Here is a 57,671-nt window from a genome sequence, read left to right as displayed (position 1 = left end):
CAAGAATTATTCGGAAAATTTAGCGAAGAGTTTATTGAAGATATTCATAACGCAAAAGACGAACTTCAAATTCTTAATATTTTAATTCAATCATAAGGCGTGAAATTATGAGTACCCTAACCGCTCAAGCTACTAATAATAGTAGCGATTTCAAAAAAATTCTCAGTACCATGAAAGGTCACCTTTTATTTGGCACTTCTCACATGCTGCCATTTATCGTTGCCGGTGGTGTACTACTGGCGCTGGCGGTCATGGCATCAGGTAAAGGTGCGGTTCCTGCGGACGGTTTATTGGCGGATATTTCTAATATCGGCATTAAAGGTCTGGTGCTGTTCCCAATTATTCTTGGTGGCTTCATCGGTTACTCCATTGCAGACAAACCAGCACTAGCGCCAGCGATGATCTCTTCTGGCATCATGGCTGACATGGGCGGCGGCTTTCTTGGTTGTATCGTAGCGGGCTTCATCGCAGGTGGTGTGGTATTCCAACTTAAGAAGATCCCTCTTTCTGCTAACATGACTGCGTTGGGCGCTTACTTCATCTACCCTCTACTAGGTACGCTTATCTCTGCAGGTATCGTTTTATGGGGTATCGGTGAGCCAATCAAGATCTTCATGGCTTCTATGAACGAATTCCTAGCTTCTATGGCTGGCGCTTCTAAAGTGGTTCTAGGTACGATTCTTGGTGGTATGACGGCGTTCGATATGGGCGGTCCAATCAACAAAGTCGCAACGCTATTCGCTCAAACTCAAGTTGATACTCAACCATGGCTAATGGGTGGTGTTGGTATCGCAATCTGTACGCCTCCTCTAGGTATGGCACTAGCAACATTCCTATTCAAGAAGAAGTTCACTAAGCAAGAGCAAGAAGCAGGTAAAGCAGCAGCAATCATGGGCTCTATCGGTATCTCTGAAGGTGCTATCCCATTCGCAGCAAATGACCCAATGCGCGTGCTTCCTTCAATCGTTGCTGGTGGTATCGTTGGCTGTGTGTTCGGCTTCCTAACAGACGTACTACTGCACGCACCATGGGGTGGTCTAATCACAGCTCCTGTATCAAGCAACATCCCAATGTACGTTGTGGGTATCGCACTAGGCTCACTAACAACCGCTCTTATCGTTGGCTTCTGGAAACCAGTCGCGGAAGAAGAAGCAGAAGACGAAATCGTTGAAGCAGCACCTGCACAAGCTCAAGCGGCTCCAGCAGCAGGCGAAGGCGAGTACGACATCGTCGCAGTAACATGTTGCCCATCTGGCGTAGCACACACCTTTATGGCTGCGAAAGCGCTAGAGAAAGCAGGCGCGGCAGCGGGAATCAAGATCAAAGTAGAAACACAAGGTCAAAACGGCATTCAAAACCGCATCACAGACCTAGATGTGGCAAACGCGAAGCTGGTTATTCTGGCTCACGATATCCAAGTGAAAGATGCACACCGCTTTGCCAACGCGAAAGTCATCGAATGTTCGACCAAGGAGGCGATGAAAAAAGCCGCCGAACTTATCCAAGCTTAAATCTTAAGCTCCTCCCCCAGAGCCCTTTCCCCCAAGGGCTCTTTTTTATTTCCAGCATTAGGTTTTGCTGACTTGAGGAGAATAGCGTGACAACGTTTGCCCCTTCCCTGCCGGTTTCACAATCAAACCGATGCCCACAAAAAACAGGACACACGCGAGAATTTGCGCACTGCCAAGCACTTCATCATACATAAAATAACCAGAGACCAAGGCAAACACGGGCACCAACAAAGTCAGTGGTGCTGTGGTACTGAGTGGGTAGCGAATCAGTAGTCGATTCCACACCCAATAACCAAACAAGGTGGTGGGATAAGCTTGAAAAACCACCGCCACGGTGGTGCTGACATCCCAAACCTTCACTGCTTGTTCAATGATCTCAGGGCCATAGAGCACCACGGCAAACAGCACCAGCGGAATGGGCGCAAAAAGCATCCCCCATACATTGAAAGCAAACGCTTGAGTGGTTTTAGAGGCTTTGACGATCATCCCCATCACCGTCCAGCACGTGGCTGCAATCATAATAAACATCAGCCCCTGCATGGTAATGTTGCCATTCGTCGCGGAAACCAATATCAGCAGAGCGACCAACGCCATACCCGCGCCAAGCACTTTACGCTTTGACGCCGACTCTTTATGAACCAAGATACCAACGGCCATGCTAATCAATGCATTCGATGAAAGTAAAACCGAAGACATACCCGATGAGAGGCCTGCCGTGATCGACCAAGAAGCCATGCCCCAGATGCCCACGCCAAACACCACGCCGTAAGCCAATAGATAACGCCAAGCAACGTTGGGACGGGCAATAAAAAATATCGCGGGGATCACCGCCAAACTAAATCGCGCTGCGGTGGCCAATAGTGGATGCACGTCCGTAATCCCCAACTTGATCATCGAGAAGTTAAATCCCCATATTGCCATAACAAAAATGGCTAAAAATAAATCGTTTCGACTCATCACTCTCCTCCCTTTTGGTTGAAAAAGAGTATGACTTGGGTACAGTTAACGGTACAGATACAATTTTTTACGCAAAAACCAGTACAGTTGAAGGCAATGAGCATTTATAGAGCGTTGGCAAATCAGTTTATTCGTGAAATCGAAACAGGAAAACTTGCAGAAGGAAACCGAATGCCTTCGCTCCGTCAGCTGTCTAAGCAGCAGGGCGTAAGTATGTCGACTGCCGTCAGTTGCTATCAGGAATTAGAATCCCAAGGATGGATTCATGCTCGCCCGCAAGCGGGCTATTACGTTGCACCACAGCGCAGCAAACACAAAACGCCAGAATGGGCGCAATTTGTCAGCCAGGTCTCAACCGTCAATCAAAGCTTCGCGATTCACTCCCCACATAATGGGCCGCTCGGCATTTCCAGCACCAATATCGATGAAACTGCGTTAAACGAGTTGGAGCGTAGTTTTCGACGTGCGAGTAAACGGATAGGAAAACGCCTCAACCAATATCCGAACACCCGTGGGGAACCATCTTTGCGTCACGCGCTGAGCGATCATTTCGCCAAGCTTGGGCTGCATATCAATCCGGCTGAGTTGATCATCACCTCAGGCTGCATGCCAGCCATCAAGGCTGCACTTGAAGCCTGTACCCAAGTCGGTGATACCATCGCGATTAGTTCACCTTGTTTTAGTGGAATTTTGGATTTGCTTGGGCAAATGGGACGACAGATCGTCGAAATCCCCTCTTTGGACGATGGGATCGATCTGCAACAGTTGGAAGCGCATTTGCAACAAGGCGTCGTAAAAGCGGGCGTATTTTGCACCTCGCACATGAACCCTCAGGGGATCACCATGTCGGCGCAGCAAAAACAGAAGCTGGCCGAGCTTGCTAATCACTATCAAGTGCCGATGATTGAAGATGATGTCTACTTAGAACTGTCCTATTCTGAGCACACACCTCTGCCAGCGAAATGCTATGACCAAGATGGTTTCATCCTTTGGTGTGGCTCTGTCTCTAAGAGTTTGTCGCCCAGTTATCGTCTCGGCTGGTGTCTACCCGGACGGTTCATGGAGCGCTATCAGCAACAGCACAGTGCAGCCTGTTTTGGCGTCTCTTTACCGATCCAGTTAGCTATTGCCGACTTTATCGAAACGGGCCACTACGCTAAGCAGTTAAAGCGCCGTCGCAGCAAGCTGTTGTCCTTACGACAAGCCTATCTCGCCTTTTTGTCTGAGCGGCTACCAAGTAAAGTGAATATCAGTCACCCACAAGGAGGCATGGTGCTCTGGCTGCAAGTTCCTGGTTTGAATCTGAGCCAATTCGCCGCGTTGCTCGAAGAGAACCGGATCGATATCCGCTTAGGGCAACTGTTCAGTACGTTGTCGCTCTACAACGACTGCCTGCGCATCAACATTGGGTTTGAATTAACCCAAGAAGTGCAAGATGAGCTGAGTCTGCTCGCTGCAGCAATAACCCAATCCTGTTAACGCACCTAATAACAGCCGTGTCGTTGGCTACTTTTTCATCTGCATCAATGCCGCGGCATTCAAAATTGCATCTTTGGTGGTGACGTCGATGACCTTAATGTGCTTAAAGCGTTCAGGTTCTTTGATGGCGACGTCGTGGGCGAAGATCACCAACTTGGCCCTTTGGACATCTTTGGCAGTAATTCGATTAATGATGCCGTTGGCGCCTTGCGTTTCCACTTTGATTTTCACTCCGAGCAGGCATGCCGCCTTTTCCAGCGATTTCGCGGCCAAGAAAGTATGCGCAACACCAGAAGGGCACGAAGTGACGGCGAGAATATCGGCTTGGCCTTCCCCCACTACCGAAGAGTATGCCAGTGTATCGCCTGGCGAATTCTCGTCTTCATTGACGGTTTTCTTCAGAGCAATGGCGATCAGCGCCGTGGTCATGGCACCAGCAATCGTGCCGACGATATAGCCAATTTTTCCATCAACGACAGGAAGCACAATCCAGCCACCCCAAGGCGCATGATTGAGTACTTGGAAGAGAAAGCCAATCACGTTGCCGACAATGCCACCAGCAATGATTGCCGGCAGCACACGTGCGGGATCCGCCGCTGCAAACGGAATCGCCCCTTCGCTGATGCCAATCATGCCCATAATGCCGGCCGCTTTACCCGCCTCACGTTCATCACGTTTGAATTTACTGGGTGACAACAGCGTGGCCAGCGCCATCCCCAATGGTGGGGTACAAATTGCAATGCCGACCCCGCCCATCAACCAAGGTTGGGTGTTCACTTGCGTTTGGGCAAACAGCGTGGCGACTTTGTTGATTGGCCCGCCCATGTCAAACGCGGTCATCGCTCCCAGCACTGCGCCTAAAGCAACTTTGCCAGAATCGGCCATCGAAGCCAGAAATTGATTGAGCCATAACATGCTGCTGGCGATAGGAGAGCCAATCACCCACATGATCGCGCCACAAGTGATGAACGTTCCGACCAGAGGATAGATGAAAATGGAGCCGAGTGAGCTCATGCTGTCGGGAAGCTCGATTTTTTTCAGCTGACGCACCACAAACCCCGCCCAAAAGCCCACAATGATCGCGCCTAAAAAGCCCGTATGGTATTGGTTGACCGCAATCCAAGTGCCAATCATCCCCGGCGCTAAACCCGGTTTGTCTGCCATGGAATAGGCGATGTAACCACCAAGTACCACGGTAAACAAGGTGAGGCCAGCAATACCCATTTGCGCGATGTCCGCTAATACTCCCTGCTCTGGCACGGCGCCATGTCCGGTGATCATTACAGAAAGCGACAGTAGCACCCCACCCGCGACAATAAACGGCATCATATGAGAGGTGCCAAACAACAGATGCTCCTTAATACGTGCGACGCGTTGCGCCATCGGGCTAAGCGGCTGATGAACATACTCACCCATGCCATGCCCTTGCGTGGTGTTTGCACCGTTGTGGTCCACAAACAACGCTCGCGCCTGATCGACATTTTCCGCGGCTTTGAGCTTCTCAACAAAACCCTCTTCAATCAATTTACTGGAGATTTGTGCCAACACTTCAATGTGGTGATGATCTTCGCCATCGGGGGAGGCGAGCATAAAAAACACGTCGGAAAGCTGACCATCTTCCGCGCCATAATCAATCCCTTGGCGGCTGATCCCCACCACCACAGCGGGTAAGGCAACAGCGTGACTTTTGGCGTGGGGAATGGCAATTCCCTCTTCAAAACCGGTATTGCCAATCTCTTCTCTTAGCCAAATATCCTTTAAAAATTGCTGTTTATCGGTCAATTTCCCCGCTTTATCCAACAACTCCACCAATTCAATCAGCACTTCTTCTTTGCTGTTGGCGTTCAGATCTAAGCAGATGACTTCGGGTTCGATCAGGTTGGTCATATCCACGATGGCTTTACCTTGCGTTGTCCATACTGTTGTCCATGTTATTGAGGCGTGCGTAGGTTCGCGCACGCGCGTGTAGGCTAGATTAACCAGCCAAGCGGTTTCAAAACATAGGACGAAAGATGCAATAACTGGATTTTTGTAACATCAAAAGCGAATTGTGAACTGGGTCTGCTGCGAAAAAGCCGCATTTGACTTACGCTGTGCTAATATCCCGCCAAACGTTACCACGAGATAGTCCGATGAAAGTTGTTGCGGTCACCGCTTGCCCAACGGGCATTGCGCACACCTACATGGCGGCCGATGCATTAACCAAAGCCGCACCAAAGTACAATGTGCAGATCAAAGTCGAAACCCAAGGTGCGATGGGGATCGAAAATCAACTGACGCCTCATGATGTGGCTCATGCGGATAAGGTATTGATTGTCTCGGATATCGAAATCGAACAGCCAGGACGTTTTGAAGGTATGAACGTGGTGAAACTCTCCATCGAAGATGTGCTGCTCAACGTCGACAAAGTGTTTCTTGTCCACTGTCGCTGAACACCAGCATGATGCATGAATATCAAGTCACCTTCTTGGTGAACGATGTTAACGCCAGCGCCCATGTGGCCCAGCCATTGTCTCGTGTTGCGCGAAAGTTCAAAAGCACGCTACACATCATCAATATCACGCAAAATCGCAGCGCAGAGTTGGCAAAGTCACTCTCGGTACTGCAAGTAGGGTTGCAAGAAGGGGATTTTTGCCAAATCACCGCCATTGGCATTGATGCCGAACTCGCCTGCTTTGTGATTAAAGACATGCTCTCGGATCACTTCACCGTGGTCGGTTCAAAGATCAACTATGAGTTCTCCAGCCATCTGGCCGAGCGTCTACCGCAAATTTGCCCACCAGCCGAGGTCAAATGGCACTATGCCAAAGCACACACCGAACTCACCAAATTCGAGTGTTTGAAAGGGTTAGCGCAACTGATCTACCCCGTTTCGCCCGATGAACTGATTTTGGCGTTTATCAAGCGAGAAGAGCGCTCTTCCACCAGCGTCGCGCCCGGCATCGCGATTCCTCATGTGATGTTTGAAGGCATTGAACACATTGCTGTGGCGGTGATCAAAAACGACGAATCGATGGATTGGGCTTCAAAAATGGGCGAGGTGCATTTGGCCATTGCTTTAGTGATGCCAAGCAAGCCCAATCGAGAACAGATCATCGCCGCGACCAATTTAACGCGTAATTTACTGTGTGATCAGATGGTTGAGCGGCTACTGCTGACTCGCAGTGGCGTCGATCTGCAAGCGCTGCTGATGTACGCCATGTCGCGCCTGCTAAATTGAGGCGCGGTAATCGGTTGGCGTGCGCCCCGTGCGATTTTTAAACACGCGGCAGAAGTAGTTCACATCCTTAAACCCGCAGCGCAGCGCCACTTCATTGAGCTTAAAGTTATACTTCTTGAGCATAAACTTGGCGCGGTCCACCCTTACCCAAGTGATGTAATCGGCCAACGTCATATGCCCTTGCTGGCGAAACAGCCGCGATAAATGATTGGCAGAGATGCTAAAACGCGATGCAATACTTTCCCGGGTAATTGGCCGATGGAAATTCTCTTGGATATAAATGCAGATCCCTTGATAGAGATCTTGTACGCGGTTGTGCGACTGCTCAACGGGGGCATTGAGCATGGTTTTGGCGTATTGCAGCAAGGCTTGCAGCAACAACTCGTCCATCGGCTTCTTGTGATTTTCACGCGCCAATGAGCTGAGTGCCTCTAAGATGTTATCGATGGCAAAACCTGAACGGGTTTGGATACTGTGCTTTTGGATATCGTAAAAGTTGGCTTCGCCTTTGCGCTTACTCACCAAACTGAGCCCCAACTGGCGGCGACCAAACAACATGCTCAGCACCGAGCAATCGGTATCCCAATTCGGCTTATTCCAGCAGTTAGAAGGAATAAAAATCGCATCACCCGCTTTGGCGACAATTTTGCTCACTTTGCGATCGTGGCTTTCCATTTCATTAATGTATTCCCCATCCAAGACTAACTCCAAACGGGGAAAGTTAACCTGATAGCTAAATTCAGGTGGCGTATGAAAATCGCCAGCGAACCAAATATGATGAAAGGATTCACGTTCATTTAGTACCGATGAAATCAAATCATCAAACATCATCTCTCGTCTCTCATCGCATTGTTCAGTTCGTAACGGCGTAAGGTATACAACGATTGTTACCATCACTCCTTGAACGAAATCACACTCCCGGCCAAATGATACAAAAATCCAGTCACAGCACCAATTCTCTAGTGCCCATTTTCTTATTTAAAAACAACAAACACACTTTAACTTAATGAAATAACAGAAATTTAACGTTAACAAAGACTAATTTTGAGGCAGAAACACTCACCAAATCTCATAGCGATCCAAATCACATTCAACTCATACCGATACAATTGTCCAGTAAATGTTCTATTTCTTCACTACTCGCTCGATCCGCAAAATTAAACAATATCTCTGACAAATACCCAGGCCACTTGGCGCAGCAGCGTGAGGTCGGCGCGGGATAAAAAAGACAAAACACAGAGGTTTCTATGATCAACCAACTGATTAATGCCAATTTAATTCAGCTTGATCTGCAAGCAAATACAAAACAAGCCGTTTTTGAAGAGCTGATTGACATCCTGCATTCGCAAGGACGTATTTCAGATAAAGCGGCCTTCCTACAAGACATCCAAGCGCGTGAAGAGTTAGGCAACACCGGATTTGAAGACGGCGTCGCGATCCCTCATGCGAAAAGTGCCGCCGTGACCCAACCTGCCGTCGCCATTGGCGTGAGCAAACAGGGCATTGAGTACGGCGCAGAAGACGGTTTGCCTTCCAAACTCTTTTTCATGATCGCATCCCCCGATGGAGGCGATAACCACCATATTGAAGTGTTGGCTGAACTCTCTTCCAAGCTGATCGAAGAAGGCTTTATCGACGCATTCCTTAATGCCGAAAACACAGAGCAAGCGCTGCAGCTATTGCTGAAAAAGGCCGAACCTGCGCCAGAGACCCACCCATCGGAGAGCAAAGGGTTGATCATCGGTGTGACGGGTTGTCCTGCAGGTATTGCCCACACTTACCTCGCGGCAGAAGCGCTGGAAAAAGGCGCGGCGGCGTTGGGCTACCAAATCAAAGTGGAAACCAACGGCTCGATTGGGGTAAAAAACAGCCCAACCGCAGAAGAAATTGAACGCGCAGAGGCGATTGTTGTCGCATGTGACAAACAGGTCGACATGGCGCGCTTTGCCGGTAAACGTGTTGTCAAAACCAACGTCAAAGCCCCAATTCGCGATGCTCAGAAGCTGATTAACGAAGCGTTAAACGCGCCAAGCTACCAAGCCGAAAGCGCCAGCACGCAGTCGGTGGCGAACAAAGCGTCCCAAGCGCGCTCTGATCTCTATCGTTTCTTGATGAACGGCGTGTCTCACATGATCCCATTCGTGGTCACAGGGGGTCTTCTGATTGCCTTAGCCCTTGCGGTCGGCGGCGAGCCAACCGAAGCGGGCATGGCGATTCCTCCCGGCAGTATGTGGAACCAAATTCTTGAAGTGGGCGTGGTTGCTTTCACACTGATGATCCCGATTTTGGCGGGTTACATTGCCTACGCGATCGCAGACCGACCAGCACTGGCTCCGGGTTTAATCGGAGGTTGGATTGCGAACAACGGCTCTTTCTACGGCGCAGAAGCGGGAACAGGCTTTATTGGTGCCATCATCGCGGGCTTGCTTGTTGGTTACTTCGTTAAGTGGATCACCTCCATCAACTACCACAAGTTCATTCAGCCACTCGTTCCGATCATGATTGCGCCCATCACCGCATCGCTGTTCATTGCTGGTCTGTTCATCTTCGTCATCGGCGCCCCTATTGCCAGCTTAATGGACGGTCTCACCGCCCTGCTCACCAGCATGAGTACTGGTAACGTGATTCTACTGGGCATTGTGCTGGGTGGTATGGCCGGCTTTGACATGGGTGGCCCATTCAACAAAGTGGCGTTCTTGTTCTCTGTCGGCATGATTGCCAGTGGCCAAACCCAATTCATGGGCGCGATGGCGTGTGCCATTCCGGTTGCACCACTTGGCATGGCGCTCGCCACTGCGATGGGTCGCAAGTTCGATTTATTTGAATCGTCAGAAATTGAAGCAGGTAAAGCGGCGGGCGCAATGGGCTTAGTCGGTATCTCTGAAGGGGCGATTCCATTTGCGGCGCAAGATCCGATGTCGGTTATTCCTGCCAACGTATTGGGCTCTATGGTTGCAGCGGTAATGGCGTTCTCTTTCGGCATCACCAACAGCGTGGCGCACGGTGGCCCTGTGGTAGCACTGCTTGGCGCGATGAACTACCCGTTATTGGCGCTAATTTGCATGGTTTCAGGCGCTGCGGTTACAGCAATCACTTGTGTGACGCTGAAGAAAATCCGCGCACAAAAACTGGCGGCCGCAACCGCTTAACTCCCCTCTTTTCACCGTATGGCTTGGGCGCACGCTCAAGCCATCTTTCCGATGGTGACTTTTCTGAAGGTCACTTTTCTAAAGATAACTTTTCTGAAGGCAAGAAAGATGTCTGAGATTCTAGCTTCGCAAGCAACCCTGCCGCAGGCGGTGTTTTTCCCTATGACCAATCCGATACAAAACTATGCGTGGGGCAGCAAAACCGCCATGCAGCAATTGTTTGCCATCGAAAATCCAACCAATGAACCCCAAGCAGAGCTGTGGATGGGAGCGCATCCCAATGGTTGTTCATGCGTCACGATGGCAGGTCAGCAAGTTAAATTGTCTGACTTTATTGCGCAAAATCCAGCGCTGATTTTAGGTGAGCAGACCGCCGCACAGTTTGGGGAGCTGCCTTATCTATTTAAAATTCTCGCCGCTGAAAACGCGCTGTCGATTCAGGTGCACCCCAACAAGCAGCAAGCTGAATTGGGCTTTGCCCGTGAAGAGCAGCAAGGTATTGCGTTGACCGCCGCCAACCGCAATTACAAAGATCCAAACCACAAGCCAGAGCTGGTTTACGCGCTTACCGAATACCACGCGATGAACGGCTTTCGCGCTATCGATGAAATTCTCAATGTCTTCACCGAGCTGGCGATTGACGAGTTGAGCTCCCTCGTGGATGCGTTCTCAACTAACCCAACCGAACCAGGGTTGAGTGACTTTTTCTCTGGCTTACTCTCATTGCAAGGCGAAGCGAAAACCAACGCCGTAGAGGCCTTGATCCACCAAGCAAAACAGGTTGATTTGCCGCTCTTTGCCTTGATTGTTGAACTGGAAAAACAGTACCCCAACGACATCGGCTTGTTCGCGCCATTGATGCTCAATGTAATTACCTTACAGCCGGGGGAAGCGATGTTCTTGCACGCCGAGACACCGCACGCCTATTTGCATGGCACGGGCTTAGAAATCATGGCCAACTCCGACAATGTGTTGCGCGCGGGTTTAACGCCAAAATACATGGATATTGATGAACTGGTGGCGTGCACTCAGTTCATACACAAGCCGTTGGAACAACTGCACCTTGAGCCAAACCTGAGTGACGGTAGCCTGCACTACCCCATTCCTGTCGCCGACTTTAAATTTGCGATTTTACCGCCAGCAGAAAAGCTGACGATCAACGTTTCCAGCGCGGAAATCTTGCTGCCTCTGGATGGCGATCTCGAACTCAACCACGCTAATGGCGAACGTTGTTTGCTCAAAAAGGGCCAATCGGTGTTCATTCCCGCTTACTGTGAACACTACACCATCACCAGCCAAGGCCGAGTGGCAAGAGCGTTGAGTTAAGCACCTTCGAGGGGCGCTCTTCGCCCCAATTTTGGATGCGAAAGAAGGCTTGGTTGCTGAACTCAGCTCACCGAGTACTCTAACTCAGAGTAAAACTCCGAATGACTTTAGCAACCAGTTCAGCCTGATTACGGGTTGCGGTCTTCGCTAGGCACGCTTTAATCTGCTGTCGAATCGTGTTGCTGGTTGCAGCACGTAGCACGGCAATTTCATCAACCAAAGAGCCAGAGCAAAGTAAACTGGTCACTTCCGCTTCCGCTAAGGTTAATGAAAACAAAGACATGATTTCTTGAGGATGAATTTTTAACCGACTCGCGCAAGCTTGCACCACCACTAAACAACAAGCGACATTGTGTGGTCCAATCGGTGTCACGACTTGGTAAAACCAAGGCTTTAATGTCACTCGATAAACAATATGCTTATCCCAAGCATAAAAACGCTTATCAAACTCTGCGCCAAGGATAGCGGCGGATTGATTTAAACCGAGTTTAAATTGAGCATCTGTCTGCGCTGAAGCGAAGCTTAATCGACGTGAAAAGAAAGTCGACGATTGAAACAACGTGCTGTTAGACAATAAAACTTGAGCCGATGCATTCAAGTAACGCAGCTCAGCATGGTGGTCACAAACAAAAATGGCTTCAGGCAACACATCCAGTAACGCATCTTGAGCGCCTGCCGCGTTGGCCTGCTGCATACGCAGTGACATTCCCAAAGCGTGATCAATATGCGGAAGAAACGCATTGGCAGCCGCCACCTGCTGCTGAGAATAGTAAGCCGTGTCAGGCCCTGACATAAACGCAATTTCGGTGATCAATGGGCTATCCGGTTTAGCGAGTAAACAGCCAATTGAATTTCTGATTGCCGCCGGCTTCGCAAAATCCGAGTAAATTTCGGAACCAACAAAGTCCTTATCATTGCAAACCAAATGGCTAGCATGAAACTGGTTGGCATCGTGCTGTGCCAATCCCTGCGTCCACAAATCTACTTTATAGAAATGCTCTTGATAGGTTTCAAAATGGCCAGATTCAAAGCCATGGGCAACAAACCGAGACGGCGAATGATCAACACTCGATCGGCTAGCAATAAATGCGTGCGAAGACCCTAATACTTCACTCAGGCGGACCAACACCTCTTGCCATAATTCTGGCTTTTCAATGGTGCTGTAAATCTGTTTTACAATATCAATCTGATCAACTTGACTCATATCCACCCATCAACCTAGAAGCAGTCAACTGCGCAAAAAGTATTAAACCCCCACTCGGCAATGTCAAATAAATGTGAGAAATGTTAACAGCATTACCCATATGGGTATTGTTGGGCAAAATTCTCGATGAAATACTAAGCTTGGATGACAAGACAAGGGTTGCCTTGTGCAAAATAAAAACCGATTGGAGCACATATGAAAATACGACTACTAACAGGATGTGTGGCACTTGCTTTGGCTGGCTGCGGCGGCAGTAGCGATTCATCTACCCCGACACCACAAACCAAAACGGGTGTCTTTCTAGATAGTCCCGTTATCGGCATGAATTATCGCACCGCAACCATTAGTGAAGGTGTGACCACAGAAGGCGGCAAATTTACATATTTAGAAGGTGAAACGGTCACCTTTTACCTTGGCGATCTCACCTTTCCAGCCGTCAAAGCAGCTGCTCAAGTGACGCCAGCTGATATCGGTGGCGGACTCGCAACCACCACTACAGTTAACATTTTGCAGTTGCTGCAAAGCCTAGACGAAAACGGTGATCTCTCTGATGGCATCACCATTAGCGATGCCAGTAAGGATGCTTTTGTCGGCACAGGATTAGATGTCGGCAGTGATAGCTTTGACGCAGATGCTAGCGCCATTTTAACCAGCATAAGTAAAACCTTAGTCACCGAAGAGGACGCTCAGGCTCACTTTACCGATACCTTAAAAGGCCAATTGACCGGCAGTTGGTTATTGAGTGAAGGCGCAGGAAAGCGCAATGTGCTGACCTTTTTCAACGATAACAACTACATCATAGTGCACGAACATTCCGACATTCCTGACGATGGCGACCAACCTGCGGGCTCGGCAGAATACGGGACTTATACCTACGATCCTGCCACGCAAATGTTGGCGCTTAACGTGACCAGTGAATCGGATAACTCCGGCGGATTAGCAGACGACTTTGGCTCAATCACTCTCGAAGTTCAGGCCACACAAACGACTCTAGACATCACTTTCGCTGATGAAGCCGGTGAGCAGGTTCAATTTAGCAAAATCACCGACAGCAGTAATGCCATGGTGGGTGCTTGGTACTTGAGAGAAGATGACATTAGCAGCGATAACATCTTAACCATACTACCAAATAATCAATATGTGATTGTGCACAGCAATAACCAAGAAGCCTACAATGGTGAAGCGGTTATGGCCACATCCGGCGAATTTGGTAGTTTTAGCCTCAATGGTGGTGTGTTCACCGTCACCAGCATCACTAGCGAAGCAGACGGTCCGGGCGGCTTATATGATAAAGATAGCCCCATGTTTAGCGCAACTGTCACGGTAACAGACAATGAAAGCCTCAACTTTACTAACTCAGATGAGAATTTCACCTTCAGCCGAATCAAGTAAGCTTGAGACACAACAAGCATAAAACCATACCGTGTTGATGGTAACCACTGACCAGCAACACGGCTTCTCATGGTTCTCACTCCGTTTTCGCGTGGAACATCACCTCACTTCGTTTATCACGATCCGACCAGAAGTTGATATTGAACTGCGCATCGTCGCTCATCTCGATACGATGCCAATATTGTGGCGGACTGGTCGCAAACTGCCCCGCGGTGATCACCACCACTTGCTCTGCTTCCGTTGCCTCTTCGTTGGCAAAACCATAGTACGTGACCGTCCCTTCCATCACGCACAGCTGGCCAAATACCCCTTGCGCGGTATTGTGGTGTGTCAGCAGCGCTGCTGGCACGGTTTGTTTGGTAAAAAATGGGGTGGAGCGTTGAATCGTCCACTCTTTTGGAATGCGCATATGTGACATCGTCTGTCCTCTTTAATTTGCTTGTTACTTATCCATTCGCGCGCTGAGACAGCTCGCGCAACAATGGGAACGCCTGCGTTACATACTCACCTGTGACCACAAAGCCAGTAAAATCCCCCAGTGGGCTTTGCGCTTTAGCCACGATACCCTCTGGCGAAAGCTGCACCTGCCAATGCGATTCTGGCGAAAAATCGCCGGCCAACTGAATGGGATAACTTGGCGTTTTCACCTTCACCATCATGGGTGGGAGCGTCAACCGTGCCTCTTGACCGACTAACTGCTTGGCCAACACATTGGCGCTCAGCACAATCGGTTGTAAATAGGGCAACATACGCCCTTCAATTTGCGCGCAATCCCCTAAGGCATAGATGTGCGGATCGGATGTGTTGAGCTGATGATCAACGCAAATTCCTCGCTCAACGCTCAACCCTGCTTCTCGCGCCACAGCGGTATTGGCTTTGAGCCCCGCCGCGCATAGTACCGCGTCCACGGCAAACTCACGTCCATCGTGCAGCGCAATCGCCAACGTTTGACCCTGCTCTGTCACGCTTTCCACACGGCTATTTAGCGCCAACTGAATGCCATGCTTCATCAACTGCTGTTCTAATGGCAGAGCAATAAACTCCGGCAGCAAATTGGCTAACAGGCGTGCATTGGGCTCCACCACCGTTACCTGTTTGCCGGAGGTTGCCAAATCCAGCGCGATCTCCACGCCAATCAATCCGCCACCAATCACCAACACATGCTGAGCACGGCTTAACGGCTGCTCAGCCGCTTGATACTCTTGCAGCGAGTTCAACGTCATCACTTTTGCCAGACCATCCCCACGCATCGGCGGCACAAACGCTTGTGCTCCGGTGGCAAACACCAGTTTGGAATAAGGGTAGCAACGGCCATTAGCCACCACTTGCTGTTGCTGGGTCAGCACGCGTTCGACCTGCGTGTGAGCGTGCAGTTGCACGTTGTATTCTTCGGCAAATGCCTCGCCGCTTTTCACCACCAAGTCTGCCGCGGTTTGACGCTTGCTGAACACGTGGCTCAAATCCGGTTTGTTGTACTCGGCACCGTCATCGGCAGTGAAGATCTGAATTGGGATATGTGCGTCTAAACGACGCACACTTTTGACCAACTGGTAGGCAGCAAAACCACTGCCAATGATGATAATGGGATCGGACATCACACCCTCCTTACCCTTGGTATTCAACAAAAACGTCTTTGCCTAAATGGCATTCTGGGCAAAGGAAATAATCCGGTACATCGGCCCAAGTGGTGCCCACTTCAATGCCTTGATTGGGCTCCCCTTTAGCGGGGTCATACACCCAATTACAAACGGTGCAAACCATGCATTGGCAATCGGCTGAATGTGCGGCGTCTGCGGTTGGCGTGGTTTCTGTTAACGGTTGCTGCGCTTCGATCCCCTCGATTGGTGTTGCTGACTGAAAGGCATTTACAGGCGTACTCAAGGTCGATTTATCTTTAACGGCCCACAGTTTGGCGATCTGCTGACCATGCTCACGACACTCTCGCATCGCTTTTCCATCCGGACGCCACTTGGTTTTCAAGCTAATCGCCGTCTCAAACCCTGCATCGGTTAAACGCGCGTGGATACGATCAACTGCACCACCATTCCAGCCATAACTACCAAAAGCCGCGGCTTTTTTCGCTTTAAAACGCAGCCCGGTGATCTCTTCTAACATGCCAGCGATTTTCGGCATCATCACGTTGTTCATGGTTGAAGAGCCAACCAGAATCCCTTTGGAACGGAACACATTGGCTAAGATCTCGTTCTTATCTTGCTTGGAAACGTTAAATACTTTCACGGCAACACTCGGGTCAACATCGTGAATACCTTGAGCAATCGCATCGGCCATCATGCGTGTGTTGTTCGACATGGAATCGTAGAAGATGGTGATGCGGTCTTCTTGGTAGTCATTCGCCCAAGCCAAGTATTGCTCGATGATCTGGGTTGGATTCTCACGCCAGACAATCCCGTGTGAGGTGGCAATCATATCGACAGGAAGGTTAAAGCTCAGCACTTCCTGAATCTTCGCCGTCACCAAAGCACTAAAAGGCGTCAGGATGTTGGAATAGTAACGAAGGCACTGCTCCATCAACTCCGCTTGATCCACTTCGTCATTGAACAAGCGCTCATCGCAGTAATGCTGGCCGAAAGCGTCGTTACTGAACAGTACTGCATCGCCAGTCAGATACGTCATCATACTGTCTGGCCAATGCAGCATTGGGGCTTCAACAAACACCAATTGCTTGCCATTACCGATATCAATGCTGTCACCCGTTTTGACCGTTTTGAAGTTCCATTCAGGGTGGTGATGATGACCAACAATGGAATCAATTGCGGCTTCTGTGCAGTAAATTGGTGTGTTGGGGATCTTCTCCATCAGCGCCGAAAGTGCGCCTGAGTGATCTTCTTCAGCATGGTTAATCACAATGAAGTCGATGCTTTGCAAATCGATTTCCATTTGCAGGTTTTGAATAAACTGCTGGCTAAAGCGATGATCAACCGTGTCAATCAGTACGGTCTTTTCTTCACGAATCAAGTAGCTGTTGTAACTGGTACCTTTGGTCATTTTGTATTCTGTACCGTGAAAATCTTGTACTTCCCAATCGCGTTGTCCTACCCAATGAATATTGTTTTTTACATGAATCGTCATGATTACTACCTTGCAAAATAAGTGAAAATTTTTTCTTGGTTAAACATCTACTTATTCTTATTGCAGCGACCATGCCAACTTTTAAAACCAATATATTTCAATAAGTTAAAATCAATCCAACTTTTAACAGTGTCTAAATGACACTATTGAATTTTGTCATTTAGACACTACAATTGTCATATTGACATTATTGGTATGACCTTATGACTTCGCTTATCGCCCAGTGGTTGCACATCACTCAGGACCTCAACTCTGCGCTCACACGCCAAGCGCGATTCGATACCCTGCTCACCACCATTCGCGACGTACTCAATTGCGACTCCTCTGCGCTGCTTTTATTTGAAGATCAACACTTTAAGCCGTTAGCAATCAATGGTTTGGCCAAAGAAGTTCTTGGCAGACGCTTCTCCATTGAACAGCATCCTCGCTTGGAAGCCATCGCGCGAGCAGGAGACATTGTGCGCTTTCCCTCTGAAAGCACTTTGCCCGATCCCTACGATGGCCTGATCACCAACCACCAAGGCAAACTCCACGTTCACTCGTGCATTGGTTTACCATTGCTGATTGATGACCAACTGATTGGTGCCATCACCATCGATGCGTTAGACCCAAACCAATTTGATCAGCTAAAAAACCAAGAATTGCGTTTTATCAGTGCGTTGGCCGCCGGTGGCTTGCATACCGCGCTGCTTTTGGAACAGTTGGAAACCCAAGCCAGCTTGCCGCGTGAATCTTACGCCGAGAAGCGCACGCTCAGTAATGAGATCATCGGTAACTCACAGGGGATGAGAACACTGCAAGATCAGATTGATGCGGTCGCCAACACCGAGCTGTCTGTGCTGGTCATGGGCGAAACTGGAGTGGGCAAAGAGCTGGTCGCCAATGCGATTCATCATCGTTCTGACCGAGCGTCAAACAACTTGGTTTACCTCAACTGTGCAGCGCTGCCGGAATCGGTAGCGGAGAGCGAACTTTTTGGTCACATCAAGGGGGCATTTACTGGCGCCATCAGCCACCGCAAAGGGAAATTTGAGCAAGCCGATGGTGGCACGCTGTTCCTCGATGAAGTGGGTGAATTATCGTTAGAGCTACAAGCCAAGCTATTGCGAGCGCTGCAATATGGCGACATTCAACGCGTTGGTGATGATCGTCATATTCGCGTTAATACGCGTATCGTCGCCGCAACCAACCGAGTACTGCATGAGGAAGTCAAAGCGGGGCGTTTCCGTGCTGATCTCTATCACCGGCTCAGTGTCTTTCCGTTGCATGTGCCACCCCTACGCGAGCGCGAAGAGGATGTGATTTTGCTAGCCGGATTTTTTGCTGAACAAGTCCGAGGCAAACTCGGCTTACACAGCGTTCGGCTCTCCCCTTCTCTGGTCGCAGAGCTTAGGGAGTACCACTGGCCGGGCAATGTACGCGAGTTGGAGCATGTCATAAAACGCGCCGCCGTTTTGGCCAAAGCGCGCACGCCGCAAATGGACATCGAACTGATCTCGCAAGATTTCGACATCAAAACGCCGACTTCTCCCATGATGCCAACCGTTGCAGCCTCGCAAGCTCAACACGAAATTCACAGCGACATCGGTTTGAAACAGGCAACCGACGCCTTTCAAAAAAAACTTATCTTACGAGCATTAGAGTCTAACCAAGGCAACTGGGCCGCCACCGCAAGGCAACTAGAGCTCGACAGTGGCAACCTTCATCGTCTAGCCAAGCGATTAGGTATTAAGTAACAAAAGGGGCTCAATGAGCCCCGAAACATAACCATGTGCCGAATCTACTGCTTACCTTGGCTTGAGATGAACGCGATCTCGTTCTCAGTAGAGGCATCCACCAAACGAGAAATATCCAATGTTTCGAGTATTTTATGCTCAAAGGTTTCATCCGAAGAAAGAAGCCACTTACGGAATTTTTTCTTAGACGCTTCGCCTTCTAAACGATATTTAAACTCAAAGCTCAATATATAGTTATCTTTAATAGGCAAATTATAGAATCTTCTAACGGTATTTTTATAATCGATGTTCCCCTCTACATACTTAGAATAACCGTATTTTCCTATTTTCACAGATTCACATTTTATTGGCGGATATGACCTCAGATACGAACCAAGCAGATAGTCATTTCTTTCTATAGAATCATCGTCACTATCTGGTAAATTCCCCCAAACTTTATTAGCGTATCTATATGCATTTTCCATATCCTCCGTATGCCTTCCGCGCTGGCTTTTATGATCTGGATTTGGGTCGTGATAATAGTCAACATACTCTTTTTCAAGAATACGACCAAGGGATTCAACATCATCAATTTTTTCTTTTACTTGTTTTATTCTTACGATCACAAGTAGCAAACCCTGACTATTGCATGGAAGTAAAGGATTTTTAATGACATTGCTAAATCGATAGGACACAAAACCAAGATGAACAATGTCTTCATGGCCATCATTAACAAAAGCATCATTAGATATAGGTAAAGACACACACTCCCTCTCATAGACAAAGCTAGAGTAATTGCTTGGAAATGAGCACTCGTAGAAATAATTATCTATTTTATATTGAGCTAGTTCTAATCTTTCAAAATTAGGTTTACCTCTAAAACCATCTCGAAAGTTTTTAATAAACATAATATATCTATCACTTAGCGAAAATAGCGTTTAACTGGGGATCGACCAAACGAGATATCTCGAGCGTTTCAAGGACTTTATGTTCAAACGTTTCATCCGAAGAAAGAAGCCACTTTCGGAATTTTTTCTTAGACGCTTCGCCTTCTAAACGATATTTAAACAAAAAGCTCAACATATAGTTGTCTTTGAGCGGAAGGTTGTACACTCGTTGGAAAATATGTTTGTAGTTAATATCACCTTCAACGTACTTAGAATATGTATGTTTACCAAGTGTAATAGATGTACATTTTATTGGCGGATAGGCCCTCATGTAGTTCCCTAAAATATAGGCATCTCTTGATTTCTTATCCTCATCATCCGAATAATCCTCCCATCTTTTCTTTGCATATTCAGAGGCGTGATTCATATCCTCGGTATGCCGACCACGCAACGTTCTTTCTACTGGTACAGGATCATGATAAAAGTCTAGATATTCTTGTTCTATCACAGCGTTTAACGATTCAATGCCATCAAATGATTGTGGCACTTTTTTAAGCCTCAAGATCACTAGCAGTAAGCCTTGGCTATTATAGAGATCGATAGGGTTGATAATGACGTTGTGAAATCGATATGAGAAGAAACCCAGATCAACTTTATGCTCAAAAAAGTTGGGATCGGCACTGTCGTTAAGTACGTCTAAGTTCGTTTCCTGAAGATAGTATTTAAAACTAGAGTAATTATCGGGAAAGGAGAATTCATAGAGGTGCTCATCAACTCGATATCGAGCATGAGCTCTGCTTACAAAATTGGGTTTTCCTCTAAAACCATCAATAAGATACTTAATAATGATATTTTTCCTCTGATAAAAATCACCATCAGCCCTTTAATGACATTCGCATTCAGTTTTATGGATTTGTCAAACAGGCTTGTCATTGCAAATATCAATACTAAATTAAAAATTCACAGCCTCAGATCAAATGCTCATTTCATTCAGAAAAATGAGACGTACTTAAGTCACCTGTGAAAGTAACTATTTTGTAGATTTCATGTGACTCGCATTAAATAATAGGCACCAGCATTCACCTCCTCGCCCCTTTCAAACTCAACGTGATAGAGTCGATCACCAAAACACTGGCATTCCCCCAGCTCACAAGCCTTTAACGTTTGTTCGTGGAAAGTCTGGGGCAATCTTGGCAGAGGGTTCCGTTGCGGCACTTGTATGCTAAACAACAGCTCATCCTAATGTGTTTGAGCCTGCCTTCAGTTTCCTCTTGGATGAGACTCGCTAAGTGTTTGTCAGATAAATGAAACGCATCCAACCAAAGTTTCGCTTGCTGCTCGATATAGCCATTGTTGAGTTCAGGTCTCATGGTTTGAAGCTTGATCAGACAACTTAAAATCAAATCGGCGAGCAAGTGGTTGCTAAATCCGGGGCGAATTCGTGTCCAGTGGTTGATTTGTTGACGGTATTGCTCAAACAAAATTAATAACTGCTCACCAGCTCTCGGGACCAATACCTCCGGCTCGCCATGCCAGTGCATTTCAGAGGCAAAGCGGTATCCCGCAATAAAGCCACGATGCTGGAACTGGCCAAAGTGCGCAAAATCTGGCAACGACTTTAACCCATAGATGGAGAGAAAACTGAGATAGATAGGTTGCCAACAGAGCAAGTCCCAAGTACGCGTTAACCAGTAACTGCTGCCCGCTTCTGGATTAGCCTGCGTAAGCTGGTGATAAATGCTCTGTATGATGGCAGTGCTGTTTGGATTTCCGACCAAGATACACGCTTTCGGCAACTCTCCGAATGAGCCTTTTAAATAGGGGGAAACCTGCTTCGAGTGCGTGAAAATTAATTGATAAATAGCGGGTGGAGGTGGACGAAACCAAAAACGTTTGAGCCATTCTGGGCGCATAGACAACTAATATCGAGTGTGAGTTGGCCAATACCTTAACGCAACAGGAATTGTAAAACTTAACAATACGGTGCAAAATGATAACCATTCTCTTTTGATTGACTTAACAGTTGTACTCTGATGCCACCCTCATGGTTGAGGTACAATTCAATCCGTATGCTTGGTATTCATTGTGGCAACAGCACAAAGTAGAGACAGATCTGTATCGACATTCAATCGCATCAGCAAGGTGTTGTCGTTCATTCATAACAACCTTGATGCGCCGCTGTCTCTGGAAGAAATTGCGGAACAAAGTTGCTGGTCACGCTGGCAATTGCAACGCGTCTTTCAAGCGGAAACGGGCTTAACCGTCGCGCACTATGTACGTGAATTGAAACTGAGCACTGCCGCTGAAATGCTGTTGGATACGGATCAGCGAGTCATTGATATCGCCCTTTCCCTTAGCTTTAACTCCGAGATCGCCTTTAGCCGCGCATTCAAGCAGTTGTTTGGCTACAGCCCTCGCCTCTATCGCAAGCAAGCGCAACGCTTTGGCCTAAAGAAACCCATCGAAATATCAGAAATTAATCACGCAGGCATCAATGCAAGCTCGTTTGTTGAAGTGAAAGTCGACACCAAAGAGGCGTTTTTGCTGAAAGGGGTTCGTGGGGAAATGAATGGCTTATTTTCTCTTAAGCCCAATTTCGCACAAGTCGTCCCTCTGCTTTGGAAAAACCTTGAAGAAGCGGCCACAAACCTTCCGCCATTAATGAACCGAAGACTTGGTGTCGTGGATGTAACTCAAGCGAGTTTCGATGGTAGCCACATCAAGTATTGGGCAGGTATCGAACTTGATTCGAACATATCCCTTCCAGAACTGCCCAGTTTGATTTCCGATCAACTCGAAACGCTGGCAGTACCCCAACAAACTTACGCGATCGTAAAACACAAAGGCCCGATTGAGCGACTTCCGAAAACGCTGGAATGGTTCATTATTCATTGGCTGCCAAATTCTGGCTATCGCGGCATAGATGGTTATGAACTGGAAGTCTACCCCACTGACTATCACCCCAACTCACTCAATGCTGAAATGGAGTACTGGGTACCGATCCAAAAAGTATGAGGTTATCCAAGCTCATGTATATCAACAAGTGACTTTAAGTTTGTGTTGAAGTTGCACCAAATTGTTAACTATCTTTTGAGCTGCCCAATACAATGCAAATGAGAATTACTACCATTAAGTATGCATTGGTATTTAGGGACACTATGAACACAACAACTCCATTTAAAACTTCCTCTATCGCGCTTGCGATCATGGCTACGTTTACCACTCCTCTTGTTGCCGCCGAGCAAAGCAGCATCGAAAACGCTCAGCTTGAAACGACCCAACTTGAAACCATTACGGTGCTTGGCAAGGTCTATCGCAATACGGCGACCAAAACGGCGTTGGAGCCCGAGGAGACACCACAAGGTGTGACGATCATTGATAAAGAACTGCTGGATCAGCGCGGTGTTAAATCGGTCAATGAAGCCCTGCGCTATGCTCCGGGCGTAGTGACGGAACAAAAAGGTGCTGCGGTCACCATGTACGACAACTTTTCTATCCGCGGCTTTGAGACAAACAACCAGAACTATTACGATGGTTTGATCTTGCCTTACTTAGCAGGCTGGAACTTGCATCCACAAATTGACCCAGTCGCAATTCAGCAAATAGAAGTGTTTAAAGGCCCAACCTCGGTGCTCTACGGAACCATGCCTCCGGGCGGCATGGTCAACATCATTGCCAAATCACCGCAACAGGAACAAAGCACATCGGTAGGGCTGGCAACGGGCTCGCGTCATCTTGTACAAGCGTCGCTGGACTCTGCCGGGCAAATCGGTGACAGCAACCTATCCTACCGACTGGTGGCCATGGCACGTAAGCAAGATAGCCAAGTCAACGGTGCCGATGAAGAACGTTATCTCATCGCACCGTCTCTCGACTGGCAAGTAACCGATCGCACTCTGATCAACGTAAATCTTTACTATCAGAACGATCCCGCCATGGGCATCAACTCTTCCATGCCTGTTGAAGTGGTGAAAAGACAATCGCCTTCGGTCTCGATGGGAGATACCAATTGGAGTACCTTCGAGCGTGACATACTCATGCTTGGCTATAAGCTCAATCACGAGTTCAATGACAACTGGTCATTTCTACAAAATGCCCGTTATACCGATGCCTCGTTGTACCAAGAGAACACTTATCACCTTGATACCGGCTTTACAGCGGCGACGGGTGCGCTGTCTCGAAATATCTATACTACCGATGAAAGTTACAAGAGTGTGGTGATAGACAACCAGCTTTCTGGTCTAGTGACGATGGGCAATTGGCAGCACAACTTGCTGGTTGGCGTCGATTACCAAGATCTCGATGGGGATTCTTCATACAAAGAGTTCGCTGGCAACGCTGCTTTTTATACCTTCAATGCCTATCAACCAAACAACAATCTGTTAGACAAAAGCCAACTCAACGAAGTCTATTCAGAGCGCCACGATATTGGCTTTGAACAGCTGGGCGTCTATTTCCAAGATCAAATACGCCACGGCCAACTGATTTTGCTGGCAGGCGGACGTTACGATCTGTTCAAATCCCACGATGATAAGACAAGTACTGCGCCAACGTATGATGGCAAAGAAACGTCCGATCACAACCAGTTCTCCTATCGTGTTGGTGCTTTATATGAGCTTGGCAATGGCCTGTCACCCTTTGCCAACTATGCCACCAGCTTTGAACCCGCGGCAGGCACCGACATCAACGGCAAGAGCTTGAAACCGCAAACGGGCGAGCAGATCGAAGTGGGCTTTAAGTACATGTCTGCAGACATGGCCAACACGTTGACCGCGTCTTACTTCAACATTACCAAATTTGACTCCATTGCCGCCGACCCTAACGACCCAACGTTCCGTGCAAAGATCCAATTGGGCGAAGTAACGTCTCAAGGTGTCGAGCTTGAAGGGCAAGCCTATCTGGCTGATAACTGGGATGTGCTGGCCTCTTACACCTACCTTGATATGGAAGTGAAAAAAGCCACCGATGCCACGCTTGTCGGAACGACACCGATTTATGTGCCAAAACACAGCGCAAATCTTTGGACGAACTACTACCTCACTTCCGGTGCTTTAAGTGGTGCTCGTATTGGTGGTGGTGTGCGTTATGTGGGCGAAATGGAAATGGATGCTACCAACACCCAAGGCAAGGTGCCATCGTACACGGTCGCTGACCTCTCGCTTGGTTACGACCTGGGCAGCGCGAGTGATTCACTCAATGGCGCGCAAGTTAACTTGGTGGTGAACAACCTGTTCAATGAGCAATATTACTCATGCTACAACCAGACCAACTGCTGGTTTGGCGCGGAGCAAACCGTCGAGCTCAACGTGAATTACGGCTTCTAACCAAATAAAATCGACAAAAAAAGCAACTCTTTCGGAGTTGCTTTTTCTATTTCACTTCGTTTCAACTAGGCGTTTTCTAGCTGAGCCACCATGCTACGCGCAACGGCTTCGGCCACTTTAATGCCGTCGATACCCGCAGAAAGGATACCGCCAGCATAACCTGCACCCTCACCCGCTGGGTAGAAACCTTTGAGGTTAACGCTTTGGTATTCTTTGTCGCGCTTGATGCACACAGGAGAAGAGGTACGCGTTTCCACACCGGTGAGCAAACCGTCTTCAGACGCAAAACCTTTGATCTTGCGATCAAACGCGGGAATCGCTTCGCGGATCGCTTCAATAGCGAAGGGTGGCAACGCCTTCTCAAGGTCCGTCAGTTTAATACCTGGCGTGAATGATGGCTCCACGTCACCAAGAGCACTTGGATCGCGACCTTTTAGGAAGTCACCAATTTTCTGTGCAGGTGCGTCGTAGTTTTCACCACCAAGACGGTAAGCATTGGATTCAAGCTCGCGCTGGAAACGGATACCCGCGAGCGGATCGCCCGGGTAATCGATCTCAGGAGAGATGCCCACCACAATCGCACTGTTGGCGTTACGCTCAGCACGTGAGTATTGGCTCATGCCGTTTGTCACAACGCGGCCTTCTTCAGAGGTCGCCGCTACTACCGTGCCACCCGGACACATACAGAAGCTGTAAACCGTGCGGCCATTCTTACAATGGTGCACCAGTTTGTAATCTGCCGCGCCGAGAATTGGATTGCCCGCGTTTGAACCAAAACGCGCTTCGTCGATCATCGACTGTTTGTGCTCGATACGGAAACCGACAGAGAACGGCTTCGCTTCCATATAAACGCCGCGCTCATGCAACATTTCAAAGGTATCGCGCGCACTGTGACCGACAGCGAGCACCACATGGCGAGATTTCAGCTCTTCACCGTTAGACAGCGTCACGCCCGTGATTTGGCCATCTTCCATATGGATATCGTCAACACGCGTGCTAAAGCGAATCTCACCGCCGAGCTCAAGAATTTTCGCGCGCATTTTTTCGATCATCGTAACCAACTTAAAGGTACCGATGTGCGGCTTACTCACGTAGAGGATCTCTTCTGGCGCGCCCGCTTCAACGAATTCGGTGATCACTTTGCGGCCGTAGAAATTAGGATCTTTCACTTGGCTGTAAAGTTTACCGTCAGAAAAGGTGCCCGCACCGCCTTCACCAAACTGTACGTTTGACTCCGGATTCAGCGTACGCTTACGCCAAAAACCGAAGGTATCTTTGGTACGCTCACGCACCTCTTTACCGCGTTCAACAATGATTGGGTTGAAACCCATTTGCGCCAACACAAGGCCAGCAAACAAGCCACAAGGGCCAAAACCGATCACGATTGGGCGCTCAGTGAGGTTCGCTGGCGCTTGAGCCACATACTTGTATTCCATGTCCGGCGTTTCACGAACATGGGGATCGTTACTGAACTTCGCTAACAACTTGTCTTGATTCGCCACTTCAATATCCAGCGTGTAAATCAACTGGATGTTGGTCTTTTTACGAGCATCGTAACCACGTCTAAACATGGAAAAAGAAAGAACCTGCTCTGCGGAAATGCCGAGCTTGGCGGTAATGGCTTCGAGAAGCGCGCCTTCCTCATGGTCGAGAGGAAGTCGAAGTTCAGTTAAACGTATCATGGGATATCTCGTTACAGTTGGTGTCTTAGCCTTGCTGGATCATTTCCTTCTAAAAAAAACAACCAGCGCAGCTCACAATGGCGCGCATTTTACGAGAAATTGCTTTCTATGTCATACAAAAAGCAGAACTGGGTCATACTAAAAACCAGAACGAAGCAAAGTTCACCATAACAATCGCCGTCACCAATGTTGAATTTTGCCTTGGGATCAGTATCATCCCCCTTCTTCATTTTTGACCGCAACGTGTCATTGAAGAATGTGTTTCACTGAACTAAAGAGCGCTATGTCATGGCATTTGTGGTAACTGATAACTGTATCCAATGTAAATACACGGATTGTGTCGCCGTTTGCCCGGCGGATGCCTTTCACGAAGGGCCGAACTTCATGGTGATCAACCCCATCGAGTGCATCGACTGTGGTTTGTGTGTGGACGAGTGTGCCGCCGCGGCAATCTTCCAAGAAGATGAGTTGCCAGAAGATCAAGTGATCTACAAAGAGCTGAATGCGGAATTAGCCGAGCTCTGGCCAGTACAAACCGAAGTGAAGCCAGCAATGGATGAGGCAGAAAAGTGGAATGGCGTGCCAAACAAGTTGGACATGCTCGAAAGATAAGTTTTCCCAGCGAATCGATGGGTTAACCAGATTCGAGAAAAACGGATTCAATAAAAAAGCGTCGTATTCCACGACGCTTTTTTGCTATTTCAAGTAAACGGTTTGCTATTGAAACCACTTATTATTTCACAGCAGCAAAACTATACGCTTAACTGTGCTGACGGCGAATATTGTCGAGAATAATGCCCGTTGCCATCGCCACATTGAGCGATTCTGCCCCACCAAACGTCGGAATGGTGATCTTGTCGGTGACGAGCTTCGACGCTTGTTCACGAACACCGTGAGATTCACTGCCCATCAGCAAAATGCCTTGCGCTGAGAACGTCGTTTTGTGAACACTTTCCCCTTCAAGAAACGCACCATAAATTGGCAAATTTGCCTGCTCTAAGTAACTGGGCAGATCAACCAGGCTCACCTGCACACGGCCAAAGCTGCCCATGGTGGCACTGATGGTTTTCGGGTTGTATGGGTCGGCACAATCGCTGCTGGCAATAATGTGTTTGATGCCATACCAATCCGCCACGCGGATGATGGTGCCAAGGTTACCGGGGTCAGACACACCATCAAGGGCGATCATCAAACCTTGTGCTTTTGGCGTTTCAATCGCAGGGATTTCTACCACCGCAATCGCCGCGTTGTTGCTCACCAGCGTGCTCGCCTTCGTCAAATCGTCCAGCGATGCTTCAATGCATTCATAACCTGCCAGCTCAACCGCATGTTGCTGTAGAAACTCTGCCGTGGCAAACACCTGTTTCACCTTGAGCGTGCTGTTGGCCAACTCAAGGACATTTTTTTCACCTTGAACCAGAAATAAGCCAAGCGCTTTGCGCTGTTTCTTTTGCCCCAAAGCTCGAAGCAGTTTTAGTTGGTTTTTTGAAATCATTGCATTGTCCCAGATAAAAGCGTGCGAATTATAGAGCAAAGCCGCGATGAGCTAAAGGGGATTGGCATGTTGTCCTCATACACAAACAGAAGATGGGGCGATGAATGATGGCGCTATGGCTATTATCCAGTGATTTCGGCGCATTTGATTGCCAACGGTTGCTCGATTTTTGACTTTTAGTTGGGACAAACCGAGAGTGGCAGATTCACGGGGAATTAGCCTGCATCGCTTTCTAATCGCTAAATGAGGCGAGAGCCATTGCTATACCCTTTCCCATAGGGGATACAAGCCTCATTGTTTGTTGTTCTGTTTTCAACACATTCTTCATCGCCCATATATGGACATATTTCATCCATTTTCATTTTAATCTTTTGAGAAAGTAAATAGCATATATTACTGACATGGTTAGAAGTAGAAGGCTTATTGATAGCCAAAGTAATCCTAATAATATGGAAAATAAGTAATAGCGATAAGAGTGGTCTTTGCTTATTACTTTGATGTTATTGGTATATAGTTCAGATATTTTCGAGTAAAACTCTGACTCATAAACTTTTATAATTATTTCTCCTTTGGTTTTTTGTATTTCCTTACATTTTTCGTAATCTAAATCTAATGAGTATTCAGCTATTTTTATTGCTTGTGGTTTCCTAGACTTGCATACGATATCAAAGTTTGTATAGCCTGATATTTCTTTCTCGACTGAGATTAGAAGTGAAATTTGAGGTAGTGAAAATAAATAGAATAGAAATAGTGAGAGAAGAAGTGAGCCAAGAGATAGAAAAAAGAGTTGAGATTTTGATCTAATTTCCTTAACGCCATTTATTATAATTTTTAACATTCTATTATTCCATGTGTCTGATATTGCTTTCTACTTAAAGTAGACATTAAATGGTGACGTGTCGGAATCCCCCATAACAACTTAAAATTCGATGAACTAGAAATTTGGCACGACTGGTATCAAATAGTGATACTAAATAGCTGTGCTTAGGTGTGGAACGATAACCCGTAAAAGGAAGTGAACTCGGTACTGTTTGAGCAATCGCAAACTGACAGCAGCAACGACAATGCAATAACACCGAGTCACATCACTTGTCGTCATTCTCGCGCACGCGGGAATCCATTCATCCGCGTCCACCGCATGAAGCTTTTGCCAGTGCACTTACCGCAACATAGACCAAACCGACAGCAACACGTAAACACAGTCGTAACACTGAGCCAAGGCAGTCACTGTACGATGGGTCCCCGCGTTCGCGAGGATGACGAGCGAAGAGGCTATTTGAGCAAAGTGAGTATAAAAACGTTAACGGTAACACGGAATCATCAATGCAAAGCAATGACATCAGTCTGGCGCTGCGCCAGACTGATACTTGTTCGGGTTAGGCTTGAGCCAAAGAACCCGTTCCTTTTACCTCAGATTCAACCGCAGACTTATCAAACCCTTCATGCAGATGGTAGTAGCGTTGGTAAATCACACCACTGATGGTCATCATGATGGCTGGTAGACCAATCATCATAAATTCAAGCCCCATGATGGTGCTTGACGATTGCTCTACGTTAGGGACGTAACCGACAACCGACAAGCCCACACCGACAATGAAGCCACCTGCTGCGCCTGCGAATTTCACAAGCATGGTTTGTACTGAGAAGATAACACTCTCGCTACGACGACCGGTTTTGTGCTCACCGTAATCCACAACGTCCGCCAGCATGACCGTTTGCAGTGCGTTCGCGATACCTACACCGAACTTAATTGCCGCACCCGCCATACCAATCATCAGAGCGTTAGCTGGCGCAACAAAGCCCATCAGTAGCAGAAGCACACAAGATAGAATTGGGAAACCACAAGCGATAGGCCACAGCAGTTTACGTGGTAGTAGAGAAGCGATGCGAGGGAACAAGAACACCCCCGCTACTTCTGCCGCGCCTGCCACCGCCATGTAAACTGGGAATAGCTCTGCGTTACCCAGCGCGTAAGAGAAGTAGTAAATCGCAAAACCACCCACCAATAGGTTCGCAATTTGGAAAGAGAGAACCGTGCCGATTAGCGCTTTAAGCTGGTCGTTTTTACCGATGATAGTCAGTACATCTTTGAAGCTGAATTTCTCTGCGGGTTTCGCGTTTGCCGGCGCCGCTTTCTCTTTGACGTTACGCGCAATCAAGAATGCGCTCATCACAAACAGAACGGCAATCAACATAGCAACATTAAAGAAACCGTCGCCTTGGTTGCCGTTACCCAGCTCGCCGACAATGTGCAGACCGTAAGTCCCCGTAATGAACCATGCAAGGCTCGCGAACAAACGTGGCCATACCACCAGCTTCTCGCGCTCTTGGCGAGAACTTGATAGCGCAGGAATCATTGACCAATAAGGAATATCCATAATGGTGTAAGTTAAACCCCAAAGGATGTAAGCCGCGGCCGCGTAGATGTAAAGCGTTGTCCCTTCAAACATGTGCGTACTAAAAAGGCCAACTAAGACAATCGCATTTAACAGCGTGCCAATCACAATCCAAGGACGGAACTTACCGAACTTAGAACGTGTATTGTCGACGATCACCCCCATCATTGGGTCAGTAATCGCATCGATAATACGAGCGGCTAAGAAGATGGTACCCACGAAAGCAGCAGACAAGCCGGCCACGTCCGTAAAGTAGAACATTAAGAAGATGTAGATAGGTGCACAAGCAAAGTCTTTACCGAGTGCACCAAGACCGTAGGACAGTTTGGTTTGTAGCGTAATTTTTTCAGACATAATCATTCCTTAGTGTCGTACTGCTATTCATTCCCCTAACTAGAATTCATAACGTCGACGTCTTTTATTTAGTTTTCGATGCTAATGCTACTCACACACTGAATGCCTTACTGTGATCAAAAACCGCTTTATGGAAACGTTTACAGACAAGTTTTAAAAATGAGATATCGAACAATATTTGGACCTATTAATGCCAGGAGATTGTGTCATTTACGCCATTTTATCAGCACTTTACGCTCGTTAAGCATGAAAACGATTTCACCCCCACTAATAAAAAACAACGCAAAAAGCCGTACAAACCTGATGTCTGTACGGCGATAGAAAACCAATGAGAAACGATAAAATCGTCTAAATAGGAATGGCTTAGTGAATACGTTCGAACGTCACCAACATCGCACTTTCTGCATCAAGAATTGGCATGGTTAAGCCAACTTCTTCACACCATGCGCCAGACAGTTCACAGCCCGATTCAGTCCATGGCGGCTGGTAATTCACGATGTCATCGTAGTTAGACGGTTTATCCAATACCGTCACTCGATATATCGCTTGTGGATCTAAACCCGGTATGCGCAAATGCCCACTTAGAGAGTTCGTCGGCATCGCTAGCTGAGCAATCATCACCACCGCTTGCGATTGATCGTTTGCCACCACCGCGTGAATTTGATGTGCTTTATCATCGGTTGGTACACGCCAAGTTCTGCCGCTGTGCAGCAGTGGCCGCAGCATTTTGTGCAGCTTGATATAGCGCTCAAAACCTTCTTTTTCCGCTTGCTCTTCTTTCACAGGATCAAGCTCAATCCCCATATGGCCGAACAGTGCCGTAAGCCCGCGGAACTCGATGCTATGGCGACGGCGCGTGCTGTGACAATGGCTGGCACCAATATGGCTGCCCATCACCTCTGGCGGGAAAAAATAGCTCATGCCGCGTTGAATGGTTTGACGCTCAAGTGCGTCATTGTTGTCTGACGCCCAGAATCGATGCGTACGTTTCAGTACCTCAAAATCGATACGGCCACCGCCCGCCGCGCAAGATTCAATCTCGACGTTCGGGTGCTTTTCACGAACTTTATCGACTAACTGGTAGTAACGTTGGGTTTGATTGTGCGCTGCCGCTTGGCCTAAATGCGCTGGCTGCACCACTTCACGGTTCATGTCCCATTTGATGTAAGCGATGTTGTAAGTCGAGAGGAAATGGTCCAACCGCTCAAACAGGAAGTTAAACGCATCATCGTTTTGCAGGTTAATCACATACTGGTTGCGACCGGTTGGCTGGTCGTAACCCTCAACGGCCAATAACCAATCAGGATGCGTGCGATACAAATCTGAATCTTTGTTGATCATCTCTGGTTCGAACCACAAACCAAACTCCATACCCAGTTTGTTGACGTGCTCGACGATCGGTTGCAAACCATTCGGATACTTGGTTTCACATAAGAACCAGTCCCCTAGCCCGGCTTTGTCGCCATTGCGCCCTTTGAACCAACCGTCATCAATGATAAAGCGTTCAACGCCCATCTCCGCCGATTGGGTTACCATTGACATGATGTACTCTGGATCGTGATCGAAGTAGATGCCTTCCCACGTATTAAGGTGGATCGGACGAGGCTTGTTCGCAAAATCCTCAGGCAAAATCGAATCACGGACGTGTGAGTGGAAATGGTGGCTCATGCCGTTAAGACCCGAGCAGCTGTAACTTGCGTACAACCACGGCGTAGTCAGGCTTTCGCCCTCTTTCAGTGCCACTTCACCTGGAAGATAGATCACCTCCGCTTGCATATAACGGCGACCGTCAGCTTTCACGTCCACACGCAGTCTGTGATTGCCACTCCATGCGAAATGGAATCCCCATACATCGCCACTCATTTCGTCAAAATGCGCGCTGCCAGCAACCAATGCGGGATAATGTTCATGGGAAGTGCGTCCACGGCGGTTCTCTTGTTGGTAGCCCCCTTGAAGCAAAGGTTGACGCACGGTTTGAAACTCGTGAACCCAGCGCCCGTAATAGGTCATCAACTCGTTCGCACGGGCAGGCAAAGGCAAAGTGTTCGCCAAGCGGTTCACTTGGTATAGGCCCGCTTCAATGTTGGTGAGTGTGTGGCGCGTTTTGACCACATCATGCTGATCCAGAGTCAGCTCTGTTGTCAGGCGAAGGCCCGCGATCGCATCTTCGCTTTGAATCACGATGGAACCTTGGCCGTGTTCAACATGGGAGATGACAAACACGGGTGCCCAATCTTGTCCTTCACGATGCCCTTCCACACCGGGGCTACTGAACACACCGCGGCCAAGCTCAGGATGCAGTGTCATCGCAACATCAGTATCAAGGCGACCATATGGCACCGGACGATGCAGTGCAACGCGAGCGCTTTCAAGCTCCCCCTGAACCTTGTTTCCCCAGTGCAGAATCTCCGCGTATTCGCCGAGCTCGACCATCAACTGAGTTTCCCGACCACTTAACTCAATCACTGTTTTGTTCGTCATCATGCTTACCTAAAAACGAGAAATTACGCCGCATCATAATGAAACGGACAAAATAATCTGTGAGCCACTGCAAAATCATGAAAACGTTTCCAGCCATTTTTCAAACTTGTGCCATCGCCCGCTACGCTATATTCCTTCTTATATTACGCAGCGATCAGCGCCAAAACACTTCAGATTCTTTGGTTACTGAATTCTTTAAAGCCCTGCACAAAAACTCAAATACAAAGTTGATTTATAAGGACTTTTTCACCATTCAATTCATTGCCTTACAACAACAAAATCATAAATAAGGTTACAGACCATTCAGTTAAACTCCTCACCTCTTGAAGTGGTTAGCCGACAACCGTATTCTTGAGGCTTCGAGATTCTTTATGAAGTGTCTCTCTTGGGTCCTAACTCAAAATCCCAGTTTGACGATACAGCAAATGCTCGTGTGCAGTGCGCCCGCGAACCACTTGGTGTATGTGCTTCCTTGTCTCACATGCCCAGTTGATTTCAATTGGGCGCTCTTTCCTCTTCTTCCTAACAACTGCCTTTCCTTAGCTAAAAGCCAATTTAAATCAGCATCTTAAACAACATCAACTCCAATACCCCAACCCAAACTCCGCCAGTCAAAGTAAACGCTCCCAACCTGCATGGTTTAAAATCAATCTGAAATCGCGCTTGAAACCTCAATTTAAGAGATCAAAATCACACAAAATGGTAATTACCCCCTCATTACGACAAAAATGCCAAGCTCATCATGAAAACGTTTCCATAGTTTATTTACACTGCGCAGCGAGTTAGGACTCAAACCAATAAAAAATAAATCCATAAAAATAGAATGGAGACACTTCATGAAACAAAAGACGCTTGTCAGAGCGCTTGGGTTCACCCTCGCCCTAGCACCGATTGCTGGTATGGCTGCAGTGGAGAACATCACTTACTTTGGCTACGCCAAGTGGGGCAACATTTACACCGATAACGATGAACACAATGGTGGCAAAGGCGAACGCAACGATGTAATTCGTGCTGGTCAAGGTTATGGTAACTACCGTTTGGGTAACGAACTGAACTGGTGGGAAGCAGGCTTGAAAGCTGATGTTTGGCAACAAGGTGAAGCGTACTTTGATACCACCCTTTACCTTGGTAGCGGTGAAAGCTGGGGTGACGTTAGCGTGATCCAAATGTGGTCAGCGGGTCACGGCCTGTTTGAAGACCAAGCGGATGCCACTGTTTGGGCGGGCGAACGTTTTTACCGTCGTCATGAAGTGCACATGATCGACATTAAATACTGGGATACATCGAGCACAGGTATCGGTATTGAAAACTGGGATCTTGGTTTTGCTAAAGGTCACATCGCATGGATGGCGCCAAACTCCAGCGCAGATGGCCGCAGCTTACACAACATCGACGCACGTTTAAGCGGCATTGAACTGAGTGACAGTGCAGACCTTACGGTCGGTTTGAACTACGTGTTCACGCAAAACTCTAGCTATGACGACAGTGACATCACCACTTCTGGTGCCATGCTTTCGGCACTTTACAGTCAAGCTTGGAACTATGGTTCAAACACATTCGCTTTCCAATACGGTACGGATGCGCTTGCAGGCGGTTTGATGAGTGCTGAAGGTGGCTCAAACCGTAAATACAACACAGGCGTAGAGCACGATGGTTACAGCTGGCGTCTCTTCAACTCTGGCGATCTTAACGTGAATGAAGATTTCCAAGTGATGTACTCCATCGCTTACCAAAACAAAAACCTGGACAACAACGAAGGTGAGAAATGGTTCAGTGTAGGCGCTCGTCCTCAGTACAGCTGGACAGATTACATGGCCACCGCACTTGAAGTTGGCTACGAATCAGTAGAAGCACAAAACGGCGCTGGTACCAACGACATGTACAAAGTGACTGTGGCGCAAATGTTCCAAGCTGGCAAAGGCGTTTGGGCTCGTCCATCACTGCGCTTGTTCGCGACCTACTCAGAGAAAACCGACGAGTGGAACCGTGGCGGCGAAGTCTACGGCCATGCTCGCAGCACTGGTGGACAAAGCATTGACGAAATCACCTTTGGCTTCAACGTCGAAACATGGTGGTAACCCAATCCCGCAACTATTTTTGAACCCAACGGGGTGAGTAACTCGCTCACCCCACAAAGGACAACGCAGATGAAACTAAAACCGCTAGCAACTCTATTCATGGCTCTGTCTCTTAGCGCGTGTAGTGGATTACCAGAGCAAACTTTCAATACCGATTTGAGCCATCCGCAATGTTGCTCGACGTTAGATACTTTGCCTCTGACCGCCCTATCGATTCCTTTCCACCAACAGGTGGTTATGGATGCAAATCTGCCAAGCTTGAGTAGTGCGGTTTTACTTTCTTCAGATTCTGCTTCATCCCAACCGCTTCCAGTGATGAGCTACCAAATCACTTCTGACGTGCCATTTTCACTGCTCGTTCGCTCTTATGTTGACAACAATTCGTTATTTGCTGCGAATATCATGATTTACGACGCGAAATGGCAGCTTCTATCGGATTATTCGGCGAAAGACTTTAACTACCACACAACGGGCATGCGCGGCTTAGAGCGTGTTGAACAAGTGATCACGGTGAACCCACCACTTAATGGCGCGAAATACGTGGTCATCGCTTCAGATTCGACAATGCTTGGCATGGAATTGACTCGCAAGCACCCAAAAGAAGTTTATGCAGAAAGGCAAAACGTCATTGGCAATAAACAGCTTCCGCTCACAGCGCAGTTCCAACCTTTTGGCGTTATTGATGTCACGGCGAGTGCCTCCGACAACAACGCGGTATTAACGCTTTTGGCGGAATTGGGCACGCAAACCAACGACACCGCGAAAGCAGAGTTATCCCCTGCTGCATCGCCTAAAGCACAAGACGAATGGACACTGTACCAAGTTCAAATCGATGCAGCGCTCAAAGACAACGACGTAAAACAAGCGGCGGCAATTGCCAATCAAGCGGGTGAGCAAGGCTTTACCCACGCAAAAGATTATCTCGTGAAGCAATTGGCAAAATAACGCTTCACAACAAAAGCAAAGACACCCTCGCTTCGGACTCAAACTCCGTAGCAAAACAAAATTAGAAACAAAGAGTTAAGTAGGAAAGCCATGACTGCATTTTCAGAAATTCTCCAACGACGCGACTGGGAAAACCCGCAATCCGTAAACATTCACTGCCTAAAGGCACATAGCCCACTCGCCAGTTTTCGCGATATGGCCCATGCTCGCGATGGTATTCACGCCCAGCGTCAATCGCTAAATGGACAATGGAAATTCAAACTGTTTGATGCGCCAGAGCAGGTGGATGGCCAGTTCACGCAGGCCGATTTCAATGACGCGGAATGGGATGAGATCCCCGTGCCGTCTAACTGGCAACTGCAAGGTTACGACAAACCCATTTACGCCAATATTAAATACCCATTTGACGTAAACCCGCCGTTTGTACCAAGTGATAACCCAACCGGTTGCTACCGCACTAGGGTATCGTTGTCGCCAGAAGATTTGCTCAACACCCAACGCATCATCTTCGACGGTGTGAATTCGGCGTTCCATCTTTGGTGTAACGGCACTTGGGTTGGCTACAGTCAAGACAGCCGTTTGCCTGCCGAGTTTGATCTCACATCGCATCTCGTGGCGGGGGAAAATACGCTCGCGGTCATGGTGATGCGTTGGTGTGATGGCAGCTATCTAGAAGACCAAGACATGTGGTGGCTAAGCGGTATCTTCCGTGACGTGACATTGCTGTCGAAACCACAACACTGCATTGAAGATGTGTTCATCACGCCGGAGCTCGACGCCTGCTATCGCGACGGCTCGCTCTCCATCGTCACCACCATTGCAGCGCCAGAAACCTATCAAGTACAGGTTCAATTGTTTGAGGGTACACAAGCGGTCACTGAGCCAAACATCGCTCGCCCACACAACCGTCGCATCGACGAGCGGGGCACTTGGAATGATGATGTGGTATTCCAAACCCTACACCTACGCGAGCCAAAGAAATGGACGGCGGAAACACCGAACCTCTACCGCTTAGTTGTTTCACTGTTGGATGAAAATGGCACGCATCTCGAGAGCGAAGCGTACCCTGTGGGCTTTCGTAAAGTGGAAATCAGCGAGGGTCAATTGAAGCTCAACGGCAAGCCGCTGCTGATCCGCGGGGTCAATCGCCACGAGCATCATCCTGAGCTGGGCCATGTGATGACAGAAGAGGATATGATCCGCGACATCTGCCTGATGAAACAATACAACTTCAACGCAGTGCGCACCGCTCACTATCCGAACCATCCGCGTTGGTACGAACTGTGTGACCAATACGGCTTGTACGTGTGTGATGAAGCAAACATTGAAACCCACGGCATGCAGCCAATGAGCCGCTTATCGAGCGATCCGCAATGGGCGCACGCGTACATGAGTCGCTACACCCAAATGGTCCTGCGCGATAAGAACCATCCATCAATCATCATCTGGTCTTTAGGTAATGAATCGGGCCACGGCAGCAACCACAATGCGATGTACGCTTGGTCGAAAAACTTTGATCCGTCACGCCCTGTGCAATACGAAGGCGGCGGTTCAAACACCACGGCAACCGACATTATTGCGCCGATGTACGCTCGCGTGAATACCCTTGTTGCCGATGAAGCGGTGCCAAAATGGCCAATCAAAAAATGGATTTCTCTCCCCAACGAAACGCGCCCATTGATCTTGTGCGAATACGCCCATGCCATGGGCAATAGCCTAGGCAGTTTTGATGAATACTGGGCGGCCTTTCGCGAGTTCCCACGCCTACAAGGCGGCTTTATTTGGGATTGGGTCGACCAAGGCTTGAGCCAATGGGATGAAAACGGCCAGCACTTCTGGGCTTACGGCGGCGATTTTGGCGATGAAATCAATGACCGCCAGTTCTGCATCAACGGTTTGATCTTCCCCGATCGCACCGTGCATCCAACGTTGCAAGAAGCAAAATACTGCCAGCGCATGATCACCGTCTCGCTGCAAGAGCAAACCCAAAAAGCGTGCACACTGTTGGTGACCAACGAGAACCTGTTCCGTACCACTGATAACGAGCAATTGAACTGGTCACTGTTGGAAAATGGCCAAGTCATCCAAACGGGTTCACAGGTGCTTAGCGTAGAGGCTGACAGCCAAACACGCCTTGAAATTGCGCTGAATTTCACGCCAAAAGCGCAGGCGCAATACTACTTAAATACCGACATCTGCCTTATTGAAGCGACGTCATGGGCTCCCGCTGGCCATGTGGTGGCGACAGAGCAAATGGCGCTGCGCAATCACGCTGGCCTTGCCATGCCAACTTTGCGCACACAGCCTGCACCCAAGCTGACCGAAAACGGCCACGCCATTGTGGTCAGCAGTCTGGATGAAAAGCATCAATGGCGCTGGGATAGCCAAAGCGGTTTGCTGATGGAATGGAACGTGGATGGCAAAGCGCAAATGCTGGCCGCGCCGCAAGACAACTTCTTCCGCGCCCCGCTGGATAACGACATCGGCATCAGTGAAGTGGATAACGTTGATCCCAATGCTTGGGTGTGCCGCTGGGAGATGGCGGGCATTGGTCAGTGGGAGCGTCATTGCGTCCAGTGCGAGAGCGAAACGCTCGCTCACGCCGTGGTCGTGACCACCACGTTTGCCTACCACTTTGGCGGCGACGTGCAAGCCATTACCCAGTGGACGCACACACTCAGCAACGATGGCGAGATGCTATTGGATGTCGACGTCACATTGGCAGATGCTCTGCCGCCGATGCCGCGTATTGGCTTGGAGTTGCAACTGCCGCTTCACCAAGCCGACACGCCGATCACATGGCAAGGCTTAGGCCCATTTGAAAACTACCCAGATCGCTTAGCCGCAGCACGTTTTGGCTTACATACTCAAACACTGGCGCAGATGCACACACCGTACATCTTCCCAACCGACAGCGGCCTGCGTTGTGGCACGCAGTGGCTGCAAGTGAACGAGTTGGCCATCTCGGGTGATTTCCAGTTCAGTGTTAGCCAATACGCTCAGCAACAATTGGCAGAAGCGAAACATACCCATGATTTGCTAGCGCAAGAGCGGATTTACCTGCGTCTAGACCACCAGCACATGGGGGTTGGCGGTGACGATTCTTGGAGCCCAAGTGTGCACAAAGAATTCCAATTAACGGAGAAACACTACCGCTACCAGTTGCGATTTAGCCCGGCTTCACGCTAGCGTTTGCTCGCCTCCAGGCTTTCCCACTAGGCTTTCCCTCTAGGCCAAACCCGATAAGCCAAGCCTTTGATTTTACGTCTAAGGCTTGGTTTTGTCGTTTTAGTGCGTGTTTTTTGCTCTCGATCATTACCTTTCTGACCAACGTTTACACGCAAGATAAAAAACCACACTCAAATCACAAAACCCTTACAAACATTAACATTCAATTACAAATCTGGTGAAATTTTTATCTAGTTCACATTAATTGATTCGTTTGTCACTATACTCAAAGGGTAAACGTTTTCACCAATTATAAAATTAATTGCAGATAACGAATTACCCCTACAGCAAACCAATAACAAACAATCAGGATTTTTCTATGAGAAAGGTTACTCTACTTGCTCTGCTCACTGCTGGTGTAGGCTTTGGAACACAAGCTCTAGCGGATACCACCCTTGGATTTACTATCTACAAGTACGACGACAACTTCATGTCGGTTGTACGCCAAGCGATTGAAAAAGAAGCGGCATCAGACAAAAGCACTCGCATTCTGATGAACGATTCGCAAAACAGCCAATCGATGCAAAACGACCAAGTGGACGTCATGTTGGCTCGTGGTGTGCAAGCGCTGGCCATTAACCTGGTTGACCCTGCGGCCGCGCCAACCATCATCCAAAAAGCGAAAATGGACGATGTGCCTATCGTGTTCTACAACAAAGAACCAAGCCCACAAGCGCTCGCGAGCTACGACAAAGCGTACTACGTCGGTACCGACTCAAAAGAATCGGGCATCATTCAGGGTGATCTCATCGCGCAAGCGTGGAAAGCCAACCCAGCATGGGACAAAAACGGCGATGGCGTACTGCAGTACGTAATGCTAAAAGGCGAACCTGGCCACCCAGATGCGGAAGCACGCACCACGTATTCTGTGCAAACCATCAATGAAAACGGCATCAAAACCGAAGAGTTGCACATGGATACGGGCATGTGGGATACCGCGATGGCGAAAGACAAAATGGACGCTTGGCTCTCTGGCCCTAACGGCAGCAAAATCGAAGTGGTGATTGCCAACAACGACGGCATGGCGATGGGCGCGGTAGAAGCACTGCGCGGCGCGGGCGTGAAACTGCCTGTGTACGGTGTTGATGCCCTAGCTGAAGCCTTGGCGCTGGTCAAATCTGGCGACATGGCGGGTACCGTACTCAACGATGCGGAATCCCAAGCGAAAGCGACCTTTGAACTGTCACGCAACCTCGCCGATGGCAAACAGCCTGCTGAAGGCACTCGCTGGCAAGTCGTGAACAAAATTGTTCGCGTGCCTTATGTTGGCGTTGATAAAGATACCTTGAACTAATTTAGTGCCCGGGGGAGCGTGCTCCCCCTATGCGCTTTCTTCATTGTCACACTGTCGTTAGAGAACATTTCTGTTGTCCGCCCATTGACGAAATAAAGAGAGACCATGGTAAATCAAACACATGAATTCCTGTTGGAGATGACAGGAGTAAGTAAAGAGTTTCCTGGGGTAAAGGCATTAGATAAGGTTAATTTAAACGTTCGCCCTCATTCTATTCATGCATTAATGGGAGAAAATGGGGCTGGCAAATCAACACTATTAAAATGTCTATTCGGTATTTACGAGAAGAATGAAGGAAATATTCTCTTTCTCGGTAAGGAAGTGAATTTCACCTCATCAAAAGAAGCATTGGAATCCGGTGTTTCTATGGTTCACCAAGAATTGAACCAAGTAAAACAATGCTCCGTCATGGATAATATTTGGCTCGGTCGTTACCCAAAGAAAGGGTTCTTTGTTGATCACGATAAAATGTATCGCGATACCAAAGCAATCTTTGCCGAACTGGATATCGATATCGATCCTAAAGTCAAAGTCGCGACCTTATCCGTGTCACAAATGCAGATGGTTGAGATCGCCAAAGCGTTCTCCTATGACGCCAAAATCGTCATCATGGATGAACCCACCTCATCGCTGACGGAAAAAGAAGTCAGCCACCTGTTTACCATCATCAACAAGCTGAAAGAGAAAGGCTGTGGCGTGGTGTACATCTCGCACAAGATGGAAGAAATCTTTGCTATCTGCGATGAAATCACCATTTTGCGCGATGGACAATGGGTCGACACTCGCCCTCTCAAAGGGCTCGATATGGACCAGATCATCGCCATGATGGTTGGTCGCGAATTAACGCATCGCTTCCCTGAAAAAACCAACACACCGAAAGATGTGATTTTGGAAGTGGAAAACCTCACCGCGCTCAACCAACCGTCGATTCAAGATGTGTCGTTTGAACTGAAAGCGGGCGAAATCTTAGGCGTTGCGGGCCTTGTGGGTTCACGCAGAACCGACATCGTCGAAACGATTTTCGGTGTACGCGAACGCAGCGAAGGGCACATTCGCTTGCATGGTCGTGAGATGAAAAACCGCGATGCGCATGAAGCGATCAACAACGGTTTTGCCCTCGTGACCGAGGAACGTCGCTCCACCGGCATCTACGGCAACCTCGACATCACCTTCAATGCGTTGGTGGCCAACGTCGATGAGTACAAAACCCAAATGGGCCTACTCAGCGACAAAAAGATGAAGAGTGACACGCAGTGGGTGATTGATTCCATGCGCGTGAAAACGCCCTCTCATCAAACCCACATCAGCTCTTTGTCGGGGGGTAACCAGCAGAAAGTCATCATTGGCCGCTGGCTACTCACGCAACCGGAAATCCTCATGCTGGATGAACCGACACGCGGGATCGACGTTGGCGCCAAGTTTGAGATTTACCAATTAATTCTCGAATTAGCCAAGAAAAACAAAGGCATCATTATTATTTCTTCGGAAATGCCTGAATTACTGGGTATTACAGACCGAATATTAGTCATGAGTAATGGCCGCGCAGCGGGCATCGTTAATACCAAAGAAACTTCACAGAATGAAATATTAGAACTGGCTTCTCGCTATCTCTAGGGAATGAATTATGGACGCTGTTAAATCTTTCGCATTAAAGCATTTAAAAGAGAGCGCAATATACGCGGTTCTCCTTATTCTACTGGCTGTTATTGTTATTCAAGAGCCATCGTTTCTTAGCTTGAGAAACTTAAGTAATATCCTGACTCAATCTTCCGTGCGCGTCATCATTGCTCTCGGTGTCGCCGGCCTGATTGTCACCCAAGGCACCGACCTTTCCGCCGGCCGCCAAGTGGGTTTGGCGGCGGTGATTTCGGCCACCTTGTTGCAATCGATCGATAACGTCAACAAAGTGTTCCCAGGCATTGGCGAAGTGCCCATCGTCGCGGTGATCATTTGCGTGTGCTTGATCGGTGCCATCATCGGTTTGGTCAACGGCGTTATCGTTGCTTACCTGAAAGTAACGCCTTTTATCGCCACATTAGGCACTATGATCATCGTTTACGGCATCAACTCGCTTTACTACGATGCCGTGGGCGCCTCTCCGATTGCGGGCTTTGACGAGCGTTTCACCACCTTTACGCAAGGCTTTATCAACCTCGGTGGTTTCCGTTTCTCCTACATCACCTTCTACGCCATCATCGCCATTGTCTTTATGTGGGTGCTGTGGAACAAAACCGTGTTTGGCAAAAACATTTTCGCCGTGGGTGGCAACCCAGAAGCGGCCAAAGTGTCTGGTGTGAACGTCCCCCTCACCTTGTTGAAAGTGTATGCCCTTTCTGGTGTGCTTTACGCCTTTGGCGGTATGTTGGAAGCTGGCCGTATCGGCAGTGCCACCAACAACTTGGGCTTCCTATACGAGCTCGATGCCATCGCCGCGTGTGTGGTCGGCGGCGTTTCATTTGCCGGTGGTGTCGGTAGCATTGCTGGTGTTGTCACGGGTGTGTTGATCTTCACCGTCATCAACTACGGTATGACCTACATCGGCGTCAGCCCATACTGGCAATACATTATTAAAGGTTCCATCATCGTCTTCGCGGTCGCGCTCGATTCGATGAAATACGCCAACAAAAAATAACCCCCAACTGCGCCTAGCGCTCGCCCTGCCCTTACCGGCAGGGCTTTTTTGACTCACTCCGGTGAAAAATCCTCTCGAAACTTGAGCTTATCCGACATTTATTCGGTTGCCATTTGAGTTATCACCGTGGGCGGTGTTAAATGGCGGCGTAAACGAACAATAACAACAAAAGTAATCCCTTATGGCGACCATCAAAGACGTGGCAAAACTGGCTGGCGTATCCATAGCCACCGCCTCACGCGTTATCAATAACGCCCCTCACACCAGCGAAGCGGCAATCGTCGCGGTCAAAGAAGCAATGCAATCTTTGGGCTATCGTCCCAACGCCAACGCGCGTGCACTGGTGAGCAAATCTTCCAATACCATTGGCGTTTTGGTGAATGACGTCTCTGCGCCTTTTTTTGGCACCATGGTCAAAGCCATCGACACCGTGGCCTGCGAACAAGGCAAACAGTTGTTGATTGGCAGCGGCTATCACGACGCCAACAAAGAGCGTAACGCCATTGAGTTGTTGATCAACAGCCGTTGTGAATCTTTGGTGGTGCACAGCAAAGGCATGAGTGACCAAGAACTCGTCTCACTGGCGGACGAAATTCCCGCTATGGTAGTGATCAATCGGGTCGTGAAAGGCATCGAATCGCGCTGCATTGCGCTCGACAACCATCGCGGTTCCTACCTTGCGACGGAGTTTTTGATCCGCAGTGGTCACAAACACATTGGCTATATTTGTTCCAGCCACAACATCGACGACGCCAAAGATCGCCTCGCGGGCTATCAAGATGCCTTGCGCGACAACGGCATCGAGATCCGCGATGAATACATTGAATATGGTGAGCCAGACGAAACCGGCGGCGAGCAGGCGATGATCAGCATCATGGCGAAGAACCTCCCCATCACCGCGCTGGCGACATACAACGACTACATGGCCGCAGGATGCCTCTCGTTGTTGCTGGAAAACGGCATTCGCATTCCTGAAGAGATGTCGCTCATTGGCTTTGATGATGGCCACGTGGCACGCTATATCTACCCACGCTTAACCACGGTTCGCTATCCGATTCAGGTGATGGCCAACGAGGCGGTAAAAATGTCGCTACAATTGGCCAATGGTGAGGTACCTGAGCGCAAAGAGCACAAGCTCTTTTTGCCCATGCTGATCCGCCGAGCCTCTGTCGGCGCGCCTGCAAAATAACCGCCATTCGACACTATTTTTGTGTAATTAATCACTTGATGAAATATTGATTAATTATTCGCGTATCACCGTCAGACTCAGCCGCCTATAATTCATCACACGTTTAATTTTGAAGGGCGGCTGATGACGGAACTCAACCCACGCCGAGGACGGCCAACGCACAACATCGACACAAGGCAACTGCTGATTCACCACGCACGCGAGTTGTTCACTGTGATGGAATACAACAACGTCTCCACCCGCTTAGTCGCGCAAAAAGCAGGCGTGAATGTGGCGATGATCCGTTACTACTTTGGCAGCAAAGAAGGGCTGTTCGAGACCATGCTGCGAGAAACCCTCGCGCCGATGCAAAAACAGATGCAAGCCCTAGTGCTCGAAAGTTCAGAGAAAAACCTGCTCGATATCATGCGCACTTATTACCGTGAAATGGTCAAAGTGCCTCAGTTTCCCCGCTTGATTGCGCAAGTGATGCGTATGGCACCCTCCGATACCCAGCGCAAATTAATGGAAAAAGTGATGAACGACATCACCCAACCGATGCAAGGGTTGATCTTCGATCGCTTGTTAGAAGGCGGCATATTGCGCCAAGGCGTAGACCCAAAATTAGCGCGCATCACCTTTATCAGCTTGATGGTGTTTCCTTTTATGGCGCCCCCTGCGCTACTGGCGATTCACGGCATTGAACTGAATGAAGCTTTTCTCAACCGCTTGTTTGAACACAATATTCAACTGATGAAACACGGATTTTTGGACTCAGGAGCAGCCCATGACCCTCAATAAAAAATGGCTCTTTTTCCCCGCATTGGCGGTGGGCGTGCTGGTGTTGGTGCTGGCGGTCAAACTCAAACCCGAACTGCCAGTGAAACCTGCTGATGATCGCGCTCGCTTGGTAGAAACCCTGCCGCTGGAACTCAAAGCCGTTGCCCCTTTGGCGATTGGTTTTGGCAAAGTGGCCCCCAAAGTGGAGTGGAAGGCGATTGCTGAAGTCTCGGGCAAGGTGATCTACCGTCACCCGCGTTTAGAGAAAGGGCAAGTACTCAAAGCCGGCACAGAAATTTTGCGTATCGACCCGCTCGATTACCAACTCAAACTGGTGCAAGCTCAAGCCGACCTCAAATCTTCCCAAACCTCTTTGGCTAAGCTCAATCAAGAAGAACAAAACCTCAAAAGCAGTTTGAAGATCGAATCCAACCGCCTCGCGATTGCCAAAAAAGAGCTCGAACGCAAACAGAACTTGCGTAAGAAAGGGCTGAACTCACAATCGGATGTCGATCAACAAGAACAAACCACCCTTTCCCAGCGCAAATTGGTGCTCGACATTGAAAACCAAATCGCCCTCATGCCGGACGAAAAACGGGTGGCAGATGCACTGATCAAGGTCAACAACGCCAAGGTGGATGAAGCCAAGCGCGCACTGGAAAAAACCATCATCACCCTGCCGTACGATCTGCGCATCGCGCAGGTGGACATCGAACAAGATCAGGTGGTTAACCAGCAGCAAACCATGGTCACCGCGCACGGTATTGATGTGATGGAAGTGGAAGCACAGCTCTCGATTCATGACATGCAAACCCTCGCCGCCAGCTTGGGCGAGTTCGCGCGCGACGAATCGGGCATTCCGCAACCGGACATGACCTTTATTCAAGCTTACATTGAGCTGAGCAGCGGCAATTTAAGCGCCAGTTGGCCAGCCAAAGTGGCGCGGGTGAGCGAAACGGTCGATGCCAACCAAGCCACCGCTGGGGTGATTTTGGAGATAGAACAAGACTATCGTGAGCTCAATCCAACCTCATTGCCGCCACTGGTCAATGGCATGTTTGTTCGCGCTTACATTGAAGGACAAGCCAACCCCAATTGGGTCATCCCCGAGCGTGCGCTGCATGGCAACAAAATCTATTTGATGGATGAGCAAAACCGCTTGCGCATCGTGCCGGTCACGGTGTTATTCCGCCGCGACAACCAAGTGGTGATCGATGGCGAACTCAGCCACGGGCAAAAACTGATCGTCAACGACCTATTGCCTGCGATTGAAGGCATGCAGTTGAAAGAAGCCAGCAGCGAGGCGAATCCAGAGGAGAGTGGCTCATGATTCGTTTTTTCGCCAAACACCCGACCGCAGCCAACTTGTTGATGTTGACGCTGCTGATCCTCGGGATTTCGTCACTCTCCACCATCAAACGGGAAACCTTTCCGGAGTTTGATCCGCCCTACATTATGGCGGCGGTGGTCTATCCAGGTGCGTCGCCCCAAGAAGTGGAAGAGAGCATTTGCGTGCGCATGGAAGATGCCGTGGATGGCCTTGCCAACATTGTCGAAACCCAATGTGAAGCGATTGAAGGCTCGGCACGCTTAATCCTCAAGCTCAATGAGAAAGCGGACATCAGCCGCATGCTGGTGGATGTGCAAACGCAAATCAACGCCATCAACGATTTCCCCAAAGAGATCGAATCCCCTGTGGTGCAGGAGCTTGATTGGAACGAACCCGTGGTGGATGTGGCGATTACCGCCGACACCACATGGCCGGAACTCAAAGCCTATGCAGAGCAGCTTAAGCGGACGTTAAAGCTAGATTATGGCGTCTCTTTGGTCAGCGTGGCAGGCTTTTCCGATCACCAATATCGCGTCGAACTCGATACCCAAGCGATGCGTCAGCTCGGTTTAAGCGTTGGCGATATTGCCGATCAAATTGGCCGCCAAAACGTCAAGCTCCCCAGTGGCAATGTGGAAACGCCCGACAAACATTTTCTGATCCGCTTTGATGAACGTCGCGTCACGCCACAAGAGCTCAGCACCATAGTGGTGGGCTCTGGGCCCAATGGTTCGTTAATCCGCTTGGGCGATATTGCCACCATCAGCGACCGCTTCGAGCTCGATGAGCAAAAAGTGCTGTTTGATGGCCACCCTTCAGCCCTGCTGAAAATCAGCAAGAACAAAGAAGACGACGCCCTGCGCATCAAAGATCGCGTTACCCAATTTGTTGCCGACCAGCAGGCGATCGCCCCCGATGGCGTGCAACTGGAAATGACCAACGATCTCTCGTCTGTCTTGTGGGATCGCCTCACCATGATGGTGAGAAATGGCTGGCAGGGTATCGTGCTGGTGTTTGCCACCATGTGGCTGTTCTTCAGTTTGCGCTATTCCTTTTGGGTGGCGGCCGGTTTGCCGGTGGCTTTTCTTGGCGGGCTGTTTTTGATGGCGCAACTTGGCCTCTCCATCAACATCATGTCGCTGGTTGGGCTGCTGATGGCGATCGGCATCATGATGGACGATGCCATCGTGATTGCCGAGTCGATTGCGGCGCACCTTGATCGCGGAGAGAAGATCGACGATGCGGTGATCAAAGGGGTCAACAAAGTGCTGCCGGGGGTGATTTCCTCCTTCCTCACCACCGTGTGTATTTTTGGTAGCTTGTTGTTTTTACAAGGAGAAATGGGGGCGGTACTCAAAGCGGTGCCACAAGTGCTGATTTTGGTGCTCACCTTAAGCTTAGTGGAAGCTTTCCTCATTCTGCCCAACCATTTGGCGCATTCCCTGCACAAGCAAAAACAGGAAAAACCGGACCTCAAATTCAAGCAAACCTTACTCGAACACTTTGAGCATTTTCGCAATACCACCTTGGTCAATGCCGTGGAAAAAGTGGTGGAATTTCGCTACGCCTTTATGGGTGGCGTGTTAGCGCTGCTGCTGATTTCTGCCGCGACCTTGGCGGGCGGGCTATTGAAATTCCAGCCCTTCCCAGAGCTTGATGGCGATATCGCCGAGGCGCGCATCATTTTGCCGCCCGGTGCCTCTTTGGCGCAAACCGAAGCCGTGGTTGATAAAATCGTCGCCTCTGCGCAAAAGCTGGATCGCCAGTGGAGTAAAGAGAAGGAAAACGGCACGCCTTTGGTGCGCCATATCACCAGCCAATTTAATGCCAATGCCGATGCTAACGAATCGGGCCCACACATCGCCACCGTGCGGTTGGATCTGCTCGGCGCAGAAAGCCGCAACACGGTGATTGACGAGTTTATTGCCGCATGGCGTGATGATGTCGGCGAGTTGGCCGCACCAATTTCACTGGTGTTTAAGCAACCGACCATGGGCCCGGGTGGACGCGCAATTGAGATCCGCGCCAAACACGATGATCTCGATGCACTCAAAGCCGCCTCTATCGACATTCAACAATACCTCAACCAGTTCGCCGGTGTGCATGGGGTGTTGGATGACATGCGCATGGGCAAAGAAGAAGTGTTGGTCAAACTGCGCCCTGGCGCGGAAGTGTATGGTATTAACGGCCAGTTGATCGCCAACCAGCTGCGCGCGGCTTTCTTTGGTCAAACCGCCGATGAAATCCAACTCGGCGTGGAGAATATTTCGATTGAAGTACGGCTGGATAAAGTGCAAGCGGGCGATTTGCAGCAATTAGCCAACTTCCCGATCATGATGGCCGATGGCAGCCAGATCCCGCTCGCCACCATTGCTACGCTCGATTTTCAGCGTAACTACGTGCGCATTCAACGCATTGACGGGCTAAGAACCATCAGCGTGTTTGGCGATGTAGACAACACGCAAGCCAACTCCACCGCGATCATTCGTCAGTTCCAACAGCAAGAAGCGCCGAAATTGATGCAAAAATACCCCGGCTTACGCTTTGATTTTGAAGGGGAAGCCAAAGACACCGCCGAGACAGGCTCTTCAATGGGCAAAGGCTTTTTGCTCGGCTTGTTCGGGGTGTTCGCCATTTTGAGTTACCAGTTCCGCAGCTATTTGGAACCCTTTGTGGTGATGCTTGCCATTCCTCTTGCCTTTATTGGCGTGGTTTGGGGGCACATTCTGCTTGGCCATTCGCTGAGCATGCCAAGCATGATGGGCTTTGTTTCGCTGGCGGGGATTGTGGTCAACGACTCGATTTTACTGGTGCAATACATTCGCCATCATGTCGATGAAGGCGACAGCGTGCACGACTCGGTGGTGAAAGCGAGCCGTGAGCGTTTTCGCGCCGTGTTCCTCACCTCCATGACCACCGCAGCAGGTTTGTTGCCGCTGCTCACCGAAACCAGCTTGCAAGCGCAGGTTATCCAACCTTTGGTCATTTCCATTGTGTTTGGCATCCTTGCTTCGACCTTGTTGGTGTTGTTTATGATCCCAGCCGCTTACGCCATTTTGGCCGATTTTGGTTTAGTACATAAACACCAAGAGATATGAAGCAAAATGAGTAAATAATCGGCAAACGAGCGAGGCCCAGCGCCTCGCTCCCTCGCTTTGTGACCTTGCTGGCAACCCCATATGGCGCTTTGAACTATAGTTAATGCAATCCTCATTCACTGGCCAACTCAATGCAAACACCCAAAAAACCGGACAACGAACCGCAGCGCATCGCGGATCTCCATTCGCTCAACATTTTAGACACCGCCGCGGAAGAACGTTTTGATCGCGTCACTCGCATCGCGCGTCGGCTGTTTGATGTGCCGATCGCCTTGGTCAGTTTGGTGGATGAGGATCGCCAGTGGTTTAAATCCTGCTTTGGACTGAATGCCAGTGAAACGCCACGCGATATCTCCTTTTGCGGCCACGCCATTCTTGGCGCTGACACCTTGATTGTGGAAGATGCCAGCCAAGATGCACGCTTTGCCGACAACCCATTAGTGACCGGTGAGCCACACATTCGCTTTTACGCTGGCGTTCCGTTGATGTTTGAACACAGCTCCTGCTTAGGCACATTGTGCATCATCGACACCAAACCGCGCACGCTTAACGAAGACGAGCGTTTGGATTTGATCGATCTGGCCAAGATGGCGGAGCGAGAACTCGCCGCCACGCACAGCGCCTCCATTGATGACCTGACGCAGATTTCCAACCGCCGTGGCTTTATGACCTTGGCGAAAAAGAGCATGGCCTATTGCGAAGTGGGCGATTACCCCTACTCCATTGCCTATTTAGATCTCAACGGTTTTAAACCGATCAACGATCAATTTGGCCACCAAGAAGGCGACCTCGCCCTCAAAGCGTTCGCCGATACCATGAAAAAGAGCTTCCGCGAGTCTGATGTCTTTGCCCGTCTGGGTGGAGATGAGTTTGTGGTGTTTATGTCTGGCGCGTCTCGCTCTGTGGCGCAAATCGCCATTCAACGCTTTACCGAAGCCTTGCAACGCTACAACCAAAGCGCCAACCGAGGCTATGATTTGTCCTTCTGCGCGGGGATTGTTTCGGTCGAGCCCGATGCCAACATCAGTTTGGATGAGCTTCTTTCTCAAGCAGATAAAGCCATGTACCAGCAAAAAGGCAACAAAACGCCACGAAGTTGATGTGACTCAATGCCCTCGAGCGATGGAAATCCTAAGCAAAATAGGTACAATCCTCGCTCGATTTTTTGACTTGCGCGGACTCCCTCATGCACACGCCGGACCCTTGCTTTACCCCCTTCACCACCGTTATCGACGGCTACGCCCTGCCCGAGCGCTTTACCTTCCCGTTTTACTACACACCGCATCCGTTGTGTGTATTAGCGGCAGAGCAGTTGCAACAGCATTTGCTCACTCAGCAAGAGTGGCAGCACAACTTTGGCTTGTTGAACGGCGAAGTGGTGAGTGACGATGAAAGCGCGATTGGCAAAATGTTTGGCGTGCTGTTGGTTGAAAATGCGCAAGGTGATATCGGCTTTTTGAGCGCGTTCTCGGGCAAAATTGCCGACCAAAACCTATTGCCCGGTTTTGTGCCACCGGTGTTTGACATGCTCGCAGAAGAGAGCTTTTTCCGCCGCGAGTTGTCGGAAATCACCGACATCAATCATCAAGTAAAACAGTTGTCGCAAAGCGCAGAGCTGGCACAACTTCGCCAGCAAATTGAGGCTGACCGCCAAGCTTACCAAGCGCAAGAACAAGCCCAACGCCAAGCCATGATTGAAGGGCGCGCCGCACGCAAGCAACAGCGCGAGCAAGCGGAAGCAACGCTCACTGGCGATGCGCTCAAAGCGGTGTTGGATGATCTCGCCAAACAAAGCGTGGCTGAGAAAAACGTACTCAAATACCTCAAACTGGAGTGGGATGAACAACTCGCCAGTGAAGAGGCACGTTTGCAAGTGCTGCTTACTCAACTCGATACGCTCAAAGAGCAGCGCAAAACCTTATCGAACGCCTTGCAACACAAATTGTTTGCTCAGTATCGCTTCCTCAATGTGCGCGGGGAGCAGAGCGATCTCAACGCGATTTTCGCACCAACCACCAGCCCTGTGCCGCCAGCAGGCTCTGGCGAATGTGCCGCACCAAAACTGCTGCAGTACGCTTTTACCCACGGCTTGAAGCCACTGGCAATGGCGGAATTTTGGTGGGGTGTGTCGCCGAAATCGGAAGTGCGCCAACACAAAAAGTTTTACCCATCATGCCACAGTAAATGCCACCCCATTTTGGGCCATATGCTGCAAGGGCTGAACATGGACCCGAACCCGCTGGAAGAAAACTGGGCAGAAGACAAAGAGCTGGAAATCGTCTATCAAGACGAGGCGATGGTCGTTGTCAACAAACCGTCTGGGCTGTTATCGGTGCCGGGAAAAACCATTACCGATTCCGCTTATACCCGTTTGCAAGCGCTATTCCCTGACGTGGAAGGGCCGTTTGTGATTCACCGCCTAGATATGGCGACATCGGGACTATTGGTGTTTGCCCTCACCCGTCGCGCCAACAAGAGCCTGCAAAAGCAGTTTATTTCTCGTGGCGTGCAAAAGCGTTATGTGGCGCTATTGGAAGGTGAAGTGCCGCAAAGCCAAGGGGAAATCACCCTGCCCATGCGAGGCGACCCAGACGACAGACCGCGCCAACTGGTCTGTTTTGAACACGGAAAACCCGCGCATACCGATTGGCAGTTGATTGAGACTCGCGATGGCCGCAGCAAGCTTTACCTCTACCCAAGAACGGGGCGCACTCACCAACTTCGCGTTCATTGTGCTCATCACCTTGGTTTGCACATGCCGATGGTCGGCGATGGGTTGTATGGTGAAAAAGCCAACCGGCTGCACTTGCACGCGGAATCGCTTGAACTTGACCACCCTTACAGCAAAGAGCGCATGCATTTTCAAGTGGATGCCGAATTCTAGCTCGTGCCTTTGAGCGTGTGGCGCTGGCGCTCAACAAGCGCCATACCAAACCAATCTCGACTCAACATTTTCGCTCTATTTACGGTGCCACTGAGTAATGCCACTGGCCATTGAGTAAATAGAGCGAACTATCGCTAATCGGTTTGAGCCGTTAGCAACTCACCCACTGCTACATCCACTGGTTCAGCACGGTAACGAACTTCGGATGAACCAAATAACCAATCGCAGAATGAGGGTTGGACTGCCCATCTCTCACACACAAATTGTAGATGGGGTAAATGTCTTTCATCCCGCCTTTGACTAAGCCTAGTTGCAGCATCTCTTTGAAATCGTTTTTGATGCGATTATCGTGAGAAATGTAATCGTCTTCCGCTGAAATATTGCACCACTGGTCAATGTTAAGTGGGTAGCGTTTTTTACCGCTTAAGCTGCTGCCTTTCAAACGCGCCTTCACGTTTTCATCCCCCAGCGGCGAACCTAAAGTGACTAAGAGATCGACTTTCTTTTCAGCGCCGTAGTCGTGGCGATATTCGCCGTAATGAGAGAGCTTCCACAAACAATCGTAACTGATCATGCTGCCCAAGCTGTGCGCGACCATCATGACCTCATCCCACTATCAAGTGCTTCTTTCAGATCTTTGGTCAGTCGCGAACGCAAGTCACTGCCGTAATAACTGTCTTCATTCCAGTAATGCGCCATATCGGGGGCGACACTGGTGATCAGCGGCTCTGCCAGTTTTAAATGGCCCAATACCGCCGAGAATGTGTCTGCCAAGGCTTCCGCTAAGAAACCCGCTTTTGAGACCTTCTTGTAGTTCTTTTTGGTGAAGCCATTGCGTGGGTATTGCTTGAGTTTTTTCAGCGCATCAATACGACTTTGCGGATCTTCGGTTGGCGCGTCGAGCAGCTCGTTTGAAAGATCGCCATAGTAGATAAATCGCTTTTCTATCTGCTTAAACGCCTGAACACGGCTTTCGCCGTAATCTCGTAATAAGCCATGTTGAATGGCGTCGAACCACAATGTTTGTAAATCGTTTTTGTCTGGTTTCGGCGCTCGGCCATGAATAAAAAGTATTCGCTTTGCCATAGTTCCTCCTGACGTGAAATGATGCGTGGCTCCAAAATCGGATCACGCATTCTCAGGTTAGGAGTGGGAAACTATCACAGAAGTGACACCCATTGCATAAACAGCGCAACCCTTGCGAGCTGACGCTGTTTTCGTTCTGAGTCTTAAAGGTGGAGCAAGAGGCTAAGAAGTGAAACGCCACTCGGGGAGTGGCGTTTTTTGCTGAATCAGTTCTTTATGTCTATTGGATACTGTTTTCTACAAAACATCAGCGAATTGGGGTAAAGAGTTAGATCGCGGTAACTCTTGGTTCAATTTTCCCTCTCGAGCAAGTCGCTGTTTGTTCATAGCCTGTGTTTCGTAGTAATCCTGTGCGACTGCTGTTTCAATGAACTCCACAGATTGTCCAGTAAAGTCATTAACCGCACATTTTATTTCTTCCAACGAGACACCAAAAAACTCTTTTCGACGGTTAATCATATTTAAACGCTGACCATCAAACCTATCGTGGAGTTTCTTCTCTAGCATCGGAGCATCATCAGTATGAATCATTGCATGTACATCAAATGTAAATGGCACAGAAGCATCCCCAAGCTCTCTAACCCTATCCATTGGTTCCAAACGGCGAGTCATGCCTATTTTGTAAACATCATCTCCAAATGAACCTATGTTCGAAATTATGTAAACATGCCCCTGTTTAGTTTGCTCCGCCATTGATTGTGCGCGTTGATGTTTTTTCTCAGCTTCTTCTAAGTTTGCCTGTAAATGCACAATTTGTTTTTCTAATTCTGCTTTGAGTTCATCACTCGCTTTCTCTAGCTCTTTTCTAGCTGCTTCTAGTGCTTTGTGATAACGTTTTTCTTCTTTAATGGCCTCTTCTTCAGCTTTTTTAATTTCAGCTTCTACTTTTGCCTCTTCACGCATCTGTGCTTTAATTTCTGCCTGTTCTTCTTTTTCACGTTGCTTCTTTTCTCGATACTCATAAGTTAGCTGGAGCTCTTTTAATTTTTCCATGAGATAAAGCTCAGTTATATATATCGCATTCGACTCATTTAGTTTATTTATTGCAATAAAAGCTTTCTTTATGCGTTCTTCCATCTTTGTTACGTTTTTCCACGTACAATTGGCAATCGCTGCTTCACACTCATTATTGAAAGCTCTAGCGGTAAGGCGAATACTCTTGTGCGTCATTTTCTTTCCTTCACTTCGAGAACCATCCACCGTCCATTCTCGACTACAATAAATCGCACCAGAAGAAGAATTATTATTCTTTAACAAACTCTTCTGAATTTCCTTACATTTAATTATTTCTTCTTTGAATACTTCGGATGCATCAAAATCGAATTTTGGTTCATAAAAACCCAGTTCAATAAGTTCAATGTCCTCACTAAAAATTGCGATTTGACGAGTCAAAGAGTCATAGGTAGCTTTCTTAGTTATGTAGTCGCTCTTTAAGTCTCTGATTTGTTGTTCTGCTAATTGACGGTTCGTAATCGCTTCATCTCTCTTTAGTTCTATTTCGTGTAGTGTTTTGCGTTCCTTATCTTCAATTTCCTTCTTATCTGATTCTAGTTGTTTTTTTATTTGCTCACATTCAGTTTCAATGTCTATGACCTTGGCATATTTCTCTCTATACTTTTCAACTTCCTCTTCTGCCACTAACAATTGAGTTCTTGTAATTTCTAATTTCCCACCTAATTTTATAGACCTCCTAACTAAAAAGAGAAAAATAATAAATAAAATAACTAAAGCGAAAGAAAATAAGTATATTAACGAGATTGTTTCCATTTACCACATCCTACCTAAACAGTTATGAAACTAATATATACGTTTATACTTATTTAGCTATTATTCTAGCGACAATTATATGCATAAAGTGTGAGTTAATCAGTGTTATGTGCCGACACAAGTTACGAACTACTTCAGATTGGTTCTTTTCCTGATTATCTATGATTTAGGGCATAAGTTAATTTTGATCTAACATCCTCTCTTCCTCCTAACCTGTTCCCTCCTATCAACACACCATCCCATTACTCCCATCAATCTCAACTCTGTGATCTTGCTGCTTTCTTTATGCTTTAGCTGTTGAAACTTTGTACAAGGCTGTCATTATCTACCACAAAATAAATGGGTTACATTTTGTGCCGTTTTTATGGGTGCGATGTGACCGAATAAGGACATCAAATGGGTGTAACACCCTTCGAGGTATACCATGCAATTTTCTACGATTTCTCGCGCGCTGTTGGCCGTTTCTACGATGACATTGGCGATGCCAACTCAGGCTATCAAACTCACCGAAAACCAGATCGAACTGGGCATCAATACACAAATCGCTTGGATGAAAGACTCTGGCGCATTTACCCAATTTGCGGCTTGTAGTGGCAAATCGGAAGCCACCATTATTCAAGGCTTTCGCAAGTTTATGAATAAGTGCATGAGGGGAGATGAGAGCCAATATGAGCTTTGCTACACCAATGGCGTGAAATCAGTGCTTGGGGTGACGGACGCACGCCTAGAAGCTTGTATCGATCAGTATGGCGACGATGACGAAGAGCGTTATTACGCACTGAAAGAAAAAGAAGAGAAGTTGCAAGCTGAGCTAGATGAGTTGAATAGCCGCAATGACGATTCCGACGCGCACTGGAATAAGATCGAAGCACTAGAGAAGCAGCTTCAAGATCTCTATGCAGAGATGGAACCACTCGAGCAAGCAGAAGCGGATCGCTCGCAGCGTGAATGGGAGTTGGCGACCAATGAAGTGCGTAAAATGAATAAGAAACTCGCTCCGCTGAAAGAGCATGCCCCCCACAACCTACCCACTGGCCTAGATGAACCGTGGCTAGGTATGACACCGAGCTTTGACCACCTTCCGCCTGAGTTGGCCTCAGCAAAGGAATCACAATGGGCCATTTGCGCCAATATGATCAAAGACGTGACCTTATCGGCGGAAAGCATTGGTGCGGTGAAGCATCAACCTGAAGCGTACGGCATTACCGATGAGCAAAATCAGCAAGCATTACGTGAGATGTACCATGCTTCCAGCGGCACCTTCCTCGATAAGATCGATGAGAAGATTGTTGAAATCAGCTTAAAGGATTGGCAATTTGCCCATACGGAGAAAGGGATGTACGACATTTCGAAAAAAGCGTGGGACTGGTGCCAAGCGCAGCCTGCTGAGAATTTCGTCGGCCTTGATGATTCTCGCCTTTAATAGCAAAGCGTAAAACGCGCCAACCAGAAAACATTGAAAAGTAAAAAGCACTGAGTGAGTTCAGTGCTTTTTGTTTTTGATTACCGTTCTGATTTAACGTGGCTTGGCGAGCGTTTTGTAGTACTGCTCAGCTTGCTTCAATGAGTAGAAGAAGGTTTTGCCATCATGGTGCTTAGACTGAGTAAAACCCGCTTGAAGGTAAAACGGCCAGTTATGTTCCTCGGCACGCAATGCGATGGCATAAACGCCAATGGCTTTGGAACTGACGAGTGATTGCAAAATGGCTTTACCGAGCA

The 57,671-nt window shown here is 48.7% G+C and carries 41 protein-coding genes and 1 pseudogene (2 of these 42 running past the window's edge); 25 read left to right on the top strand and 17 right to left on the bottom strand.

Annotation, left to right across the window (positions count from 1 at the left end; genetic code table 11):
• Together VV1_RS21470 and VV1_RS21465 are read left to right on the top strand one after the other, a co-directional pair.
• Positions 1 to 96, top strand: the 3' portion of a protein-coding gene (locus VV1_RS21470) for a PTS sugar transporter subunit IIA (RefSeq protein ID WP_011082240.1). It extends 345 nt beyond the left edge of the window; only the last 96 of its 441 coding nucleotides appear in the window; the start codon falls outside the window, past its left edge; its stop codon occupies positions 94 to 96.
• A gap of 11 nt (positions 97 to 107) precedes the next feature.
• Complete coding sequence (locus VV1_RS21465) at positions 108 to 1,511, top strand: PTS fructose transporter subunit IIBC (protein WP_011082239.1); 1,404 nt, start codon at positions 108 to 110, stop codon at positions 1,509 to 1,511.
• Between the two features lie 57 nt (positions 1,512 to 1,568).
• Here the strand turns inward: VV1_RS21465 and VV1_RS21460 are convergent, their stop codons facing one another.
• Entirely contained in the window at positions 1,569 to 2,468 is a 900-nt protein-coding gene (locus tag VV1_RS21460; protein ID WP_011082238.1) for an EamA family transporter, read from the bottom strand.
• 96 nt (positions 2,469 to 2,564) lie between these two features.
• Between VV1_RS21460 and VV1_RS21455 the strand changes: the two genes are divergently transcribed.
• Positions 2,565 to 3,947, top strand: a complete 1,383-nt coding sequence (locus VV1_RS21455; RefSeq protein WP_193387269.1) for an aminotransferase-like domain-containing protein — start codon at positions 2,565 to 2,567, stop codon at positions 3,945 to 3,947.
• 27 nt (positions 3,948 to 3,974) lie between these two features.
• Here the strand turns inward: VV1_RS21455 and VV1_RS21450 are convergent, their stop codons facing one another.
• The gene (locus VV1_RS21450; RefSeq protein ID WP_011082236.1) at positions 3,975 to 5,840 is read right to left on the bottom strand and encodes a PTS fructose transporter subunit IIBC; all 1,866 of its coding nucleotides are present in this window, start codon (positions 5,838 to 5,840) and stop codon (positions 3,975 to 3,977) included.
• A gap of 239 nt (positions 5,841 to 6,079) precedes the next feature.
• On the opposite strand from VV1_RS21450, the gene VV1_RS21445 reads away from it, so the two are divergent.
• Positions 6,080 to 6,379: a PTS fructose transporter subunit IIB gene (locus VV1_RS21445; RefSeq protein ID WP_011082235.1), complete on the top strand. Its 300-nt coding sequence runs from the start codon at positions 6,080 to 6,082 to the stop codon at positions 6,377 to 6,379.
• Between the two features lie 8 nt (positions 6,380 to 6,387).
• A complete protein-coding gene (locus VV1_RS21440) occupies positions 6,388 to 7,167 on the top strand; it encodes a PTS sugar transporter subunit IIA (RefSeq protein WP_011082234.1) in 780 nt (259 codons plus the stop codon).
• On the opposite strand, the gene VV1_RS21435 is transcribed toward VV1_RS21440, so the two are convergent.
• The gene (locus VV1_RS21435; RefSeq protein ID WP_011082233.1) at positions 7,159 to 7,998 is read right to left on the bottom strand and encodes a helix-turn-helix transcriptional regulator; all 840 of its coding nucleotides are present in this window, start codon (positions 7,996 to 7,998) and stop codon (positions 7,159 to 7,161) included. The two genes, VV1_RS21440 and VV1_RS21435, sit on opposite strands and share 9 nt — an antisense overlap.
• A 416-nt stretch (positions 7,999 to 8,414) precedes the next feature.
• Here VV1_RS21435 and VV1_RS21430 point away from each other — a divergent pair, with 416 nt between their 5' ends.
• Positions 8,415 to 10,316 (top strand): PTS fructose transporter subunit IIABC, encoded by a 1,902-nt coding sequence (locus VV1_RS21430; protein WP_011082232.1) that lies wholly within the window; start codon positions 8,415 to 8,417, stop codon positions 10,314 to 10,316.
• Positions 10,317 to 10,424: 108 nt separating this feature from the next.
• Positions 10,425 to 11,642: a mannose-6-phosphate isomerase, class I gene (gene manA, locus VV1_RS21425; protein WP_011082231.1), complete on the top strand. Its 1,218-nt coding sequence runs from the start codon at positions 10,425 to 10,427 to the stop codon at positions 11,640 to 11,642.
• Positions 11,643 to 11,721: 79 nt separating this feature from the next.
• Here the strand turns inward: manA and VV1_RS21420 are convergent, their stop codons facing one another.
• A complete protein-coding gene (locus tag VV1_RS21420) occupies positions 11,722 to 12,846 on the bottom strand; it encodes a helix-turn-helix transcriptional regulator (RefSeq protein WP_011082230.1) in 1,125 nt (374 codons plus the stop codon).
• Positions 12,847 to 13,041: 195 nt separating this feature from the next.
• On the opposite strand from VV1_RS21420, the gene VV1_RS21415 reads away from it, so the two are divergent.
• Positions 13,042 to 14,238 (top strand): adhesin, encoded by a 1,197-nt coding sequence (locus VV1_RS21415; RefSeq protein WP_224656416.1) that lies wholly within the window; start codon positions 13,042 to 13,044, stop codon positions 14,236 to 14,238.
• Between the two features lie 76 nt (positions 14,239 to 14,314).
• On the opposite strand, the gene VV1_RS21410 is transcribed toward VV1_RS21415, so the two are convergent.
• Genes VV1_RS21410 through norV form a run of 3 tightly spaced genes read right to left on the bottom strand, consistent with a single transcriptional unit; the run spans position 14,315 to position 17,328 of the window.
• Complete coding sequence (locus VV1_RS21410) at positions 14,315 to 14,656, bottom strand: TehB family protein (RefSeq protein ID WP_011082228.1); 342 nt, start codon at positions 14,654 to 14,656, stop codon at positions 14,315 to 14,317.
• A 28-nt stretch (positions 14,657 to 14,684) separates the two neighbouring features.
• Complete coding sequence (gene norW / locus VV1_RS21405) at positions 14,685 to 15,833, bottom strand: NADH:flavorubredoxin reductase NorW (protein WP_011082227.1); 1,149 nt, start codon at positions 15,831 to 15,833, stop codon at positions 14,685 to 14,687.
• A gap of 10 nt (positions 15,834 to 15,843) precedes the next feature.
• Complete coding sequence (norV, locus tag VV1_RS21400; protein WP_011082226.1) at positions 15,844 to 17,328, bottom strand: anaerobic nitric oxide reductase flavorubredoxin; 1,485 nt, start codon at positions 17,326 to 17,328, stop codon at positions 15,844 to 15,846.
• Positions 17,329 to 17,531: 203 nt separating this feature from the next.
• On the opposite strand from norV, the gene norR reads away from it, so the two are divergent.
• Positions 17,532 to 19,064: a nitric oxide reductase transcriptional regulator NorR gene (norR, locus tag VV1_RS21395; RefSeq protein WP_011082225.1), complete on the top strand. Its 1,533-nt coding sequence runs from the start codon at positions 17,532 to 17,534 to the stop codon at positions 19,062 to 19,064.
• A gap of 44 nt (positions 19,065 to 19,108) precedes the next feature.
• Here the strand turns inward: norR and VV1_RS21390 are convergent, their stop codons facing one another.
• The 3 genes from VV1_RS21390 to VV1_RS21375 all read right to left on the bottom strand — a co-directional run bounded on the left by VV1_RS21390 (position 19,109) and on the right by VV1_RS21375 (position 21,843).
• A complete protein-coding gene (locus VV1_RS21390) occupies positions 19,109 to 19,951 on the bottom strand; it encodes a hypothetical protein (RefSeq protein WP_011082224.1) in 843 nt (280 codons plus the stop codon).
• A 10-nt stretch (positions 19,952 to 19,961) separates the two neighbouring features.
• Positions 19,962 to 20,498: a hypothetical protein gene (locus VV1_RS21385; protein WP_011082223.1), complete on the bottom strand. Its 537-nt coding sequence runs from the start codon at positions 20,496 to 20,498 to the stop codon at positions 19,962 to 19,964.
• 589 nt (positions 20,499 to 21,087) lie between these two features.
• A complete protein-coding gene (locus VV1_RS21375) occupies positions 21,088 to 21,843 on the bottom strand; it encodes a siderophore ferric iron reductase (RefSeq protein WP_011082222.1) in 756 nt (251 codons plus the stop codon).
• Between the two features lie 172 nt (positions 21,844 to 22,015).
• On the opposite strand from VV1_RS21375, the gene VV1_RS21370 reads away from it, so the two are divergent.
• Together VV1_RS21370 and VV1_RS21365 are read left to right on the top strand one after the other, a co-directional pair.
• Positions 22,016 to 22,945 (top strand): AraC family transcriptional regulator, encoded by a 930-nt coding sequence (locus tag VV1_RS21370; RefSeq protein WP_043921211.1) that lies wholly within the window; start codon positions 22,016 to 22,018, stop codon positions 22,943 to 22,945.
• A 143-nt stretch (positions 22,946 to 23,088) separates the two neighbouring features.
• Positions 23,089 to 25,254 carry a TonB-dependent siderophore receptor gene (locus VV1_RS21365; protein ID WP_011082220.1) on the top strand — a complete coding sequence of 722 codons (2,166 nt, stop codon included), beginning with the start codon at positions 23,089 to 23,091 and terminating at the stop codon, positions 25,252 to 25,254.
• 65 nt (positions 25,255 to 25,319) lie between these two features.
• Here VV1_RS21365 and VV1_RS21360 read toward each other — a convergent pair whose 3' ends face one another.
• On the bottom strand, positions 25,320 to 26,936 hold the full coding sequence (locus tag VV1_RS21360; protein WP_011082219.1) for an NAD(P)/FAD-dependent oxidoreductase: 1,617 nt from the start codon (positions 26,934 to 26,936) through the stop codon (positions 25,320 to 25,322).
• Positions 26,937 to 27,224: 288 nt separating this feature from the next.
• Between VV1_RS21360 and fdxA the strand changes: the two genes are divergently transcribed.
• Positions 27,225 to 27,548, top strand: coding sequence for a ferredoxin FdxA (gene fdxA / locus VV1_RS21355; protein ID WP_011082218.1), 324 nt, complete (start codon positions 27,225 to 27,227; stop codon positions 27,546 to 27,548).
• A gap of 148 nt (positions 27,549 to 27,696) precedes the next feature.
• Here fdxA and VV1_RS21350 read toward each other — a convergent pair whose 3' ends face one another.
• The 3 genes from VV1_RS21350 to VV1_RS21335 form a co-directional block, all read right to left on the bottom strand.
• Positions 27,697 to 28,431 (bottom strand): RNA methyltransferase, encoded by a 735-nt coding sequence (locus tag VV1_RS21350; RefSeq protein ID WP_011082217.1) that lies wholly within the window; start codon positions 28,429 to 28,431, stop codon positions 27,697 to 27,699.
• 1,376 nt (positions 28,432 to 29,807) lie between these two features.
• Positions 29,808 to 31,181 (bottom strand): melibiose:sodium transporter MelB, encoded by a 1,374-nt coding sequence (gene melB, locus VV1_RS21340; protein ID WP_011082215.1) that lies wholly within the window; start codon positions 31,179 to 31,181, stop codon positions 29,808 to 29,810.
• 363 nt (positions 31,182 to 31,544) lie between these two features.
• On the bottom strand, positions 31,545 to 33,665 hold the full coding sequence (locus VV1_RS21335) for an alpha-galactosidase (protein WP_011082214.1): 2,121 nt from the start codon (positions 33,663 to 33,665) through the stop codon (positions 31,545 to 31,547).
• Between the two features lie 833 nt (positions 33,666 to 34,498).
• On the opposite strand from VV1_RS21335, the gene VV1_RS21325 reads away from it, so the two are divergent.
• The 12 genes from VV1_RS21325 to VV1_RS21270 all read left to right on the top strand — a co-directional run bounded on the left by VV1_RS21325 (position 34,499) and on the right by VV1_RS21270 (position 53,099).
• Positions 34,499 to 35,740, top strand: a complete 1,242-nt coding sequence (locus VV1_RS21325) for a carbohydrate porin (protein ID WP_011082212.1) — start codon at positions 34,499 to 34,501, stop codon at positions 35,738 to 35,740.
• A gap of 69 nt (positions 35,741 to 35,809) precedes the next feature.
• On the top strand, positions 35,810 to 36,685 hold the full coding sequence (locus tag VV1_RS21320) for a MalM family protein (protein ID WP_043921208.1): 876 nt from the start codon (positions 35,810 to 35,812) through the stop codon (positions 36,683 to 36,685).
• A 90-nt stretch (positions 36,686 to 36,775) separates the two neighbouring features.
• Entirely contained in the window at positions 36,776 to 39,874 is a 3,099-nt protein-coding gene (locus VV1_RS21315; protein WP_011082210.1) for a beta-galactosidase, read from the top strand.
• A gap of 358 nt (positions 39,875 to 40,232) precedes the next feature.
• Positions 40,233 to 41,207 carry a galactose/glucose ABC transporter substrate-binding protein MglB gene (gene mglB / locus VV1_RS21310; RefSeq protein ID WP_011082209.1) on the top strand — a complete coding sequence of 325 codons (975 nt, stop codon included), beginning with the start codon at positions 40,233 to 40,235 and terminating at the stop codon, positions 41,205 to 41,207.
• 105 nt (positions 41,208 to 41,312) lie between these two features.
• Entirely contained in the window at positions 41,313 to 42,821 is a 1,509-nt protein-coding gene (mglA, locus tag VV1_RS21305; protein ID WP_011082208.1) for a galactose/methyl galactoside ABC transporter ATP-binding protein MglA, read from the top strand.
• A gap of 10 nt (positions 42,822 to 42,831) precedes the next feature.
• The gene (gene mglC, locus VV1_RS21300; protein WP_011082207.1) at positions 42,832 to 43,839 is read left to right on the top strand and encodes a galactose/methyl galactoside ABC transporter permease MglC; all 1,008 of its coding nucleotides are present in this window, start codon (positions 42,832 to 42,834) and stop codon (positions 43,837 to 43,839) included.
• A gap of 181 nt (positions 43,840 to 44,020) precedes the next feature.
• Positions 44,021 to 45,028, top strand: a complete 1,008-nt coding sequence (locus tag VV1_RS21295; RefSeq protein ID WP_011082206.1) for a substrate-binding domain-containing protein — start codon at positions 44,021 to 44,023, stop codon at positions 45,026 to 45,028.
• Between the two features lie 123 nt (positions 45,029 to 45,151).
• Positions 45,152 to 45,808, top strand: coding sequence for a TetR/AcrR family transcriptional regulator (locus VV1_RS21290; RefSeq protein WP_011082205.1), 657 nt, complete (start codon positions 45,152 to 45,154; stop codon positions 45,806 to 45,808).
• A complete protein-coding gene (locus VV1_RS21285) occupies positions 45,795 to 47,117 on the top strand; it encodes an efflux RND transporter periplasmic adaptor subunit (protein WP_011082204.1) in 1,323 nt (440 codons plus the stop codon). Before VV1_RS21290 ends, VV1_RS21285 begins: the two co-directional genes overlap by 14 nt.
• Positions 47,114 to 50,215, top strand: a complete 3,102-nt coding sequence (locus VV1_RS21280; protein ID WP_011082203.1) for an efflux RND transporter permease subunit — start codon at positions 47,114 to 47,116, stop codon at positions 50,213 to 50,215. The genes VV1_RS21285 and VV1_RS21280 overlap by 4 nt, the downstream gene beginning before the upstream one ends.
• Positions 50,216 to 50,346: 131 nt before the next feature.
• Complete coding sequence (locus VV1_RS21275) at positions 50,347 to 51,315, top strand: GGDEF domain-containing protein (RefSeq protein ID WP_011082202.1); 969 nt, start codon at positions 50,347 to 50,349, stop codon at positions 51,313 to 51,315.
• A gap of 86 nt (positions 51,316 to 51,401) precedes the next feature.
• Complete coding sequence (locus tag VV1_RS21270) at positions 51,402 to 53,099, top strand: RluA family pseudouridine synthase (protein WP_011082201.1); 1,698 nt, start codon at positions 51,402 to 51,404, stop codon at positions 53,097 to 53,099.
• A 169-nt stretch (positions 53,100 to 53,268) separates the two neighbouring features.
• On the opposite strand, the pseudogene VV1_RS21265 reads toward VV1_RS21270, so the two are convergent.
• A pseudogene (locus VV1_RS21265) lies at positions 53,269 to 54,185 on the bottom strand (hypothetical protein).
• 237 nt (positions 54,186 to 54,422) lie between these two features.
• Entirely contained in the window at positions 54,423 to 55,952 is a 1,530-nt protein-coding gene (locus VV1_RS21260; protein WP_193387267.1) for an SNIPE associated domain-containing protein, read from the bottom strand.
• Positions 55,953 to 56,376: 424 nt separating this feature from the next.
• On the opposite strand from VV1_RS21260, the gene VV1_RS21255 reads away from it, so the two are divergent.
• The gene (locus tag VV1_RS21255) at positions 56,377 to 57,375 is read left to right on the top strand and encodes a hypothetical protein (protein WP_011082197.1); all 999 of its coding nucleotides are present in this window, start codon (positions 56,377 to 56,379) and stop codon (positions 57,373 to 57,375) included.
• 93 nt (positions 57,376 to 57,468) lie between these two features.
• On the opposite strand, the gene VV1_RS21250 is transcribed toward VV1_RS21255, so the two are convergent.
• Positions 57,469 to 57,671: the 3' portion of a GNAT family N-acetyltransferase gene (locus VV1_RS21250; RefSeq protein ID WP_011082196.1), read on the bottom strand. 346 nt of this gene lie beyond the right edge of the window; 203 of the gene's 549 nt are visible here — the last part of the coding sequence; the start codon falls outside the window, past its right edge; it ends in the stop codon at positions 57,469 to 57,471.

This window comes from Vibrio vulnificus CMCP6 (assembly GCF_000039765.1).
Classification (GTDB): domain Bacteria; phylum Pseudomonadota; class Gammaproteobacteria; order Enterobacterales; family Vibrionaceae; genus Vibrio; species Vibrio vulnificus_B.
Note: the sequence above shows the minus strand (reverse complement) of the source record. Positions and strands in the feature narration are given on the sequence as shown.

Coding starts and splice junctions, on each gene's coding strand:
- VV1_RS21315 (WP_011082210.1), top strand. CDS start 36,776: ATGACTGCATTTTCAGAAATTCTCCAACGACGCGACTGGGAAAACCCG.
- VV1_RS21360 (WP_011082219.1), bottom strand. CDS start 26,936: ATGATACGTTTAACTGAACTTCGACTTCCTCTCGACCATGAGGAAGGC.
- VV1_RS21455 (WP_193387269.1), top strand. CDS start 2,565: ATGAGCATTTATAGAGCGTTGGCAAATCAGTTTATTCGTGAAATCGAA.
- mglB (WP_011082209.1), top strand. CDS start 40,233: ATGAGAAAGGTTACTCTACTTGCTCTGCTCACTGCTGGTGTAGGCTTT.
- VV1_RS21415 (WP_224656416.1), top strand. CDS start 13,042: ATGAAAATACGACTACTAACAGGATGTGTGGCACTTGCTTTGGCTGGC.
- VV1_RS21365 (WP_011082220.1), top strand. CDS start 23,089: ATGAACACAACAACTCCATTTAAAACTTCCTCTATCGCGCTTGCGATC.
- VV1_RS21440 (WP_011082234.1), top strand. CDS start 6,388: ATGATGCATGAATATCAAGTCACCTTCTTGGTGAACGATGTTAACGCC.
- VV1_RS21430 (WP_011082232.1), top strand. CDS start 8,415: ATGATCAACCAACTGATTAATGCCAATTTAATTCAGCTTGATCTGCAA.
- norW (WP_011082227.1), bottom strand. CDS start 15,833: ATGTCCGATCCCATTATCATCATTGGCAGTGGTTTTGCTGCCTACCAG.
- VV1_RS21325 (WP_011082212.1), top strand. CDS start 34,499: ATGAAACAAAAGACGCTTGTCAGAGCGCTTGGGTTCACCCTCGCCCTA.
- VV1_RS21295 (WP_011082206.1), top strand. CDS start 44,021: ATGGCGACCATCAAAGACGTGGCAAAACTGGCTGGCGTATCCATAGCC.
- VV1_RS21420 (WP_011082230.1), bottom strand. CDS start 12,846: ATGAGTCAAGTTGATCAGATTGATATTGTAAAACAGATTTACAGCACC.
- manA (WP_011082231.1), top strand. CDS start 10,425: ATGTCTGAGATTCTAGCTTCGCAAGCAACCCTGCCGCAGGCGGTGTTT.
- mglA (WP_011082208.1), top strand. CDS start 41,313: ATGGTAAATCAAACACATGAATTCCTGTTGGAGATGACAGGAGTAAGT.
- norV (WP_011082226.1), bottom strand. CDS start 17,328: ATGACGATTCATGTAAAAAACAATATTCATTGGGTAGGACAACGCGAT.
- VV1_RS21285 (WP_011082204.1), top strand. CDS start 45,795: ATGACCCTCAATAAAAAATGGCTCTTTTTCCCCGCATTGGCGGTGGGC.
- VV1_RS21390 (WP_011082224.1), bottom strand. CDS start 19,951: ATGTTTATTAAAAACTTTCGAGATGGTTTTAGAGGTAAACCTAATTTT.
- VV1_RS21350 (WP_011082217.1), bottom strand. CDS start 28,431: ATGATTTCAAAAAACCAACTAAAACTGCTTCGAGCTTTGGGGCAAAAG.
- fdxA (WP_011082218.1), top strand. CDS start 27,225: ATGGCATTTGTGGTAACTGATAACTGTATCCAATGTAAATACACGGAT.
- VV1_RS21260 (WP_193387267.1), bottom strand. CDS start 55,952: ATGGAAACAATCTCGTTAATATACTTATTTTCTTTCGCTTTAGTTATT.
- VV1_RS21465 (WP_011082239.1), top strand. CDS start 108: ATGAGTACCCTAACCGCTCAAGCTACTAATAATAGTAGCGATTTCAAA.
- VV1_RS21255 (WP_011082197.1), top strand. CDS start 56,377: ATGCAATTTTCTACGATTTCTCGCGCGCTGTTGGCCGTTTCTACGATG.
- VV1_RS21460 (WP_011082238.1), bottom strand. CDS start 2,468: ATGAGTCGAAACGATTTATTTTTAGCCATTTTTGTTATGGCAATATGG.
- VV1_RS21435 (WP_011082233.1), bottom strand. CDS start 7,998: ATGATGTTTGATGATTTGATTTCATCGGTACTAAATGAACGTGAATCC.
- VV1_RS21410 (WP_011082228.1), bottom strand. CDS start 14,656: ATGTCACATATGCGCATTCCAAAAGAGTGGACGATTCAACGCTCCACC.
- melB (WP_011082215.1), bottom strand. CDS start 31,181: ATGTCTGAAAAAATTACGCTACAAACCAAACTGTCCTACGGTCTTGGT.
- VV1_RS21275 (WP_011082202.1), top strand. CDS start 50,347: ATGCAAACACCCAAAAAACCGGACAACGAACCGCAGCGCATCGCGGAT.
- VV1_RS21335 (WP_011082214.1), bottom strand. CDS start 33,665: ATGATGACGAACAAAACAGTGATTGAGTTAAGTGGTCGGGAAACTCAG.
- VV1_RS21280 (WP_011082203.1), top strand. CDS start 47,114: ATGATTCGTTTTTTCGCCAAACACCCGACCGCAGCCAACTTGTTGATG.
- VV1_RS21320 (WP_043921208.1), top strand. CDS start 35,810: ATGAAACTAAAACCGCTAGCAACTCTATTCATGGCTCTGTCTCTTAGC.
- VV1_RS21445 (WP_011082235.1), top strand. CDS start 6,080: ATGAAAGTTGTTGCGGTCACCGCTTGCCCAACGGGCATTGCGCACACC.
- VV1_RS21270 (WP_011082201.1), top strand. CDS start 51,402: ATGCACACGCCGGACCCTTGCTTTACCCCCTTCACCACCGTTATCGAC.
- VV1_RS21290 (WP_011082205.1), top strand. CDS start 45,152: ATGACGGAACTCAACCCACGCCGAGGACGGCCAACGCACAACATCGAC.
- mglC (WP_011082207.1), top strand. CDS start 42,832: ATGGACGCTGTTAAATCTTTCGCATTAAAGCATTTAAAAGAGAGCGCA.
- VV1_RS21375 (WP_011082222.1), bottom strand. CDS start 21,843: ATGCGCCCAGAATGGCTCAAACGTTTTTGGTTTCGTCCACCTCCACCC.
- norR (WP_011082225.1), top strand. CDS start 17,532: ATGACTTCGCTTATCGCCCAGTGGTTGCACATCACTCAGGACCTCAAC.